This window comes from Psychrobacter sp. DD43, assembly GCF_904846555.1.
In the GTDB taxonomy this organism is placed as follows: Bacteria; Pseudomonadota; Gammaproteobacteria; order Pseudomonadales; family Moraxellaceae; genus Psychrobacter; species Psychrobacter cryohalolentis.
This window is the reverse complement of sequence record NZ_CAJHBE010000019.1, coordinates 1-57,671: the sequence shown is the minus strand read 5'-3', so window position 1 is coordinate 57,671 and position 57,671 is coordinate 1. Positions and strand designations below refer to the sequence as shown.

Annotated in this window: 43 protein-coding genes (1 of these 43 running past the window's edge); 25 read left to right on the top strand and 18 right to left on the bottom strand. The window is 42.1% G+C overall.

Annotated features, from left to right (window positions below):
* The 3 genes from JMX89_RS10375 to JMX89_RS10365 all read left to right on the top strand — a co-directional run.
* Positions 1 to 1,124 carry the 3' end of an ATP-binding protein gene (locus tag JMX89_RS10375; RefSeq protein WP_201532372.1) on the top strand. Its footprint begins 1,804 nt before the window's first position, so only the last 1,124 of its 2,928 coding nucleotides appear in the window; the start codon falls outside the window, past its left edge; the stop codon is at positions 1,122 to 1,124.
* Between the two features lie 108 nt (positions 1,125 to 1,232).
* The gene (locus tag JMX89_RS10370; RefSeq protein WP_133104148.1) at positions 1,233 to 2,369 is read left to right on the top strand and encodes a helix-turn-helix transcriptional regulator; all 1,137 of its coding nucleotides are present in this window, start codon (positions 1,233 to 1,235) and stop codon (positions 2,367 to 2,369) included.
* Positions 2,370 to 2,456: 87 nt separating this feature from the next.
* The gene (locus JMX89_RS10365) at positions 2,457 to 3,122 is read left to right on the top strand and encodes a TerD family protein (RefSeq protein ID WP_133104147.1); all 666 of its coding nucleotides are present in this window, start codon (positions 2,457 to 2,459) and stop codon (positions 3,120 to 3,122) included.
* A 256-nt stretch (positions 3,123 to 3,378) separates the two neighbouring features.
* Here JMX89_RS10365 and JMX89_RS10360 read toward each other — a convergent pair whose 3' ends face one another.
* Positions 3,379 to 4,356, bottom strand: coding sequence for an ion transporter (locus tag JMX89_RS10360; protein WP_020443260.1), 978 nt, complete (start codon positions 4,354 to 4,356; stop codon positions 3,379 to 3,381).
* Between the two features lie 576 nt (positions 4,357 to 4,932).
* On the opposite strand from JMX89_RS10360, the gene JMX89_RS10355 reads away from it, so the two are divergent.
* The gene (locus JMX89_RS10355) at positions 4,933 to 5,568 is read left to right on the top strand and encodes an OmpW/AlkL family protein (protein WP_133104146.1); all 636 of its coding nucleotides are present in this window, start codon (positions 4,933 to 4,935) and stop codon (positions 5,566 to 5,568) included.
* 166 nt (positions 5,569 to 5,734) lie between these two features.
* Here JMX89_RS10355 and JMX89_RS10350 read toward each other — a convergent pair whose 3' ends face one another.
* Positions 5,735 to 7,477 carry a 2-oxo acid dehydrogenase subunit E2 gene (locus JMX89_RS10350; RefSeq protein ID WP_201551496.1) on the bottom strand — a complete coding sequence of 581 codons (1,743 nt, stop codon included), beginning with the start codon at positions 7,475 to 7,477 and terminating at the stop codon, positions 5,735 to 5,737.
* Positions 7,478 to 7,499: 22 nt separating this feature from the next.
* Positions 7,500 to 10,313, bottom strand: a complete 2,814-nt coding sequence (aceE, locus tag JMX89_RS10345; protein WP_201551494.1) for a pyruvate dehydrogenase (acetyl-transferring), homodimeric type — start codon at positions 10,311 to 10,313, stop codon at positions 7,500 to 7,502.
* A 587-nt stretch (positions 10,314 to 10,900) separates the two neighbouring features.
* Here aceE and JMX89_RS10340 point away from each other — a divergent pair.
* The 5 genes from JMX89_RS10340 (at position 10,901) to JMX89_RS10320 (ending at position 21,908) form a co-directional block, all read left to right on the top strand.
* The gene (locus JMX89_RS10340; protein WP_201551492.1) at positions 10,901 to 12,547 is read left to right on the top strand and encodes a hypothetical protein; all 1,647 of its coding nucleotides are present in this window, start codon (positions 10,901 to 10,903) and stop codon (positions 12,545 to 12,547) included.
* A gap of 268 nt (positions 12,548 to 12,815) precedes the next feature.
* Positions 12,816 to 13,280: a hypothetical protein gene (locus JMX89_RS10335; RefSeq protein WP_201551490.1), complete on the top strand. Its 465-nt coding sequence runs from the start codon at positions 12,816 to 12,818 to the stop codon at positions 13,278 to 13,280.
* A gap of 46 nt (positions 13,281 to 13,326) precedes the next feature.
* Entirely contained in the window at positions 13,327 to 15,483 is a 2,157-nt protein-coding gene (locus tag JMX89_RS10330; RefSeq protein WP_201551488.1) for a beta strand repeat-containing protein, read from the top strand.
* 154 nt (positions 15,484 to 15,637) lie between these two features.
* Complete coding sequence (locus JMX89_RS10325) at positions 15,638 to 20,908, top strand: DUF11 domain-containing protein (RefSeq protein ID WP_201551486.1); 5,271 nt, start codon at positions 15,638 to 15,640, stop codon at positions 20,906 to 20,908.
* A 436-nt stretch (positions 20,909 to 21,344) separates the two neighbouring features.
* A complete protein-coding gene (locus tag JMX89_RS10320) occupies positions 21,345 to 21,908 on the top strand; it encodes a hypothetical protein (protein ID WP_227673073.1) in 564 nt (187 codons plus the stop codon).
* A 115-nt stretch (positions 21,909 to 22,023) separates the two neighbouring features.
* On the opposite strand, the gene JMX89_RS10315 is transcribed toward JMX89_RS10320, so the two are convergent.
* The 4 genes from JMX89_RS10315 to glpK all read right to left on the bottom strand — a co-directional run bounded on the left by JMX89_RS10315 (position 22,024) and on the right by glpK (position 26,877).
* A complete protein-coding gene (locus JMX89_RS10315) occupies positions 22,024 to 22,716 on the bottom strand; it encodes a TetR/AcrR family transcriptional regulator (RefSeq protein WP_011513381.1) in 693 nt (230 codons plus the stop codon).
* 212 nt (positions 22,717 to 22,928) lie between these two features.
* Entirely contained in the window at positions 22,929 to 23,954 is a 1,026-nt protein-coding gene (locus JMX89_RS10310; protein WP_133104139.1) for an endonuclease/exonuclease/phosphatase family protein, read from the bottom strand.
* 350 nt (positions 23,955 to 24,304) lie between these two features.
* A complete protein-coding gene (locus JMX89_RS10305; RefSeq protein ID WP_227673074.1) occupies positions 24,305 to 24,775 on the bottom strand; it encodes a hypothetical protein in 471 nt (156 codons plus the stop codon).
* Positions 24,776 to 25,266: 491 nt separating this feature from the next.
* A complete protein-coding gene (gene glpK, locus JMX89_RS10300; RefSeq protein ID WP_201551482.1) occupies positions 25,267 to 26,877 on the bottom strand; it encodes a glycerol kinase GlpK in 1,611 nt (536 codons plus the stop codon).
* A 530-nt stretch (positions 26,878 to 27,407) separates the two neighbouring features.
* Between glpK and JMX89_RS10295 the strand changes: the two genes are divergently transcribed.
* The 4 genes from JMX89_RS10295 (at position 27,408) to JMX89_RS10280 (ending at position 33,036) form a co-directional block, all read left to right on the top strand.
* Positions 27,408 to 29,159 carry a TolC family protein gene (locus tag JMX89_RS10295; protein ID WP_201551480.1) on the top strand — a complete coding sequence of 584 codons (1,752 nt, stop codon included), beginning with the start codon at positions 27,408 to 27,410 and terminating at the stop codon, positions 29,157 to 29,159.
* Between the two features lie 89 nt (positions 29,160 to 29,248).
* Positions 29,249 to 30,532: an HlyD family secretion protein gene (locus JMX89_RS10290; RefSeq protein ID WP_201551478.1), complete on the top strand. Its 1,284-nt coding sequence runs from the start codon at positions 29,249 to 29,251 to the stop codon at positions 30,530 to 30,532.
* A 3-nt stretch (positions 30,533 to 30,535) separates the two neighbouring features.
* Positions 30,536 to 31,840, top strand: coding sequence for an ABC transporter permease (locus JMX89_RS10285; protein WP_133104135.1), 1,305 nt, complete (start codon positions 30,536 to 30,538; stop codon positions 31,838 to 31,840).
* A complete protein-coding gene (locus tag JMX89_RS10280; RefSeq protein WP_201551476.1) occupies positions 31,840 to 33,036 on the top strand; it encodes an ABC transporter permease in 1,197 nt (398 codons plus the stop codon). The genes JMX89_RS10285 and JMX89_RS10280 overlap by 1 nt, the downstream gene beginning before the upstream one ends.
* 280 nt (positions 33,037 to 33,316) lie before the next feature.
* On the opposite strand, the gene sthA is transcribed toward JMX89_RS10280, so the two are convergent.
* Both sthA and JMX89_RS10270 read right to left on the bottom strand, forming a co-directional pair.
* Positions 33,317 to 34,960 (bottom strand): Si-specific NAD(P)(+) transhydrogenase, encoded by a 1,644-nt coding sequence (sthA, locus tag JMX89_RS10275; protein ID WP_011513373.1) that lies wholly within the window; start codon positions 34,958 to 34,960, stop codon positions 33,317 to 33,319.
* A gap of 197 nt (positions 34,961 to 35,157) precedes the next feature.
* Positions 35,158 to 36,006: a pyruvate, water dikinase regulatory protein gene (locus JMX89_RS10270; protein ID WP_041753451.1), complete on the bottom strand. Its 849-nt coding sequence runs from the start codon at positions 36,004 to 36,006 to the stop codon at positions 35,158 to 35,160.
* A gap of 422 nt (positions 36,007 to 36,428) precedes the next feature.
* Here JMX89_RS10270 and ppsA point away from each other — a divergent pair, with 422 nt between their 5' ends.
* The 6 genes from ppsA (at position 36,429) to JMX89_RS10240 (ending at position 41,924) form a co-directional block, all read left to right on the top strand.
* Positions 36,429 to 38,813 (top strand): phosphoenolpyruvate synthase, encoded by a 2,385-nt coding sequence (gene ppsA, locus JMX89_RS10265; protein WP_133104133.1) that lies wholly within the window; start codon positions 36,429 to 36,431, stop codon positions 38,811 to 38,813.
* A 155-nt stretch (positions 38,814 to 38,968) separates the two neighbouring features.
* Positions 38,969 to 39,967: an RDD family protein gene (locus JMX89_RS10260; protein WP_201532357.1), complete on the top strand. Its 999-nt coding sequence runs from the start codon at positions 38,969 to 38,971 to the stop codon at positions 39,965 to 39,967.
* Positions 39,968 to 40,257: 290 nt separating this feature from the next.
* Entirely contained in the window at positions 40,258 to 40,653 is a 396-nt protein-coding gene (gene rpsF / locus JMX89_RS10255; RefSeq protein ID WP_011513370.1) for a 30S ribosomal protein S6, read from the top strand.
* A gap of 16 nt (positions 40,654 to 40,669) precedes the next feature.
* The gene (rpsR, locus tag JMX89_RS10250) at positions 40,670 to 40,900 is read left to right on the top strand and encodes a 30S ribosomal protein S18 (RefSeq protein WP_010198808.1); all 231 of its coding nucleotides are present in this window, start codon (positions 40,670 to 40,672) and stop codon (positions 40,898 to 40,900) included.
* A 20-nt stretch (positions 40,901 to 40,920) separates the two neighbouring features.
* The gene (gene rplI, locus JMX89_RS10245; RefSeq protein ID WP_011513369.1) at positions 40,921 to 41,433 is read left to right on the top strand and encodes a 50S ribosomal protein L9; all 513 of its coding nucleotides are present in this window, start codon (positions 40,921 to 40,923) and stop codon (positions 41,431 to 41,433) included.
* A gap of 221 nt (positions 41,434 to 41,654) precedes the next feature.
* On the top strand, positions 41,655 to 41,924 hold the full coding sequence (locus tag JMX89_RS10240; RefSeq protein WP_201532358.1) for a hypothetical protein: 270 nt from the start codon (positions 41,655 to 41,657) through the stop codon (positions 41,922 to 41,924).
* 42 nt (positions 41,925 to 41,966) lie between these two features.
* Here the strand turns inward: JMX89_RS10240 and JMX89_RS10235 are convergent, their stop codons facing one another.
* The 3 genes from JMX89_RS10235 to cobT are packed head-to-tail and all read right to left on the bottom strand — an operon-like array spanning position 41,967 to position 44,438.
* On the bottom strand, positions 41,967 to 42,518 hold the full coding sequence (locus tag JMX89_RS10235) for a histidine phosphatase family protein (protein ID WP_149492519.1): 552 nt from the start codon (positions 42,516 to 42,518) through the stop codon (positions 41,967 to 41,969).
* A gap of 43 nt (positions 42,519 to 42,561) precedes the next feature.
* A complete protein-coding gene (locus JMX89_RS10230) occupies positions 42,562 to 43,395 on the bottom strand; it encodes an adenosylcobinamide-GDP ribazoletransferase (RefSeq protein ID WP_201532359.1) in 834 nt (277 codons plus the stop codon).
* Positions 43,395 to 44,438, bottom strand: coding sequence for a nicotinate-nucleotide--dimethylbenzimidazole phosphoribosyltransferase (cobT, locus tag JMX89_RS10225; RefSeq protein WP_201532360.1), 1,044 nt, complete (start codon positions 44,436 to 44,438; stop codon positions 43,395 to 43,397). The genes JMX89_RS10230 and cobT overlap by 1 nt, the downstream gene beginning before the upstream one ends.
* A gap of 231 nt (positions 44,439 to 44,669) precedes the next feature.
* On the opposite strand from cobT, the gene JMX89_RS10220 reads away from it, so the two are divergent.
* Together JMX89_RS10220 and JMX89_RS10215 are read left to right on the top strand one after the other, a co-directional pair.
* Positions 44,670 to 46,028, top strand: a complete 1,359-nt coding sequence (locus JMX89_RS10220; protein WP_201551474.1) for a GntP family permease — start codon at positions 44,670 to 44,672, stop codon at positions 46,026 to 46,028.
* Between the two features lie 20 nt (positions 46,029 to 46,048).
* On the top strand, positions 46,049 to 47,185 hold the full coding sequence (locus tag JMX89_RS10215) for a glycerate kinase (RefSeq protein ID WP_201551472.1): 1,137 nt from the start codon (positions 46,049 to 46,051) through the stop codon (positions 47,183 to 47,185).
* A gap of 38 nt (positions 47,186 to 47,223) precedes the next feature.
* Here JMX89_RS10215 and JMX89_RS10210 read toward each other — a convergent pair whose 3' ends face one another.
* Positions 47,224 to 48,093 (bottom strand): LysR family transcriptional regulator, encoded by an 870-nt coding sequence (locus JMX89_RS10210; RefSeq protein ID WP_201551470.1) that lies wholly within the window; start codon positions 48,091 to 48,093, stop codon positions 47,224 to 47,226.
* Positions 48,094 to 48,185: 92 nt separating this feature from the next.
* Between JMX89_RS10210 and JMX89_RS10205 the strand changes: the two genes are divergently transcribed.
* Positions 48,186 to 48,686: a lactoylglutathione lyase family protein gene (locus tag JMX89_RS10205; protein WP_201532364.1), complete on the top strand. Its 501-nt coding sequence runs from the start codon at positions 48,186 to 48,188 to the stop codon at positions 48,684 to 48,686.
* Between the two features lie 212 nt (positions 48,687 to 48,898).
* Positions 48,899 to 49,723, top strand: coding sequence for an enoyl-CoA hydratase (locus tag JMX89_RS10200; protein WP_201532365.1), 825 nt, complete (start codon positions 48,899 to 48,901; stop codon positions 49,721 to 49,723).
* Between the two features lie 101 nt (positions 49,724 to 49,824).
* Here JMX89_RS10200 and JMX89_RS10195 read toward each other — a convergent pair whose 3' ends face one another.
* The 4 genes from JMX89_RS10195 to JMX89_RS10180 form a co-directional block, all read right to left on the bottom strand.
* The gene (locus tag JMX89_RS10195) at positions 49,825 to 50,253 is read right to left on the bottom strand and encodes a tetratricopeptide repeat protein (protein ID WP_201532366.1); all 429 of its coding nucleotides are present in this window, start codon (positions 50,251 to 50,253) and stop codon (positions 49,825 to 49,827) included.
* Between the two features lie 157 nt (positions 50,254 to 50,410).
* Positions 50,411 to 50,749 (bottom strand): RidA family protein, encoded by a 339-nt coding sequence (locus tag JMX89_RS10190; RefSeq protein WP_201532367.1) that lies wholly within the window; start codon positions 50,747 to 50,749, stop codon positions 50,411 to 50,413.
* A 42-nt stretch (positions 50,750 to 50,791) separates the two neighbouring features.
* On the bottom strand, positions 50,792 to 52,039 hold the full coding sequence (locus tag JMX89_RS10185; RefSeq protein ID WP_201532368.1) for an NAD(P)/FAD-dependent oxidoreductase: 1,248 nt from the start codon (positions 52,037 to 52,039) through the stop codon (positions 50,792 to 50,794).
* Positions 52,040 to 52,277: 238 nt separating this feature from the next.
* Positions 52,278 to 54,479 carry an ATP-dependent helicase gene (locus JMX89_RS10180; RefSeq protein WP_201532369.1) on the bottom strand — a complete coding sequence of 734 codons (2,202 nt, stop codon included), beginning with the start codon at positions 54,477 to 54,479 and terminating at the stop codon, positions 52,278 to 52,280.
* A 203-nt stretch (positions 54,480 to 54,682) separates the two neighbouring features.
* Between JMX89_RS10180 and JMX89_RS10175 the strand changes: the two genes are divergently transcribed.
* The gene (locus JMX89_RS10175; protein WP_201532370.1) at positions 54,683 to 54,922 is read left to right on the top strand and encodes a hypothetical protein; all 240 of its coding nucleotides are present in this window, start codon (positions 54,683 to 54,685) and stop codon (positions 54,920 to 54,922) included.
* Between the two features lie 82 nt (positions 54,923 to 55,004).
* Here JMX89_RS10175 and JMX89_RS10170 read toward each other — a convergent pair whose 3' ends face one another.
* Positions 55,005 to 56,495, bottom strand: a complete 1,491-nt coding sequence (locus JMX89_RS10170; RefSeq protein WP_201532371.1) for an aldehyde dehydrogenase family protein — start codon at positions 56,493 to 56,495, stop codon at positions 55,005 to 55,007.
* 276 nt (positions 56,496 to 56,771) lie between these two features.
* Between JMX89_RS10170 and JMX89_RS10165 the strand changes: the two genes are divergently transcribed.
* Positions 56,772 to 57,410, top strand: coding sequence for a TetR/AcrR family transcriptional regulator (locus tag JMX89_RS10165; RefSeq protein ID WP_020443230.1), 639 nt, complete (start codon positions 56,772 to 56,774; stop codon positions 57,408 to 57,410).
* Positions 57,411 to 57,671: the final 261 nt, after the last annotated feature.

The window sequence follows — 57,671 nt, the reverse complement described above, 5'->3', positions numbered from 1 at the left end:
TCGACTATGCCAATCTTTATCCGTTTGATAGAAGGGCACAGGCTGCGCTGCTTGAGCATTTAAGCCTACAAGCAGAGGACCAAGATCGTCTAAGTCTGCACAGTGACTTACTTATTAAACTGTTGCATGAATCTAATCGCCATGCGCGTTTGGGCGGACAAGACATCGTCAGTGCCAAGCACGTAGTGCAAGCGATTGAGGATATGGATGAGCGCTCAGGCTATTTGCGCGACCTCTATTGGGATGAGCTCAAAAACGGTCAGCAGCTTATCCAGACCCAAGGAGAGGCGGTTGGACAAGTCAACGCTTTAACCGTGGTGAGTTATGCCGATAGTGAGTTTGGTATGCCTGCCCGTCTCACGGCGGTTATTCAGCCAAATATCGGTACGGGTGAAATTCTAGATATCGAGCGCGACGTTGATTTGGGCGGCAGCTTACACGCCAAAGGCATGCTGATTATGACCAGCTACTTACGGGCGTTATTTAGTCAGCACCACGCATTAAATTTTAGCGCCTCACTGGCTTTTGAGCAGAGCTACGCGCATATCGATGGTGATAGCGCAACTGTCAGTGAAGGCTGTGCCCTATTGTCTGCCTTAGCAAACGTACCGATCAATCAATCTCTTGCGATCACAGGGTCTATGAATCAGCTTGGTGAAGTACAAGCCGTCGGTGGCATTAATTCCAAGATTGCTGGCTTCTTTGATGCCTGCCGCGAGCAAGAATTGACTGGACAGCAAGGCGTAGTCATCCCGATGGCAAACGTCAAACAGCTTATGCTGCGTGATGACATTATTGCCGCTGTCAAAGCGGGCAGTTTTCATATATATGGGGTGCACACGCTGAGCGAAGCGCTCACATTAATGACGGGCTTGCCTATCGATACGATAAATAAGAAAGGTCGCTATCGCAAAGAGACACTGTTTGGTAAGGTGTTAAGTCGTTTGATGCTATGGGATGAAAACCAAAACACAGATGATGATATTGATGATAAAAAATCAAAAAAGAAAGCCAAAAAGAAGCGTCAAGCCAAACGGCAAAAAGAAGAAGACAAGAAAAAAGCAGTTAATAAAGACAAAACGCTTGATGAAGACAATGGCATTGCCACAGACGAAGCACCCTAGACGTTATGCTGCTTTTCTGCGATGATAATCCACTGCTGCCGTCGTGCTCATACTAATGTGAATAACCCGCTGACTTTATAATCGTGACATTACAAAGGTTATCTTTTCATGACTGTATCTCATACCGACATTGCTCATACTGACAACGATAATCGCGACACTCAACAGGCTACTGATGAGCAAGCAAACGCTGTTGCACTTTCAGACAATAAAGCCGCTGATGATGCAGCCGATAGTCGTCATGGCGCTGCGACAACAGCGCGGCAGTGGCAAGTGTTGTCGCAATTACAACGTAATCGCTGGGTCGGCACCACTCATGTCTACGAGCAGCTGATACTGGCAGGTTTTGATATCAGTTTGCGCACAGTACAGCGCGACTTAAACGCCCTTGCCAAACGTTTTCCTATCGAAAAAAATAACGCCAATCCACAAGGTTGGCGCTGGGAAGACGATGCGCCGCTACAAAGCTTGCCGCATATGAATCTATCACAAGCGGTTGCCTTTAATATGGTGGAAGCCAATCTAAGCCAGCTGCTACCGCCAGTTATTTTAGATGAGTTATTTCCTTGGTTTGATTTGGCACGTCGCCAACTTAAAAACAGCAAAGTAACCCATTCATGGATTGATAGGGTTCGTATTGAACCCGCGACCCAGCCTTTGATTGCGCCGCACATTGATTTGGACAGTAAAGATAATATTTATCATGCTTTGTTTTATCAATTACAAATCAAAGCCAGCTATACCCGTAGCAACAAATCCCAAGCCAGCGAATATACCTTAAACCCTATTGCCATTATCCAACGCGGGGTGGTTATTTATCTGCTCGCGACCCGCACTGATGATAGCGAAACTATCATTCGCACCTTTGCCCTACATCGATTTGCCAGTGTTGAGATATTAGAGAGCGCAGCAAAAACGCCTGATAATTTTCAGCTAGATAACTATCTGGACGCAGGTGGTATGGGCTTTAGCCACCCCTTATTCCGCCAACTGCCCAATCATGGCAAATATACAGCGATTGAGCTACAATTTACCAAACAAGCAGGCAAAAGCTTAACAGAAAGTAAGCTCAGTGATGACCAAATTGTTATTATCAACAACGATGAAACCTTAACCATACAAGCAACGGTGAATCTAACTTCTCAGCTGGTTTGGTGGTTACGAGGTTTTGGTAATGGGCTGCTAAACGCCAAACCAGAGCTACTTTATCAAGCGGTATTAGATAAAGTAGTGGAAGATATCTAATTTTTTACGCCATTCTTACAAGCACTTTTATAGCTTCTACATCTACCTAATTCATTCATAAAAAAACCAAGTATCAAAAGGATTATTATGTCGACCACTACCCCATCGCCACTACTTTCAGACAGCTTAAGAGGGTTGGGGTTGGACGCAGGAACTTTGTTTTTTGGTCTGAATTATGAATTTACCAAGGTTGAGCAGACAGGCTTATTTAAAAAATTGAAGAAGCGTTTTAATAAAAATGCAAACTCCATGGATCTTGATTTGGCTTGCGTGTTATATGATGACAACTGCACCATCAGCGATATTGTTTGGTTTAAACAGCTGCGCGACAAAGCCGAATCGATATGCCATCAAGGCGATAGTTTGAATGGTAAAGACCGCGGCGACCAAGCGATGTATCTTGCACCGCTTGATCAAGAGCAAATCAGACTATATCTGGATGAAATCCCTGCTCATATCACGCATATTGCTTTGATTGCCAACTCCTATTACGGACAACCTTTTACCAGAGTTAAAAAAGGCGAGATTCATCTCAGTGATGATGAAGGTAACCGCTCTTTTGAGGTCAATTTAAAGCAGCTGCCACGTGATTGCGTGACGCTGTGGGTCGCCCATTTGCGCCGAGAAGTAGATGACTGGCATCTAACGTTACAGAACCTGCCACTCCCTGTAACAGATTTGGCAATAGCGGCGCAACAAGTGGCGCATGAATTGGCTCGTGCCCTACCGATCCCGCAAGCCATCTATGGCTAAAAGGATGTGCCGCGCTTAATTAAAAATGGTCAATCGCTATACAAAGCCATTGACCATTTTTTATTTTATATATAGGCGATTCGATACAGAAGAAAGCCTGTGATAACTGGCATAGTTAAAATATCTTAAAAACGCTACAGTACTGCTGGTATAAATTTTTTGCAGCCTCTGTCTGCGTAGGCACAGCAAGCAAGAAAAATTAATATCAGCAGTACTTGATGTATCAATATTACTTTTCCCTGACTCTAGTCCTTTACTATAAGCGCTCACCGCAATGTGGACAAAAATTCTTTTGCTGCACGTCTCTTTCACGGCGCTCAAGTTCTTGCTCACGCAGCACTTGCAGCACAATATCCTGCGCTTGCTCTTTATCTAAGCCAAGCTCGCGGCGAATTTTTTCAATCATCATTTGATTTTGCACCAAATCAAAATCACTATCAATCAGCTGTCCCCTGAAATCCTGCTCAAGCTCTTCACGGCGCTGACTGAGCTCATTTGCCAAACCAGTTGCCAAAATACCAGCAGGTAACGCTGCTAAACCAACGCCCAATATAGTAATGATAGCGCCTAATATTTTGCCAGCATTGGTAATCGGCGTCACATCACCATAACCTACCGTTGTTAGAGTAACTACCGCCCACCACATGGCTTTTGGTATCGATTCAAACTCCTCTGGCTGTGCATGATTTTCTACTAGATAGATACCACTAGAAGCGGTCACAATCATAATTATTAAGATAAAAATAACCGCTTGGAAGGAACCTTTTTCCTTACTAATAACCACCAACAAAATACGCAATGAGGCAAAATAACGAGTCAATTTAAGAATACGAAACAAACGTAAAATACGCAAGAAACGCAAGTCTATACTGACAAAGAAGTTCAAAAACGCAGGTACAATGGCAATCAAATCAATCAATGCAGATGGACTTCTTAGCCAATCCCAGCGCTGTCGCCATGTAGTATTGCTTGGCTTGGCTTCAGCAACGCTCCATATGCGAAGCAAATATTCAATAGAAAATATCACAATAGAAAAATTTTCAAACCACGTAAAGTATTCTTGATAAGGGTAGTACCAAGTATCAACAGACTCTGCAATCACCGCAGTGACATTTGCCATAATCAAAAAAATAAGGAAATAATCAACACAGCGACTAAAGAGCGTATCATGCTCATCGTTTTGCAAAATATTATAGACAAAAAGACGCAAGCGCCGTATAGATTGAAATAGCATGCCGTCCCTATGCGGTGTAACACCGAGCTTGGATGAACAAAAAAGCCGTTATGAGAGTCTGATTATACTAACTTTGTATAATAAATATAGACAACCAAGACCAATATGATAGCAACGGCGAAAAACGCTATGCGCAATAACCGCTCTTCAGCGCGCCACTCATGACTACGTTTTTGGGCAGGTAACAAGGATAAGCCACAGATCGGGCAACAAGAATCTATTTGGTCTAACACTATCAATGAGAGAGCGTTGTCACAGCGCAGTGGAGAATTACTACAGTAGCCAAGCATAATAGATAACCGATCCCTTTATAAAATAATGGCATATCAATAATAGCAAAAACCTACAATCAAAATAGGTTATGCCATAAACTTTAACGTATCCAAACCTTTCTCATTGTAACTTTACGCATAAATATCTGAACATTCCGCTTAATACCTTACTATTAGTAAGGTATTTGTACTATAATAGATAGCAGATGTTACAGGTTAATCCCTAGCCTAACATTATATGTTGCTAACTTATGACATCCCTCATGAGCTAGCGACCATTATCTAAACGTTAAGGAATTAAACGATGAAACTACAATCCCTAGTTTTAGCCGCTGCTACTGCACTTACTATGACCACTGCTTTTGCTGTGCCTGCAGGCACTTGGACAGTTGCCGCTGGTGCGCATTATGTTGATCCTAAAAATGATAATGGTGATGTCACTATAGGTGGCACAAACTATGCTGTAGATATTGATGGCGATGTCCGTCCAACCATCAGTGGTGAATACTTTATCGCTAATAACGTTGGTGTTGAACTACTCGCTGCCATTCCATTTCATCATGACTTTACCTTAACTGATGCCTTAAATAATGAGATCACTGGTAGAACTCAGCATTTACCACCAACGCTTTCTCTACAATATCACTTCGATGATTATAACCTACCTATGAATGTAAAACCGTTTGTGGGTGTTGGTGTAAACTACACGATGTTCTTTAAAGAAAAAGCAAATGTTACAGGTACTGAATTAAAGCTTGATGATAGCGTTGGTGTTGCTGGTCATATAGGACTTGATATCCCATTTGCTGCCACTGAGTCTTTCCGTATTGATGCCCGTTATATGGACATCAAAACTGACGCTACTTTAAATGGTACTGACATTGGCAAAATCGACATCAGTCCTTGGGCTTATGGCGTTGCCTTTGTAAAACAGTTCTAATTTAGCAGAATTATGAGCTAAATATCATAAATAGAAAAAGCCAGCTTAGTTGCTGGCTTTTTTGTGTCTATTATTTATCTATCATTTGTTGCAATAACAGCTATAAAAAAGACCATCCGCAGACAGTCTTTTTATGATTCATAACATATTTAAGTAATACTAAAATTTATAGCAAGATACGACGCGGGTCAGCAAGCAATGTTGCAACATAACGCGTGAATACTGCCGCATCAGCCCCATTAATCACACGATGATCATATGATAATGACAATGGCAACATCAAGCGCGGTTCAAAAGTTTGCTTATCAGCATTCCATTTCGGTTGCATCGTAGCTTCTGATGCCCCCAAAATACCAACTTGTGGCCAGTTTACCAGTGGCGTAAACGCCGTACCACCCAAGATACCTTGGCTTGAGATAGTAAAGCTTGCGCCTTGCAAGTCTTTAGTACTTAGCTTTTTATCACGGGCTTTGATGGCCAACTCGCCGATTTCAATCGCAATTTGCTTAATACCTTTTTCGTGAGCATTTTTAATCACTGGCACGATTAAGCCATCATCTGTTGCTACTGCAATCCCCATATTTACGCTTTTACGTAGGATGACTTGGGTATTGTCGTCACTTAAATGACTGTTAAAACGTGGATGCTGGGTCAATGCATAAGCCGTTGCTTTGACAATAAAGGCTAAAATTGTCAGTCCAACACCTTCAGCTTTCATACTGCCTTTAAGCTCACTACGCAGCTGCTCTGTCTCAGTGATATCAGACAAATCAAACTGCGTCACCTGTGGCAAGTAAGTGTTGTAATTCAGCTGTGGAATCGACACCTTTTGCAAGCGAGTTAAGTCTTGGGTTTCTGTTTCGCCCCAAATCTCAACGTTACTCATATCAGGTAAGCTTGGTAAGCTGGCTCTAGATACACCGGCTCCAGTATCGGGTGCAGCTTGTTTTGTCGTCAAGCTTTGCTTTACATGAGCAAACAAATCTTCTTTTAAGATACGTGCATTCAGTGCTGAACCTGTTACTTGGCTAATATCTACACCCAACTGACGGGCAAGTTTACGCACGGCAGGACCAGCATAGACATCAACCATTTTTTCATTGACTTGTGCTTCGGTCAGCTTATTACCTGTACTGCTTTTTGCAGTAGTACTAGCAACTTGTTTAGGCTCAGTCGTAGCTTGTTTAACAGCTTCCTGACTTGAATCAGTCTTTTGCTCGCTCACTGCTGGTTTTGCATCTTGCGACTGCTTATCTTCTACTTTGGTTTCACTTGCAGCATCAGCATTGTCTGAGCTTTGAGCGATGATGACAATAAAGTCTTGCCCATTGGCAACCATATCGCCTACTTGTATCAGTATTTTCTCAACTTTGCCGGCTTGTGGCGCTGGTACTTCAACCGACGCTTTATCTGACTCGATCAGCAAGATAGACTGATCAGCAGTGACCATATCGCCAACACTGACCATAATCTCAGATACTTGCGCTTCATCGACGCCTAAATCTGGGAGCGCATGCATGGTCGCTGTTGCTTCTTGCTCAACAGGTTGATCGGTATTTGACTCAACGGCTACCTTATCGCTCTGCTCTTCCTTTTGCAGTTCTTCTTGCTCAGCATCAAGAGGTTTCTCTTGAGTGTCAGCAGCAGGTGTTTCTACGCTTTGATTGTCATCTTGACTGTCAGTCTCGCTTTCAAGCTCGATTAGCACCATACCTTCACTGACTTGATCACCAATCGCAACACTGATTTTAGTCACTTTACCAGCAGCAGAGCTTGGCACTTCAACTGAAGCCTTGTCTGACTCAAGTAAAATAATATTATCGTCTTTTGCAATGACATCACCAACTGCAACCATAATTTCACTGACTTCGGCGCTATCGACACCCAAATCGGGGGCTTTAATGTCCATTTTTCATTTCCTTGTCTTATGGTTATTTTTCTTCGACATCATCATTACTAAGTAAGGTTGCATCGGCTTGATCTTCGGCGCGACCTTCACTGCTGATTTCATCATCATCTTCAGCGACAAACTCAGGTACAGGAATCGGATTAATGTTGCCAGGTGCTGGAGCGTCTGGAGAATAGTCATAATATGGCTGTTGCTGCCATGCAGGCGGATGATCGATATCGATATTTAAGCTAGAGATCGCGTCTTTAACCAAACGCATTTCTACTTCGCCTTCATCAGCCAAGCGTTTTAGGGTAGCAACAACAATATGAGCGGCATCAACGTTAAAGAAGCTACGTAGATTCTCACGGGTATCAGAGCGACCATAACCATCAGTACCTAGTGTGGTATATGGGCGGCTATCTGGCAACCAAGCACGGATCTGTTCTGAATAGTTGCGCATATAATCCGTTGCGGCAACGACCACACCTTCGTGCGGTGCAAGCTGTTCAGTAATCCATGGCACGCGCTCTTCATCCATTGGATGTAGACGATTATAGTCATCACACGCCATACCATCACGTGTCAACTCATTAAAGCTGGTGACGCTCCAGACGTTCGATGTGATATTAAACTCGTCTTTTAAGATACGTGCCGCTTTTTGCACTTCACGTAAAATAACACCAGAACCTAATAATTGAACTTGCGCAGAACCATTATCTTCTAACAGATACATACCACGTTTGATGCCTTCTTCAACGCCTTCTGGCATTGCAGGTTGCTCATAGTTCTCATTCATCACGGTGAGATAGTAATAAATACGCTCACCTTCAGCATACATGCGGCGTAAACCATCATGCATAATCACTGCCAACTCATAACCAAAGCACGGATCATAGCTCACACAGTTAGGAACGACGTTGAATAAAATTTGCGAATGACCATCTTGATGTTGCAAGCCTTCACCATTTAACGTCGTGCGACCTGCCGTTGCACCCAATAAGAAACCCTGTGCTTGACAATCACCAGCGGCCCAAGCCAAATCACCAATGCGTTGGAAACCGAACATAGAGTAATAAATGTACATCGGAATCATTGGTAGCGCATTCACTGAATAACTGGTTGCCAGCGCAATCCACGCACTCATTGCACCCGCTTCGTTAATACCTTCTTCTAACATATGACCATCGATGGCTTCTTTATAACCCATCAAGGCTTCACTGTCTTCAGGTGTATACTTTTGACCAACGGCAGAGTAAATACCCAATTGACGGAACATACCTTCTAAACCAAAGGTACGCGCTTCATCAGGTACGATAGGTACGACGCGGTCTTGGATGTCTTTGTTCTTTAGCATTGCTGATAATAGCCGCACAAACACCATGGTGGTTGATTGTTCTTTACCGTTACTACCTTTTAAAACACGATCAAAGATAGATAAATCAGGGATATTCAAAGGAATATGACCACTACGGCGATTTGGCAAATGGCCACCCAAGGCTTCGCGGCGACCTTTTAGATACTTCATCTCTGCTGAATCTTCAGCTGGACGATAGAACGGAAGCGTTTCTAACTGCTCATCAGTAAATGGTAAGTCAAAACGGTCACGGAAGTACACCAATGCTTCTTGATCAAGCTTCTTGACTTGATGTGATTTGTTAACCGCTTGGGTGGTGGATAGGCCATAGCCTTTGACAGTCTTCACTAAAATAACCGTCGGCTGACCTTTGGTTTTCATGGCTTCACTAAACGCAGCATAAACCTTCATCGGGTCATGACCACCACGGTTCAGACGTGAAATATCTTCATCCGTTAAGGCATCTGCCATCTCTTTTAATTCAGGATACTTATTAAAGAAATGCTCACGGGTAAATTTGGCATCGCGCGCTTCATATAGCTGATACTCACCGTCGACTGTCTCTTCCATACGATGTTTAAGGACACCAGTATCATCATTAGCAAGCAGACTGTCCCAGTTACCGCCCCAAACCACTTTAATCACTCGCCAGCCTGCACCGCGGAATACGGATTCAAGTTCTTGAATAATTTTACCATTACCACGAACAGGACCATCGAGGCGCTGCAGGTTACAGTTAACGACCCAAATCAGGTTATCCAGCTTTTCACGACCAGCAAGAGAAATAGCACCTAAGCTTTCTGGCTCATCTGTTTCACCATCACCTAAGAACGCCCAAATCTTACGACCTTCTGACTCTAGCAGTTTGCGGTTTTCCATATAGCGATGTACATGGGCATGGTAGATTGACATGATAGGACCTAAGCCCATCGAAACCGTTGGGAACTGCCAATAGTCCGGCATCAAATAGGGATGTGGATAGCTTGATAACCCTTTACCACCGACTTCACGGCGGAAATTATCCAACTGATCTTCAGTCAAGCGACCTTCTAGATAAGAACGTGCATACATACCTGGCGCTGAGTGACCTTGATAATAAATCATATCGCCGCCGAAATGATCGCTGGCAGCACGGAAGAAATGGTTAAAACCAGTTTCATATAGCGTCGCACTAGAAGCAAATGATGCTAAGTGACCGCCCAAATCGTCATCGTTTTTATTGGCGCGCATCACCATTGCCAAGGCATTGTAGCGAATCAAGGCGCGAATCTTGCGCTCGATCGTCAAGTCACCTGGGTACATCGGCTCATCTTCAACGGCGATGGTATTGATATAGGCCGTATCTAAACGGTTAAAGGGCAGGCCTTCTTGTACCCCCATATTATATAAGGCTTTTAATAAGAACTGCGCACGATCTTTATCGGCATGCTTAATCACAGACTCAAAAGCTTGCAGCCATTCCTGCGTTTCGCTGCTATCAGCATCCTTGTAATAATTCATCTTCTCTAATCCTTTTTTATCAGTCATCCCTACACGGTGGCAGGGTATTATTAAATCACAGAGTTATACATATTTTCGTAAGCAAACGATTTACCTAATGCCTTCCTTGCTGCATCTCGTCATTCCATTATATGTCTTGGCTATTACAGACCAGTGCTAATAATCAGCAACTGTAGCTTGGCATGGGGTTCAAACAGACATCGTAGTAAAAGTAAACGACAGCCGATATGCGACTTTCATCATCAAATGATATTGACGCTCTATTATAGGGGTTTATTCACGTATTGTTTATAGCTATAAAGAAATGCCAATATGACAAGTATTTTTAAAATAAATAGTGATTATGTTTTTTGAGATATTTGGGAGGTTTGTTGGGAGATACTTTGTAATGAGCGGTAAATATAATATTTAGCAGAAATATATGTATTTGGTCATATTAAATCTGCCATTCATCCGTTTTCTAAGAAATTTACAAAATTATTGCTTAATATGATGAATTACGTAATATACACAGGTTTTTGGTTATGTTTATCGTGCGTATTTACATAAATGATTGTTAGTGAATATCAGTTTATAGGGATAGCAATATGTATCAGACTCAGCGCTTCGTAAATGCAATAGCTTCACAATTATTTGGTACATATCTATATCGAATATTGGCGTTGATGACAGCGATGGTTTTTCTTGCGATCAGTCATTCATCATTTGCACTTGCCCCCAATCCTGGATCTAACCTAGCATGTCCAGCTGGTTCAACCAAAGGAATATTCGATAACAGCAACTACACCAAGCTCAAAGAGAGTTTTGATACAAATACTTATCAAGCCATGACAAGCACATCAAGTTTGTCTATTCCATTGAAAATCAAAATGACCATTGAAGAGATCAACGTTAATACTTCTGGTAATACTACTATGGTTACAGGAACCAGTGCCAATCCTGCTATAGATATTAATAGAAACTTCAAAGACCTGACATCTCGTTCTGAGATCACTTTAGACTTTCAAAACACCGGGAATAGCGACTCTCTTTATTTAAATAATGTTGCCATAAGCGCGTTTGATATCGATAAGAACATAGGCAGCAATAAGACAGGTTGGGATGATTTAGTCAGCATCACTGGCATAACTCGAAACAATACTAAGATTAAAGGGACTTTCCAAAGAATATCTGGATCTAGTGTCGTTGAGCTAGGAAATGGGCTTCAGACCTCTTCTACAAATGCATCATTTAACTGCACTGCTGCTCTTGATACAAATTGTCAAGGGTCTGTCTTATTTAGCGAGGATATCAGATCAGTCACTTTTAGCTACACCAATACTAATAATATCACTACGCCCACAAGTCAAAGGTTTCAGTTTCGAGTAGATAGCTACTGCCACACTCCGCAATATACTTTTTCAGGTATCGTTTTTAATGATAATGGCGGTATCACAGATGCTAGTGCTACTAATGCCAATATTACAACGGGTCCTTATGCTAATAACGCTAATTACTTTAACGGCATATTCGATAACACTACACCTAATGCTGAAGCTGGTATTACTGGTAGCACTATTGAGCTTACTCACTGTACAAACGGCTCTATTTACGGTTCGCAATTAGTTGATGCTGGTGCATCTACTATTGGTCAATATAAGATAAATGTTCCTATTACTACCATCAGTGGCAATACCAATAATCTCTGTCTAATAGAAAAAAATAATAATACCGGTAATGTCTATACTATCCGTACCAATAGCGATAAGAAAGTGATTGCATTTGCAAATACCACTTACCATTATCCAGATAATAATTTCGGTAGAGTCATCGCTGCGAATGCTGCTTTAGTATTACAGAAATACCAGTTTGTAAATGACTGTAATGCCAGTACTTTAAATTATACTACAGTACCGACTACTTCTGATCCAAGAACTGGATTTAGTATGGACTCTATTTTAGGCAATATTACTCCACAGCAATGTATTGCTTATAGAATTACCGCCACCAACCGTGCAAATAACGCAATCAACGATTTTGTGATGCGAGATGTGTTGCAGAAAAAAGGAGTAAACAGTGCTCAAGTCACATCAGTACTTGCCAATCCTCCACTCTCAACGACTGATTATAATGCTGCAGAAAACCCCGCTATTGGAGCAAACGGTGAAGTCAAAACCAAAACTCTTACGCTCAATGCAAGAACCAATCGCAATTTTTACTTCAATACCAAATATGGAAGTACATCGAATCCATAGTGATTACTTATCTTGTATCGTCCCTAACATTAGAAAAAAAATTTTCAACAAAAGCCCTATCTCAAAAGATAGGGCTTTTACCGTTTAGTCGCCTTAAAATGCCGTTTGTCTTATTTATAGTGAAATTTTGTATTTAGTTTGTGACAATAGCTTTAATAAAAAATCTGACATTACCTAAACTTTTATAGATTACTGATTACGATTTTTGAATCATATAAGATGACATTTAAGTCTCATTAATAGCAATAGTGTAAACAAGGAATACTATATGAAAGGTTTTAATGTTTTACGCAACACATTACTAGCTAGCTTAGCGTCAGTATGTTTGTTAAGTACCGCTCATGCCGATGACGCTTTAAAAATGGATTTAACTGCCAATCAAGTCACTAAAAACGCTGCGGGCAAAACCAGCTATGTGCCCGTTCGTACTGCTCCAGCAGGTACTGTTATTCAGTATAAAGCCACTTATAGCAACACCATCAATAAAGATATTCAAGACTTAGCAGTTATCTTGCCTATCCCTGCCAATATGACTTTCACTGGTGAAGCAAGTCCATTAAGCGCTCAAGCCAGCATCGATGGTAAGAACTATATGGATATGCCATTGATGCGTAAAGTCGATGGCAAGATGGTCAAAATTCCGTTTTCTGAATACCGTACCCTGCGTTGGAATATCAAGCTGTTACCTGCACAGAAAAACGCCGTTGTATCCCTCAATACCATCGTTGAATAGCACACTTATAGCGCCTTTTATCTAAATACTCTAGGAAAATTACTTTATGAAATCTAATCTATTCAAATATTCCATGTTGACTGTTGGTATTGTTACTGCGATGGGTATTACTACTGCCAATGCAGCTACCCCAACAGGTGGTACGTCCGGCTCATTTAATGTAAATAACAAAGCGACAGCTTCTTATACTGTCGCTGGTAATACGACTGTTCAAACTGCTGAATCAAATGTCGTCACCGTTAATGTTTCTGAGACGGGTTCTTTTAGTTTGATTTCTACTGTTGTTGATGCCAATCCTAACGATGATTTTGGTAGAGATCGCGCTATTAATGCACAAGCCGTTTCGACCGTAGATTTTACCCATACCTTGGCTAACGCCGGTAACATTAATGATACTTATACCGTCAATATTGCCAATGCCACTGGCGATGATTTTGATTACAACCTAGGTAGTAGTGTTATTAAGTACCAAAAAGTCGATGCTAGCGGCGCTAATACTGGTGGTTTGGTGACCATTGCTAACGGCGGTACGATTGCATTAGCACCAGGCGAAAAAGCGTTAATCACTGTGACAGCCCAAGCCGATACTAAACGGGTTGCAGATGCTAATGGTATCCTAACCGTAACTGCTCAAAGTGCCTACCTAAAATCGAAACCTAGCAATAGCGCTGTTGCTACTTATACTGCTACTAACACTGATAATGCGTTAACCAAAACGCCACTTTACGCTATCACAAAATCGGCTATTACCAATCTTGGTAATAGTAATTTAGATTTAAATAGTAGCACTGCTTATGTCGATTATACGATTACCGTAAAAAACGAAGGTAATATCGCTGGTACTGCAATCAGTATCTCAGATGATCTACCATCAGGCTTGGTAGCAATAGCGTCAGGAGAAGCTAACTATGTAGCGCCTACTGTTACTGCCTCTAATGGTAGTGCAACAGGTACAGCTGTACTATCAGCCGCTAACAAAACCATCACGGTAGCTGGTCAAAATATCAAAGTTGGCGAAACGATCACCGTCACTTTCCGTGCCAAAAAAGCAACTGGCGCAACCGCTACTAGCTCATTCGTCAACTATGCAGTCGTCAGAGACAATACCAAAGACGATGCTACTGCGAATACGCCTGATATCATCGATAGATCTGATAATGGCACTAATCCAGGCGGTCCTACTGAAAGCACTTATGAAGATCCTGCTAAACCTCTAGTAGGTAAAGACGATAATACCAATGCAACCGTAAACACGACCAATCAAACGCGTGCTATTGCCATCACTCCTGGTGCCAATAAAGAAATTGCGCTTGTTACCCCTAACACTATTAATGACGTGACTAACAATTACACTTATACCATCACTAACAATGGTACTGACGTTATAGAAGCAGAAGGAACAGGCAATAATGCCAGTGCTGTCAAACTGTCTATAAAACCAACGGCTACTCAAGATAACGGCATCATTGATAATCCTAATATCAGTATTGCACGTGTCTATGTAGACGCTAACAACAATGGTAAGTTTGACACTGGTGAAATTGAACTTACTGGTGTAAATGGTATCTACGATCTTAATGCTGCCACTCCTTTTGTAACAGGTAGTACGACCACTCGCAAAGGGTTAGCGCCTGGCGAGAGCGTCAAAATTGGCGTACAGGTTGCTTCAACAGGTAAAGGTAGCAACGATCCAAACTCTACAACAGATAATGTAAACAACATAGGTGACTTTGAGACTTTAACAGTCGCTGTACAGCCTAATGGTGCCGTTAGCGGTACTGCCGCGCCTACTAGCACTGCTGGCAACCCATTATCTACAACCTCTACGACGACCTTGCAAGGTATTAATCTGAAGAAATACCAAATAGCGGCTAATTGTGACGCTGATCCTACTGTTACTGCTGCTGCGTGGTCGACTGGTAATGTAACTGCTAATGCTGATCAATGTGTCTTCTATAAATTAGAAGCTAAAAACACATTCATGGATGTGGCCAAAATTGTTAACAACCTTGTGGTTTCAGATACGTTAGACAGCAAACTTACTTATCAAACCAATAGCTTCTCAGCGTCCCCAACAGCAACGACTCAAACGCTCGGTCAGTCAATCCAAGTGACATTTGCGAGTATCGCTGCTAATACGACAGCCAACGTTATATTTGCTGCAAAACCTTCGCAAACAGGTACTAATTCAACTAATCCTTAATAAAAAATTAAATATCATACTTCTTCGAAATCTATAAGTATCACAAGATGCTTATAGGCTAAATCTCTAGCTTGAACCAATCGATTTTGATTAGTCAAGCTAGAGACGCTCCATTCTGTTACCCCTTTATATTTTATTGGATAAGCGACTTATTATGACCTCTAGTGTAATCAATACGTCTAAAAGCTTAACATCAGGCACAGCCAAGGTTTCGGCTCTGACGCTTGCTATGTTGCTTATGCAATCAAATATGGCTTTTGCTGCACCTAATACTGCTGTACAGACTATCGCTAACATCGCCAACGCAAGCTACAACGTCGACAGTCAAGCTGCCATCGTTATCTCTAGCACTTCTAACCAAGTGAGTGTTCAATCGTCTGCTTTCCCCCAATATGGTATTAGCCTAACTTCACCGCCAACAAAGACTATCGCCCCTGGCTTGACCGTTAGTTGGAAAAACCTTCTGACCAATACCAGTTACAGTGATCAGACTATCGATTTGAGCCTGACTATACCTAATAGTTTATCGAACATAAAACTCTATCAAGACTTGAATAACAACGGACGCTTCGATGATGGTGTTGATAAAGCGATTAAGTTAAATAACAATTTAACCGCTCAGATTACTTTAGGTCAAAGCGAGAGCATTGAGCTTACTATACAAGCATTATCTGATACCAATGCTAAAGCCGATGATACTGCTAGCATCAAGCTTGGTGCTGCTGTTGTTGAAGACCCTTCTATTACCGCTTTAGTGAGTGACGAGCTAATCATCGTTGAAACACGTCTCGATTTTATGCTTTATTCATGGGATGGCTATAGAAGAACATCGCAGGTAGGTGAAAATATCTATCTTGAAGCCAGCTGTGCTAAATGTAACGTCCGTGATAGTGCACGAGATGAAATATGGATAACGATTACTTCCTCTAAAACGGGTGATAATTATTCACTTAAAGCTATTGAGACTGGTGATAATACCGGTAAATTCCGTATAGAAGCACCAACAGAAAATAATGCTAATGCCATTAATGACGATATCATTCAGACGCTAGAAGGTGATAATTTACTCGCTACGTTAGAGGCTTATATCGACTCAAATGGTATACGACAGGAAATTAAAGAAGCTATCAGTAGCAATATCGCTATCGTTAATGATATCCCAACCCTACAAGTTACCAAAGAAGGTGATGTCAAAACTGCCTCACTTGGTGATTATGTTAACTATACAATTAATATCAAAAATGATGGTACCAGTACGGCTTATAACGTTGAATTAAAAGACGCTTTACCGCACGGATTTGACTACGTTGGTGGTAGTGTGAGTATTGATAAAGCGCAAACCACTGAGTTTAAAACCGATGGCAAATATCAAGTTTTAAGTCTGGGGAATATGGATGCCAAAACTAGTAAAGATATTACTTATCGCGTATTGGTTGGTTCATCAGCATTAGGCGGTGATGGTATCAATCGTGCGACTGCCATTGCCAAAACTGAGCAAGATCAAAGCCTCGTATCAAGAGAAGCCCAGTGGAAAGTAGAAGTCGATCGCGGTGTTATGAATACAGACGGCATCATCGTTGGTAAGGTCTACCACGATATCAACCGCGATGGCATTCAACAAAAACAAGGTGGCGAGCTTGGTGTTGCTGGCGTGCGACTCTATATGGAAAACGGCAACTTTGCTGTCACTGATCCTGAAGGAAAATACAACTTTTATGGTATCAGCGCCAAGACCCACGTATTGAAGGTTGACCGCACGACTATTCCAAACGCCACAGAACTGGTTACCCAAAGCAACCGTAATGCTGGCGATGCAGGTAGCCGTTTCGTTGACCTAAAATATGGCGAGCTGCATCGTGCCGATTTCGGTATCGTTGGCGGTATGGCGGATAGTACTGAACGCTTAAACGCAGAGCTTGTAGCGCGTAGCAAAAGTATCGGTGCCAAAAACGATCGCTTAGAGCAAGCGGTTAAAAGCGAGCTAATTTTAGATCCTGACTATAACCGCGACAATAAAGACAATATCAATGCCAGCGGCTGCAAATCTAACGATGTTTTAGATGCAGGGATTCAATGCGATTCAGCCATCGTCAATGAAATGGTCAACCCATCTGCAAATCGCGTTGAGATGGCAATTACTAAAATTGCACCTCCTGTAGAAAAAGAGTTAGAAGAATACTTGAAAGAAGTGGCTAACAATAACGTCGCCTTTATTAATTTAGATGAAGGTCAACAGCTCACTACTTATAAGCAAATGGTACAGGTGCAAGCACCACTCGGGTCGATATTTACTTTATATGCCAATGGTAAAGCGGTATCAGAACAGCAAATAGGTAAAACCGCTGAACAACAAAAGCAGAATGTCACTGCATTTGATTATTACGCAGTCGATTTAAAGCGTGGCACTAATACCTTACGCGGTGTCGCAACCGACGTGAATGGCAAAGTTATCTCTGAGCAAACTATCAAGGTATTAACACCGGATATTTTACAATCTATTAGTTATCGTACCCAAAAACAACTGGTAGCAGCTGATGGCGTCAGCGATTATCAAATTGATATCAGTCTAAAGGATCGTGATGGTCGTCCTTATATAGCATCAACTCCTATCACCATTGATACCAATATTGGTCGTATCAACTTAGCAGACAGCAGTAAAGATCAAGCCGGCACGCAAGTTACTGTCAATGGTGGTGAGCTGTTGATCTCCGTGACTGCGCCAAGCGCACCCGGTAAAGGTGAGATGATCATCGATACAGGCAGTACTAAGCAAGTAATTCCGCTACAGTTTACAGCTCAATTGCGTCCATTAATAGCTGTTGGTATCGTTGAAGGCGCGATAGCGCTCAAAGACTTTGATGGTAGTAATATCACTGACGCACAAGGTGCATTTGAAAAAGAATTACGCGAAATAGCTGGTAACGATGATTACTCAGCGACGGGTCGTGCGGCAATGTTCTTAAAAGGCAAAGTACGCGGTGATTATCTATTAACGCTTGCTTATGACAGCGACAAAAAAGGCGAGCGCCTGTTCCGTGATATCGAGCCGGGCGAATACTATCCCGTTTATGGCGACTCATCAGCCAAAGGTTTTGATGCGCAATCGACGAGCAAGCTATATGTACGTCTAGATAAAGGTCGCTCATTTGCCATGTATGGCGACTTAAAGACTCAAATTGACAACGATGAAGGTATTAAGCTCGGTCAATACAATCGTACACTGACTGGTGTCAAAGCCCAGTTTGAAGATAGCAACACGCGTATTACTGCTTTTGCCGCTGAAACCAGCACCTCCCAGCGTGTCAATGAAACTCGTGGTTTGGGCATTTCAGGTCCTTACCCGCTTGCTAATGATTTTGATGCAGTATTAGAAAATTCAGAAACTATAGAAGTAATCACCCGTGATGCTAATAATCCTGGACGTATTGTGCGCCGTGAGACCTTGACGCGCTTTGCTGATTATGAAATTGATCCTATTAGCCGTAGCTTATATCTAAAATCACCGATTGCTAGCCAAGATATCGATGGCAACCCTATCTACTTACGCGTTACTGTCGAGGTTGATGAAGGTGGTGAGAAATATTGGGTAGGTGGCGTCGCTGCTAAACGACAATTGACTGATAAAATCACTATCGGTGGCAGCTATATCAACAGTGACGATCCACTTAATAAAGAAGAGCTTGCTAGCGCTAATACTGTGGTTAAGTTTAATGACAAGCTAAAACTGGTCGCAGAATATGCCAAAAACAAAGCTGAGAATCCAAATTTCGAGCCAAGCAATCAGATCAATGCGGACAAACTAACAGGCGATAATGCTGAGGGTGACGCTCTACGTATCGAGCTTGACTATGATGATAAGAAAAATACTCGTGCAAAAGCCTATCATAACGATACCGATATCGGTTTTGTCACTGGCGCGTCACCACAAACTGCTGGTCGCACCGAATCTGGCATCGAAATCATCCACACTTTAAACGAGAAAAAGACTGCGCTTAAACTTGAAGGCGTGCGCACAGAAGATCATATTACTGATGCAAGTACTGAAGGCGTACAGGCCAGTATCGAACAGCGTTTAAGCAAAAATATCGTTGGTGAAGTCGGTGTACGTTATTACAAACAAGAAGGTGCTTCACGTAATATCCAAGCAGCAACAGATGTGGTGGATATTACTAATGATACTTTTGCAAATGATGACATCATCAATCAATCTGCGCTAAGCAACGTCAGCAACACTGAAAAAGATATCGAAGGCACCACTGCCCGCGCCCGTCTAACCGCGCATTTGCCAAAGCTAAATAACTCATTGGTATTTGCTGAGTATGAGCAAGATATTGAACACAGTTCACGCAACGCAACCTCTATCGGCGGTGAAACAGCACTGGGTAATTTAGGTCGACTTTATGCTCGCCATGATTTAATCAATAGCTTGTCTGGCAGCTATGGTTTAGACGATTCTGAAGAGCGTCAACGCACTGTTGTCGGCTTTGATGCCACTTATATGAAAGATGGCAAGGTTTATAGTGAATACCGTCTACGTGATGCCATCAGTGCTCGCGAAGCGGAAGCTGCCATTGGTCTAAAGAATAAATGGTATGTGCAAAAAGGCTTGACGCTTAATACCTTACTCGAGCGTGTCGAATCTTTAGAGGGTGAGAAAGACAGTACCTCAACTGCAGCAGGTTTTGGCGTTGAATACCTTGCTAACGAAAATTACAAAGCATCAGGGCGCCTAGAAAAACGCTGGGGCGATACCAGTGACACCTTATTAGGTAGTGCTGGCATTGCTTATCGTTATAGCGATGAAGTTACTTTATTAGCCAAAGATATTTATTCAAAAGTTGATTATGATGATGGTCATCGGACTATCAATCGCTTTCAACTTGGTGCTGCCTATCGCGATTACGATAGCAATCAGCTTGATATGCTGGCCAAGCTTGAATATCGCTTAGATGATAATGCCACTGGTGATGACCCTTATCAAAAGGATGCTATTGTTTGGTCATGGAGCGGTAACTACCATCCAACGCGCCCATTAACGTTATCAGGTCACTATGCAGGTAAATATACCGAATACGATGCTCAAGGTATCGCAAGTGACAATACCGCTCATGCTGTGTACGCTCGCGGCTTATATGATATTAGCGAGCGCTGGGATATTGGTTTACAAGCAGGTACTTATTGGAATAAGCAAGCAAATGACCTAGCCTATTTAGTTGGCGCTGAAGTTGGCTATAGTCCAATGAACAATTTATGGTTATCGCTTGGTTATAACTTCATGGGCTTTGAAGATGAAGACATCGCTTATGACGATACTACCATCGAGGGCGCTTACTTTAGACTACGCTTCAAGTTTGATGAAGATCTATTTAAGCGTGAAGACCGACGTAAAAATAAACGTGCAGCACCTGTATCCTCTACATTATAAGACGGTCAATTAAAAAGGCACCATCTTGAATGACGTTTTTCTGGAATCGTTTTTCCTTATTCACATGCACTAAAGCAAGATAAAGACTTCAAAATCTTATTCCAATAGCACTATATTTTTGAAGTAAATTGACTATAGCATTTGATAAGCGATAAAATCAGTCTCAAAATTGCCAGCACCGATACTTATCAGCTTACTACAAGGTTTTCGCGTTATGCTTTACTCTACTATTAAAGTAGCTACTTATAAAAATCCAATATGTGCTGCGTTTTCAGCTGTTTTGCTATTATCAACGACTTCATGCGTATCAACCACAGCTACGACTCTTCAAAAAAGTGGGAATATCACTACTATAGACACCTCTGATTACTGCCAGAGTCAGGATTTAAAAGCGACATATAAAAACCAAAATTCGCAGCAACGGGCGATGAGCTGTATGCTAGCAGAACTGCAGCATTATCAGCAAAAAGATAAAACTGCGCAGCAACAGTACTTTGCTTATAAAGCCCAAGCTTGGCTCAACTATGCCATCCATAAAGACAGTATGAATAGTCGCTCACCTGCTGGATTAGAAGCGGCAAAATCTGCAGAAGCTATTTTGCAAGCATTAAAAAAAGGCTCAGAAAACGATCTTGTTCTTATCCAAAATATATCTGCCTCATCAGCGCTAATGCGACCTGATTTATGGGCAACATTAAGTGCCCTCAAAGACAGCGGTGGTATTGCAAGCGCTCCCCGTGAAATAGCATTTAGTGAAGTGGCATTAATCTGGGCAGCGACCGACCAATGTGAACATAATTCACGGCAGGCAGGCAGTCAATTTCGCATGGCTGACCGCTGGCTTGAACAAGCACGTGAAGCTTTTGTTAATGCTCACAATTCTAAAGAAAACGTGGCATTAGAAGGGCTTATCGTACGTTATTATGAGCAATACTCGCCTTTCGATGCAAGTGGTGAGCGCTGTAATGGACAAGTATTGCCGACACTTGATCAAATGTAGAAATTTTATTCACTATAAGTATTTTATAAAGCTTATACATAAAAATTTAGCAAAAAAATCCGACATATAAATGTCGGATTTTTTTAATGTCTGTCTTTAAAACTTAATAGACAGACTAACGGTCTTTACGCGGTAGCTTCTCTGGCAAGTAACAACGCAGATAAGCGATAGATGCCGTATTAGCTTCTTGCAGATACTTATCGGTAATACGCTCATGACGACGATAAGAAACAGTAAAGATCGCATTCACGATACTAAAGGTAATCAATAACACATCTTGAATATCTTCAAACTTAGGCACTTCATAGCGTTCAGCCAAACGATCATAGACCAATTTTACTACTTGGTGATCCATATGCTCGCCAAAACTGTCGCCTTCAAAATCAGGCGTATTGGTATCATAAATTAATTTGGCTTTGGTTTGATCTTCATCAAAAATTTGTACACAGCGATCAATCAGCGCTGTAAGATACCCTTGCCATCTATCATATTTAACCGTCTCAACGGTTCTCAATACATCTAAAATATCAATAGCATTTAAAAAACGCAGCGCCAAAAATATGGCTTCAATATTAGGGAAGAAATGATAAGCAGACGCCCGTGGAATACCCGCTTCTTCGCAGACAGCGGCAAGCGTAATATCATTGATAGATTGGGTTTCACTCAACTTTTTAGCACCCATCAACAATTTTTGACGGCGGGCGCGTCCTTGCTGGCTAGTAAACTTAAACTTATTCGGCACCAGCTTTTTTGCCAGCTCCGAATCTACTAGTACATCTTCAATTTTGTCGTCTTTATTTTCACTCATGATAAATCTCTTAATGTTATGTCATATCTTTAAAAATATAGTGTTCATCGGATAGTATGCGCCCTAAATCAAAGCACCATTTCTATCAATCATATATGGATTGATAACACCGCTACTATACTCAACGAAGAGGCATAATAAACGCTTGTACACTATCAAGCAAGGAACAAGAATAGGTTAAAAACAATTCACTAATTAATTATAAAATAGTGTTAATTGTGAAGCTTTATTTTCGCTCTTATAATACCATGGTCGATCACTCTATCTGCATAATCCCACTTTAAATGGTCATTAAAGTAGTCAACCCGTTCAACCTGACCGAGCGAAAACTTACTATCAGGTAGAAATTCTTCAGAGACAAATAACTGATCAATCACTTCTGGCATACCTTGATAGATATGAGTATATGCTACATCTTTCATCCAACCATAACGGGCTTGAATACGAGCAGCATCAAACAGCGCGACGTCTCGCATGCTCTTGTCATAGTTGACCTCGCCAATCTCAGTCATCAGCTGGGTGGTTACGCTTTCAGTCACATCATTCATATCACCAAGCAAAATCAAGGGCTCACGAGTATGCTGTAACCTATCTATGATAGAAAGCCTGATAGAAGCCGCTTCTGCCGCACGCATACACAAACTACGCAACTTGGCACGAATACGAATATTTGGATCATCCATATCTTCTAATAAATTACCGGCCTCATCACGTAAGAAAAAAGCACGTTTACTTTTTAGATGAGCGGTAATAATGGTTATCGGCTGACCAAATGCATCTACGCGCAATACAAGGGGCGGACGATTAAAGCGCTGATAAGGACCAACATCAGGGATATCGATGACCGCTTTTGGGGCAATCTCTTCAAGCAAACTGGTCTCTAAGTGCGCAAACCGACTAATAATACCGACAGCAGGTGTATTTTGCGCCCCTTTACCTTGCGTATAGGAATTTACGCTGTCATTACTTGCCAGTGGAATAACGACATGTTCAGGCTTAAAGCCCAATGATACTGCTAAAGCTTCGAGCGCTTCACTGTCCCATACTTCTTGGACCGCAATGATATCAGCATGTGCCTTTGACAGTAGATCTGTGATACCGCGTAACTTATGTTCGTATTCGTGATTAGTATATGCAGGTGCGTTTGGATAATAGAGACGATTGGGATTGGCAAAATTGAGCAGGTTGGCAGTTGCTATATAAAACTGCTTATGATTACTTTCATTATTATTGGTCATAAACTGCCTATTATTCTATAATTGTTTTTACATAAGGTTTCTAATTATTACTTATTGGCTAATTTTAACAATAAAGCATATTATATATTCATACATAGTAATATACAGTAAAAAAGCCTCCAAAGAAATCTTTGGAGGCTTTAAAATAGCATAAATTCAAATTATTGCGTCTGTTAACAAAAAATGTCTACAATCGAACTAAACCCAGTAATAAGACAGTAAGCTTTAGTCGTGTTTACTTACTTGAAGCAAGTATACTATTAGCAGCACTTGCATATTAATCGCTGACTACTTTTCATAAACTATCTGACCTGAGTACTTAATATCTTATTAAAATCAGCATAAATACATTAAGAAATGCGGTTCCATGCATCACGAGATGCTCTACGTGCCTCATTCCATTCCATACGTGATTCACCTTTCACATTGTTCCATGAGCGCTCTAAATCTGACTCATGATCTTCAAAGCGGGCATCAGCGGGATAACGTGCACGGTTAGCATAGCCTACCGCGTAAGCTGGATGCAAATCACGATCGAAATCATGACCTTCTTGATAGTAATCGGCATTGGCATACTCTGCACGCCAATATGCTTCTTCACGCGTTGGATCAATCGCTTCGGCTGCTGCATGACCTGCACCGCCACCGACAATTGCACCAATTGCTCCACCAATAAGCGTGCCTAATGGGCCTGCCATCGTGCCAATAGCAGCACCTGCTGCTGCGCCGCCAATACCACCAATACCTGTACCTACAGGGTGTGAGCCTGGCTCCCCTGTGATTGGATCAGCATTCAGATCACTTCTTGCTTCTTCCGACATATGCTTGACAGCAGTACGATCAATCGCATCATGATCCTCTATAATGTTGTCATTTTCATGTCTAATAACAGTGTTATTGATTGTCTGATCATTACCAGTCAATCGGCGCTCGTTGTCATCGATAATACGCTCTCTATCACCAACTTCAAGATAGTCATCAGTAATCACACGGTTATTCGGGTCTGTAATACGGCCATCGTTATTCATAATATCTTCCTTAATTGATTTGTTATATATTCTATTTATCGTCAATCCACTTAATAGCAATATAAGCTAGATTAAGCGTTTTATTAAATCTTCTAAAGTATATGAACTGAGTTCAAAGACAGATAGGTCGAATATGTAAACTGTGTCAAAATCACGATGGTATTGCGTTACAGTCTGTATCTGTACCAAAACTTTGTCATCTGACGTAGTTTCTAGGTGAGTCGATTACATAATATTGTAAAACGGCTATTAAGTAATAAGCCAAACACTATCTATCATAGTAATCATGGCACTATTAATGCTCTACTGATAGCTTGTTGCCATTTATACAGATGCTTTTCACGCACATCTATAGACATGTTAGGCTCAAAAACTCGATCTACCTGCCATGAGGCTTTCATCGTTGTATCATCATATAAACCTGTTTTTAAGCCAGCAAGTAAAGCGGCTCCTTTTGCAGTAATCTCTGTGTCTCTTGGACGCAGTACCGGCACATTCAATAAATCTGCTTGGAACTGCATCAACAAATCATTATTTGCCGCGCCGCCATCTACTCTTAATTCAGTGAGTGGATGCGGGCTGTCTTTTTGCATCGCAATGAGCACATCGTATGTTTGATAAGCAACCGCCTCGAGTGCTGCCCTTGCAATATGGGCTTTGGTCGTACCGCGACTCATACCAGTAATACTGGCACTAATATCTGAGCGCCAATAAGGGGCACCTAATCCCGTAAATGCTGGCAGCAAAACCACCTCTTCACTGCTCTCAACTTGCCGAGCCAAGTCTTCTACCTCGCCGCTTTTTTGAAACATACCTAGGTTGTCACGCAGCCACTGTACAATTGCACCCGCCATAAAAACACTGCCCTCTAACGCGTAAGTTACGTCTCTGTTTGGAGGCTGTAGCATGCGTCTGCCAGATTGGACGATTTGTTCGAACGAGAGATTGTCTGGGCGAGTTGGTGCAGATTTTCGTTGCCATGCAATAGTTGTGAGTAGCTTATGTTCACTAAGCAGCGGCTTTTGACCGATATTCATTAGCATAAAACAACCGGTGCCATAAGTATTTTTAGCCATGCCCGTCTCAAGACAGCCTTGACCAAAAAGTGCTGCTTGCTGGTCACCCAATACTGCATGAATTGGGATTTGTTTGGCAAATAATCCCTTTTTGGTTTTGCCAAAGTCGCCATCGGATGGCAGGACTTTGGGCAAAATATTCATGGGTATGCCAAATCGGGCGCACAACTCCTCCGACCATGCCAGTTTATGGATATCGTATAACAAGGTACGAGAAGCATTGGTGACATCGATGACATGCTCACCACCTGTGAGCTTATATATCAGCCAGCTGTCTATGGTGCCAACTGCTATCTCACCTTTGCTGGCGCGTACGCTTAATTTAGGATTTTGATCTAGTAACCAAGCGATTTTACTGGCACTGAAATATGGATCTAAACGCAGACCTGTAATACGTTGCACTTCGCTTGCCATATCACCTTGGCTATTATTACTAACCATACCACTTTGCGGCGTGGCGGTTAAGTTCTCAGTAGCAAGCGCTTCACAGTAGCTCGCTGTACGCCTGTCTTGCCAAATAATAGCGGGGGCAAGTGGCTTACCTGTTTGCTTATCCCACATGACAATAGATTCACGCTGATTGGTAATAGCGATACTGCTAACATCGGTGGCGAGTAGCCCTGCCTGATTAATAACGTCATGAGCGCAGCTGATTTGCGTCTGCCAAATTTGTTGGGCATCTTGCTCAACAAAACCTGCTTGCGGTGTCTTTAAGACCGTTGGCTGCTGTGCCATTTTAATTGGGCGCGCATGATCATCGTACAATATAGCCCGGCTTGACGTTGTCCCTTGATCTAACGCTAAAATATATCCTGCCATTACTCACATCCTATCTTGTCTTGTCTTGTCTTGTCTTGTCTTATCTTATTTGAGTCTAATATTATTATTTATTAACTATAAATTTATAAAATCTAAAATTCAGTATAGATAATGCTATCCATTTTATAGATAGTACTTACAAAAAATTTAAACCTATGCAATTAGGAAAATCAGAGGAAAAACAAGTTACTAGCCTATATCAGCCGTTTATTAAATGATGCTATTATTCGCTATAGTTAAAAGCGTTACCATAAACCCTTTGCTGATACAATGCAGAATAAGCAAATAGTGAGCATTGACCCGTCACTATTGTGGCACTACAGTGTACGCTTTGTCATCCATGACAAATTTTAGATCGAATTATATTTGATAATTTAGTCTATTTAGCAGCACATTTTGCATAATATTTAGCTTAGATTATCTCTAGCATAAATAGTACTCAGCATGACTAATACTGTTTATACATTGCGTGTGATTCTAGACACCTTTTAACTTGTACCTTGTATTCTAATTAATGGCTTACGTGACCTATGAAATTTGCTCTATCGACTCTGTCCACTGCCGTGATGACGATTACGCTCATGAGTATAGCGGCGACTGCCTCTGCACGCGCTAGTGAGCATATGAATGAGTCACAAAATGAGGTACTAGCTGTCAATGTGACACAGATTATCGACGCCGACAATCAAAACAATGCATCAAGTGCACTTGATATGGTCAATCAAAATATCACCTCTAAAACGGTATCCTCTAAGCATGCAGCTTCTGCAAACAAATCTTCTATAAACGAAGCTTCTGTAAAATCAGCGATGATACGTGTCGACAGTACAGCCGAGGTCTCTGGACATCAAGCAGCTCTAAGCACGCTTATCGATCCTATTACTCATAAAAGCATAGAGAACAGCTATCCGTTAGAAGTGTCTAGCTTGTTAAGTCTTGAACAAGCGCAAAGTATTTTGTTGCAAGTATCCCCAAAAATCGCTGCCAATCAAGCCGCTATTGCTGCCAGCGAGTATCAAACGGATGCCCTCAAAACTATCGACCACCCACTTGTATTTGCTCGTGTTTCAGCCACTACCTACAATTTGGATGCGGACATTGATCTATCGTCGCTAAAAAACGGCATCGTTAATGATATTAATAATGGGGTTGGTGACATTATTCCGCCCATTCCAGATTTGCCAAATTTTGGTGAATTGGTTGGTGAGCGTATCCCAGATAACTACGAGTTAAAACGTTCAGGCTCTACGGCGGGCGCAGGCCTTGGGATAGTATGGCCTATTTATACCGCTGGACGTACTGCCGCTCTGACAGGCGCGTCCAATGCTCGTACTCAAGAAGCCGTAGCTGACAGTATATTGGACAAAAACGAGCTTTATAACACCTTGATTGAGCGTTATTTTAAAGCGCAATTGGCAATCATTGCCGCCTATTTACGCGACGATGCCTATGATACCTTGCAGCAGACTGACCATATGGCGCAGCGGCTTTTTGAAGAAGGTTTTATATCGCGAGTTGATCGCTTAGAAGCGCAATCGGCACTTGCTGATGCCAAAAGTGAATCTGTCAATGCCAATAATGATGCACGTCTTGCAATGATAGCTTTACAGCGTCTATTGCGCACTGAGTATCGCATTAAACCTCGCACACCTTTGTTTGTCTCAAGCCGACCCTTAGCTGATGTCAGCTACTTTCAAGATTTGGCACTGACCAATCACCCAGGTCTACAAAAAGTCGCCGCCAAACGTGCTCAGGCGCAGCAGCTACATGCGCTATCGGATACTGGTCACAAGCCGACTGTCATGCTGTATGGCTACGGGCAAATTGAAAAAGACCCTAGCTGGGTCGCTGGCATCTCAGCAAGTTGGAAGTTATGGGGCGGTCTGGATAAAACTGCGTCTCTGGCATCAAGTAATGCCAAGATACGCCAAGCTGATTTGTCTGAGATTGAAGTCAGTGACAACCTATTATTACTGGTTGAAAAAAACTGGCATGATGTGAATAACGCCCAATCACGCTATCAAGCTCTACAAAGCAATGTAGAGCTTGCGGCAGAAGTCTTGCGTTTGCGCAGGCTTGGACTACAAGAGGGTTTGAATACGCCAGTCGAGATTGCCCAAGCGCAAACACAGTCGTTAAAAGCACGTACGGAGCAAGCGCAAGCAGCTTATAGCTATGTTCAATCACTTGCTGCTCTTATGCAAAGCTGCGGTACGCCCCTTGCCTTTAATGCCTATCTCAATGCCGCCGATATTCGGCTACCCACTTTATATGACAAATAACATCGCCCATTTATCGTCTTAGCAATATCAGACGACAAACGATTTATTTTGCTTATTACCGACTTTATTGCTTTAGGAATCTCACTGTCATGACTGAATCTACCCACGAATCAGGCGACTCGCGCAAACTAGGTGGCTTAAACTCATCGACTGGATCGACCAATACTAACGATAATCCAGCGCCCACGAACATGGATTCTACGGTCGATGCAAATGATGCTGATGCGTCTAAGACTGCTATGAATAACAGCACTGATGCCGATAGGGACACTAATACTGATACTAGCATTGAGCCGGAGCAAACGGTGCCAAGCTATAAGCGCCAGTCAGTAAAAGATAATAAATCAACAAAGATTAAAAAGGCGATTTTGGCGCTGGTGATTTTAGTTATTTTGGGTGTGATTGCTTATGGTTTATACAAGAGCAATCAACATAGCGAGCCGCAAATTATTACCCTCCAAGGGCAAATGCAAATGCAGCAAACGTCTATCGCGGCAAAAGTACCGGGACGTATTGCAAAAATATTAGTCACAGAAGGTGATTCAGTCACGGTCGGTCAACAGCTGATAGAGATGGATTCGCCTGAGATTAATGCAAAAATCAATCAGGCACGCGCTGGCAAACAAATGGCACAAAGCCAGCTGGATAAAGCTGAAAATGGGGCACGTCCGCAAGAAATCGCTCAAGCAAAAGCAGCATGGCAAGCTCATAAAGCGGCATCTGACTTGGCAGAAAACACTTATCAGCGTGTTAATCGTCTGTATGAAGAAGGACTAATGGCACGGCAAAAACGCGATGAAGCCTATGCACAATATTTGGCAACTCAAGATCAAACTGAAGCAGCACGCTTACAGTATGAGTTAGCGATGGAAGGCGCACGTAGTGAAGATAAGTCAGCGGCGACTGCACAAGTTGCGCAAGTCGATGCGCAATTAGAAGAAGCATTGGTAGCGAAAGAAGAAGCCAACTTAAAAAGCCCAATCTCTGGTGTCGTCGATAATGTCATCGTCAATGCAGGTGAAGTGATCGGTCAAGGTGTGCCGCTGCTAACCTTAGTCAATACCAATGATCAATGGGTCGTCTTAAATGTCACGGAAACCTACTTAAATCGGTTTGCGATTGGTCAGCGGTTCATGGGTACTATTCCCGCTTTATCATCACCTGAAAAGCCTTATACCAAGCAATTCACTGTTTATGCTACTTCAACCTTGTCTGACTTTGCCACTTGGCGACCGACTAATAATGATGATGGTTTTGATGTTCGTACCTTTGAAGTAAAAGCCCGACCCACTAACCCTGATAGACGTATTCGCTCAGGTATGAGCGTAGTTGTACGTCTCAATCCTGCCCTCGTTAATCAGAACCAAGAGTAAGCTATGCGCCTGACGAAGCTAAAGGATGCTTTTGTACGCAGTGCAGCTTACGAGCGACGTTTTTTGGTAAAAAATCCGTGGGACTTGGCGATGGTGTTCTGGATACCGCTGGCTACTGTGCTATTAATTTGGTGGATTTTTTCACAAATACAAATCACTGATTTGCCTATTGGCGTGATTGATAATGATCGGGGGCCTGTTGCCAATACGGCATTACGGTATTTGGAAGCCAATCCTAATTTGACGGTAAAGCAGCTATATCATACGCCTGCTGCGGCAAAAGCTGCTATCTTGCAGCGTGATATCTATGCAGTCGTCATTATCCCTGAAGATTTTTCTCGTAATATCTTATTAAGTAAGCCTGCTCCTATTGTACTCCAAGTCAATGCCCAATATGGCACCCACTCTGGCATTATCCAAACCAGCGTACAGTCTGTCATCGGCACCTTATCCGCAGGCGTTGAGATGAAGCGCTTGGTCAAGCAAGGGATGGCTCCATCACAAGCTGCGATTGCCTACTCTCCTATTAGCATTCAACGTATTAGCTTGTTTAATGCTGCGACTGATTATCAGCAATTTTTGGCATCGACAGTCATTCCTGCTCTGTTGCATATTTTGGCAATGGTCATTGGCGCAACGACGATCGGCCGTGAATTGCGTGACAAGCGAATCGGACGCTGGTATCACTTTATTAATGGCAGTCATGTTTCTTTAACATTACCACCTAAAGATGATCAACCTAATAATGACAGCCAACCTAGTCCATTAGATAATGTCTCAGCCAGTCAAAACCAAGCACCAGAAGAAGTAAGTATACCGGTATTGGTAGTTGGTTTATTGGGCAAGTACTTTTGGCCGCTACTGGCTTATAGTATTTGGTCGATATTGGCTTTATGGCTGGCAGCGCCGCAACAATCGATTGCTATTAGCGCGCTCATGGTAACCTATATAAGCCTTATATTATTAATGATGTTATCTTTCTGGCTTGGCGCTATATTTACCTTAGGCTCCTTCTCATTGCGTATGGGTTTATCGGCGACGGGTTTTATCTCAGCACCTTCTTATGCGTTCGCTGGGGTGACGTTTCCTTATGTCGCTATCAGTAAGAATGCCCAGCATTGGTCAGATGTGTTGCCGCTTACCCATTATCTTAAGCTGCATATTGCACAGTTACAGATGCAAGCGCCTGTCATCATATCCTTACCAATTGTTTATGGGCTGACGCTAGCAACACTCGTTACGCTATATTTAACGGCCTTACTAAGCAAACGCGCATTAGCGCATCCTGAACGCTGGGGAGCACGCTGATGTCATCCAATTCAAATCATAAATCGTCTACTAAAATAGTAGTATCAGAGGAAATTCTGGCATCACCAAGCTTCTTTGGCAGCTTTTTACAAACCATAAAAGACGTGTTTTCTGATAAAGGTGTGCTGTTACTATTGATGATTGCACCGATTATCTATGGTTTCTTCTATCCTTGGCCGTATTCTACCGAAGTTGTAAACCACGTGCCTGTTGGCATTGTTGATAAAGACAATAGTCCTTTATCGCAAACCATCGTTCGCTATGCCAGTGCCAGCCCGCAACTAGATACGAAACGCTTCTTAAATGAGCAGCAAGCCATCGATGCCATATGGGCGGATGACATCGCAGGCTACATGATTATTCCAAGCGGACTTGAACAGCAAGTGTTGTCAGGCAAGGCTGCGAGTGTCAGCGTGCTTGGTAATGGCGGCTATTTTTTATTAAATAAAAACGTACAAATGGGCTTTTTACAAGCTGTTAGCACTGTCTCAGCCAGTATTGAGGTGAAAAAAAACGTGGCACAAGGGGCGTATTTAGTGACTGCTCCTGCCAATACTCAAGCTGTGCCCTTAAAAATTATTCCTCTATATAATCAAACAGAAAGTTATGGCGCTTACGTCGTGCCAGCAGTGTCTATTCTTATCTTGCAACAAACACTGTTGATGTCCACGGCGATGTTGATTGGTACGTGGTATGAGCAGCGTCGTCATAGAACCACTATTCGCGGCTGGTTTGGGCGGATCGCAGCACTGAGTATGTTTAGCTTCGTGATTGGCTGTTTTTATTATGGTTGGGTATTTGAGCTACATCATTATCCGCGCGGGCAAAATATGCTGGGCAGTTTGTTATTTTTGCTGCTATTTTGTCCGACAGTCGCGACCCTTGGCTGTCTACTGGGACTTTGGTTTCGCCAGCGTGAGCGCAGTATGCAAATTCTGATATTTAGCTCGCTACCGATGTTTTTCGTCAGTGGTTATCCTTGGCCTGCCCATCAATTGCCTGAGTTTCTGCAAGTTATTCGCTGGCTATTACCAACGACGCCTGGCATCAATACTTCCGTGCAGCTTAACCAAATGGGTGCCAGTATCGCGCAAGTAGCGACCGGTTTTTATGTGTTGGCAGGATTGTGGGCTTTTTACTTTATCCTGCTTTTGCTATTCCGCTGGTTTACTGCAGAGCGTAAAAGCATTTATTAAAGTTAATAATATGTAGTCATTTCAAAGTAAAAGCGACTATAGTCAGTCCTAAATAAAAGAAACACAAATACTATCAATCCCTACTGGGTTAATTTTTCTTGCTTGCTGTGCCTACGCAGACAGAGGCTGCGAATAATTAACCCCAGTAGTTCTGTTCTCTTTTAAAAGTGGATAAACTATAACTTTTAATGACTTATTATCGCTATTATAAAGTCAATAAAAAAAGCGCCTGTATAATTACAGACGCTTTTTTATTGACTCAGTTTAATATCATTAATCGTTAGAACACACGATTAAGACCGTTCAATGCCGCGACGCGATAAGCTTCTGCCATTGTTGGATAATTAAAGGTGGTATTAACAAAGTATTCAAGCGTGGCATTACATTTCATCACGGCTTGCCCAATGTGAATAATCTCTGAAGCATGATTGCCGTAGCAATGAATACCTAAAATCTCTAACGTCTCACGGTGGAACAAGATTTTTAGAACACCTGAACGCTCACCAATGATTTGCGCGCGCGCAAGATGCTTAAAGAAAGCCTGACCGACCTCATAAGGAACTTTGGCATCGGTTAACTCTTGTTCCGTTTTACCGATACATGAAATCTCAGGTATCGTATAAATACCTGTTGGTACGCTCGATACGGGCTCTGCATCACGGTCACCGACCATAAATGCCGCCGCACAGCGCCCTTGGTCGTAAGCGGCAGAAGCTAATGAAGGCCAACCGATAACGTCGCCCGCTGCATAAATATTTTCAACTTCGGTACAGTAAGTATCATCAACTTTCAGCTGACCGCGGCTATTGGCTTCTAGACCTAGGCATTCTAAATTTAAGCCTTCAGTATTACCTGAGCGTCCATTCGACCATAAAATAGCGTCTGACTTGATTTTCTTACCACTTTTTAGATGCAAAATCACACAGTCATCATGCGTTTCTAAATGGTCAATCTCTTCATTGCTGCGGATAACCACGCCAAATTGACGGAAATCATGAGCGATGGCGTCACTGATTTCACTATCCAAATAGCTTAGCAGTTGATTCTGGTTATTAATCAAATCTACTTTATAGCCAAGACCGGTGAAGATAGACGCATACTCACAGCCAATCACGCCAGCGCCATAAATAATGATTTTCTTAACGACATAATCCATCTGTAGGATTTTATCAGAATCAAATACGCGTGGATGATTAAAGTCTAAGATATCAGGGCGGTATGGACGGCTGCCGACCGTAATGATAGCTTTGTTAAAGGTGATCGTTTCAAAGGTATTTTCATCAATTTCGATACGTATCGTGTTTTTATCGATAAAATTTGCCCAACCATGAATCACTTCGATTTGGTTGCGCTCATAGAATCTGGTGTGCGTCTGAACCTGTTGCAGAATCACTTTTCGAGCTTTAGCTAACACGATATTCAGCGGGACTTGATGATAGTCCATGGCCTTAGTAAACATCTGGTCACGGCGAAAGTTAATCAAGTTAAAAACGGACTGGCGCAAAGCTTTACTTGGAATCGTACCAACGTGGGTACAGTTACCGCCTACTTGCTCACGCGGGTCAATAACTACCACCTTCTTACCCGATTTGGCAAGTTTCATGGCAGCAGCTTCACCCGCAGGACCTGCACCTAATACGACCGCATCATATTCAAACTCATGCTTATCGCTTTTTAGACGTTGTGAATCCTTAGTAAAGCCCGATTTTACGTCGATACGTGTATCATCTAGTGGATTGACCAAATCTGGATGATGCATGATATCTTCAGTAACTTGCTCATGCGTTTGTTCGATTTTCTCTTTCTTATTTTTACCCTCAGTATGCTCGGGGTTTGGCACACGACCACTTTCCTTATTAGACACCTCAGTTTTAATATCTTTACCAGTATCATTGGTCGCGTCGCCTATCGTTTTGCTTCCCATCGTGTCCTCTTTATTCATTTATGAATCTGTTTTTTAGCTCGCGGACGCCTTCATCTTTATAAATGTCTAGATAAAAATATCCATGGTGCTAAAGTGTGTCCACCATACGTGGTGATACGTTATTTTGCAATACAGCCACGACTACAACTGTTTTTTTCAAAAGTATTGTTTTTCAGAAAAATAGAGGCCGAGCTCAATTAGCCAATGCGGCGTTTGAGACCAGTCATCTGTAATATACGCGTGGCAATCTCTTCAACAGACATCTCTGACACATCAAGGCTTGGAATCCCCTGTGAGGTATAAATTCCTTGTATTGCACGCTGTTCTTGCTGACATTGCTGATAACTTGAGTAGCGACTACCCGCGCGACGCTCTTGGCGGATTTTCACCAAGCGATCCGTATCGATAATCAGACCAAACAACTTGTGTTTATGCTCACGCAATGCTTTAGGTAGCTGGTTGTCGTTTAGGTCTTCTTCGGTTAAAGGATAATTGGCCGCTCGAATACCAAATTGTAGTGCCAAATATAAGGAGGTTGGCGTTTTACCAGAGCGTGAAACGCCAATCAAAATAATATCTGCTGCATGATAATGACGGGTACGAGCGCCGTCATCGTTATCTAAAGCAAAATGCACCGCATCAATACGCTCTTTATAAGTCTCAGAGTCGACGTTATCATGTGCATGACCTGAATGCCCATCTGGCTCCACGCCTGTCTCTTCTGCTACGCGACCGATGAGACCTTCATACATATCAAGATTACAACTGTGCGCTGAATTGATTTTTTCACGAATCTCAGGACTGACAATGGTATCAAATACCAATGGCAGCAAGCCATCTCGCTGATAGGCGGTATTGATTTGCACAACTGCATCTTCAGCACGTTCTAGATTATCTACATAAGGCAATACTCGAGTCTCAAAGGGCACTGAAGCAAATTGGCTTAAAATAGCACGGCCAAGCGTTTCTGCTGTAATCGCCGTGCCATCAGAGATAAAAAACGCCGTTCTTATGTTTTGAGCGTTATCAACTTCTAGTGCTTTCATATTTTGAATCGTAGAATTGGGTTGTGGTGACGAATGATTTACATACATAACGTTGATACCTTATTTTTAAATCCTTGGTTGAAACCTCAGTAGCAGCCTTTCATTTTTAGCATCTAGCGCTTCATAATTTGGTCATATGCGTCTCAAATTTTCACCTTTATTATACGCATAATAGACGCTTAATAGTAATCAATGTTACAGGCGTACACTTAGACTTACATAGATTTTTAAGACTCGGCTCAATGTAAGATCGATATTTATCGTGCCAAAATTTATGATCTATCCCAATAAATATGTAGCAAATCTCACAATTTGTAGCTTTTTCATCATTTTTTTGCTTCAAGCTCTCGAATTTCTCAAAATATAGGGGTATAATCGACCATTATAATCTTTACTAAATAACCTTATTTTCTGGAGTTATCATGGCAGCGCAATCTACAGCACTTGTAATTAACCTTGATCAGTTAGGAAAAGACGACATTGAAATGGTCGGTGGCAAAAACGCTTCACTTGGTGAAATGATCAGCCATCTATCTGATTTGGGCGTTAGTGTTCCAGGCGGCTTTGCCACAACTTCAAATGCTTTTTACCAGTTTCTAACAGAAACAGGCTTACTTGACAAAATTAACAACGAGCTTAAAACACTTGATGTTAATGATGTCAATAAACTGGCTGAAACTGGCAAAAAAATCCGTACTTGGATTATTGAGCAAGAACTGCCAAAAGATCTTGAGCAAGCGGTTCGTGATTCATTCGAAGCAATGAGCGATGGTAAAGAAATCGCGGTTGCTGTACGTTCTTCTGCTACTGCTGAAGATTTGCCAGACGCCTCATTTGCCGGTCAACAAGAAACGTTCTTGAACATTCGCGGCATTGATAACGTCCTAATCGCGATTAAAGAAGTTTTTGCTTCTCTTTATAATGACCGTGCTATCTCTTATCGTGTGCACAAAGGTTTTGAGCACGAAGGCGTAGCGCTATCTGCTGCTGTACAGCGTATGGTTCGCTCAGAAACTGGCGCTGCAGGCGTTATGTTCACACTAGATACCGAAAGTGGTTTTGATCAAGTGGTCTTTATCACTTCAAGCTATGGTCTAGGTGAAATGGTTGTACAGGGCGCCGTAAACCCTGATGAATTCTATGTATCAAAGCAATTACTTGCTAACGGCAAACCTGCGATTATCCGTCGCAACTTAGGTAGCAAGCATAAGAAAATGATTTATGGTGATGAAGGTAGTACCACCAAATCAGTTAAAGTCATTGATGTTGAAAAAGAAGATCGCATGCAGTTCTCTTTGTCTACGGAAGAGCTGACGTCACTTGCCAAGCAAGCGATGACCATTGAAAAGCATTATGGTCAAGCAATGGATATCGAGTGGGCAAAAGACGGCGACACCAATGAAATCTTTATCGTTCAGGCTCGTCCTGAAACGGTTAAGAGTCGCCAAGACAGCAATGTCATGGAACGTTATATCATCGATACGACTAACGCTAAAGTATTGTGTGAAGGTCGCTCAATTGGTCAACGTATCGGTTCAGGTAAAGTCCGTATCGTTAGTAACCTAAATGAGATGGATAAAGTACAAGAAGGCGATGTATTGGTATCAGACATGACGGATCCGGATTGGGAACCAGTCATGAAGCGTGCTTCTGCTATCATTACTAACCGTGGTGGTCGTACTTGTCACGCAGCGATTATCGCTCGTGAGCTAGGCGTCCCTGCTATCGTTGGTTGTGGTAATGCCACTGAGCTATTGGTCGATGGTCAAGATGTGACTGCTTCTTGTGCTGAAGGTGATACTGGCTTCATTTATGAAAGTCAAATCGACTTTGAAGTACAGACCAACTCTGTAGAATCTATGCCTGAGCTTGCCTTCAAAGTCATGATGAACGTTGGTAATCCAGATCGTGCCTTCTCATTTACGCAAATGCCAAACGAAGGTATTGGTCTGGCACGTTTAGAATTTATCATTAACCGTATGATTGGCGTGCATCCAAAAGCATTGCTAAACATGAACAGCTTGCCACGTGAAATTGCACAAGCTATCAATGAGCGCATCGCTGGTTATGCCTCACCTGTTGACTTCTATGTGGACAAATTGGTTGAAGGTATCTCAACGCTCGCTGTCGCCTTTATGGATCAGCCAGTGATCGTTCGTATGTCAGATTTCAAGTCAAACGAATATGCTAACCTGCTTGGTGGTAAGTTATACGAGCCATCAGAAGAAAACCCAATGCTTGGTTTCCGCGGTGCCAGTCGTTATGTGTCTGATAACTTCCGTGACTGCTTCGAGCTTGAGTGTAAAGCACTGAAACGTGTACGTGACGAGATGGGCTTGACCAACGTCGAGATTATGATTCCATTCGTCCGTACCGTCGGCGAAGCCAAACAAGTCATCGAATTGCTTGAGAAAAACGGTCTAAAACGTGGTGAAAACGGTCTACGCATTATTATGATGTGTGAGCTACCAACCAACTGCTTACTAGCAGAAGAGTTCCTAGAGCATTTTGACGGTTTCTCAATCGGTTCAAACGATTTGACTCAGTTGACTCTAGGTCTTGACCGTGACTCAGGTATCGTCTCACATCTATTTGATGAGCGTGACCCTGCGGTTAAAAAGCTGTTGTCAATGGCAATTGATGCTTGCCGTAAGCAAAACAAATATGTCGGTATCTGTGGTCAAGGTCCATCAGACCATCCAGATCTAGCTTTATGGCTCATGGAGCAAGGCATCAGCTCAGTATCATTGAACCCTGACTCAGTACTAGATACTTGGTTCTTCTTAGCGGGTGAAGAAGCGAAATAAGCTGTAACGTTACGTCACAACGTTAATTCACACCGTCATTTAAGATACAATTACTAGGGTCTATTTGATTTTTTCAAATAGACCCTAATATAATGTATGATCAATAGTGACTGAAAAGCAGTTTTTTAAAACAGTGACTTAAGACATGACTAACTATGCAGGCAATTATGCAGATTTTCCTTGCTCGAAATAACGTACAAGCCGGTCCCTACACTTTGGATCAGCTCAATATTATGCTCACCTCTGGTGAAGTGCTATTAGATGATTTGGTCTGGCATGACGGCTTAGATCAGTGGCAGCGCGTGGGTAACTTAACTAATAATCAAGCCTTTTATCGCCCAACTCATGTAGCGATGCCTGAGGTCAATGATTCTATCATCAACAACGTTACTATCTTCCCAGAAGACGATGCAGCAGATACCAATAAAGACAAACAATCGGTGTCGCTAGATCGTTTATATGGCAAGCCTGAACGTTCAAAAGACACGGCTAAAAACACCAAAGCAGATATGACAACCAATCGTCATCACACGCCAAATAACAACGTGTCATTAAATAAGTCTAACGCGACCAAAGCTGCTTCAGCGAAAGGCAAAGTAGTGGGTAATGTGATACTGGCTCCTATCATGTCACGGATATTGGCAACGGCGCTGAATGCTTTACTGTATTTATTGGCTATTTTTCCACTAGTCATGGCGTTGACCAAGATGGATGTCGATTATACCAAGTTCCAAAATATCCAAGATATGGACGCTGCTTATCAGTACTCAGTGACGTTGATGGAAAGCTTGCCTAGTAGCACGTTGATGATCTCGCAGGTCATGGTCTTTGGTTTGTTTGCCTTGCAATTGTTATTTATCATTTTGCGTGGTCAATCACTGGGCAAAATGATTACAGGTATTCGCGTGGTTGATCAAACCACCCATCGTCTACCATCATTTTTAAAGCTTATTGGTATGCGTACCTTTTTGCTGTTTATCATTTATAACTTATTGTTCTCGTTTACCAGCTTTTTGGGTTTCGTTATTGTCGCCATTCATTATTATATGGCGTCTAAAAGCCCTGAAAACATTGGTTGGCACGACAAATTGGCCAAAACTTTGGTAGTTAAAGCAGATAGCAGTCAATTGATAAAAGAGCCAAAAATAAAATAATCCTATTTTTGACTATAAATAATATCTCTTATGTTTGTCATAGAAAGCAACGTATCAGCGTTGCTTTTTTATTGATAAAGAAACAAGGTATTCGATTAATAATTTTTATTAACAGTTGCGCATTGATTAACCTTTGTGTTCATCAGTGACTACTGTTATAATACGGCGCTTTATAAACTAAGCTTATTCTCTGTTAATTATTTATAATAATGGGTAGGATTTGAGCTTACCTTATAAATCTCCTTGCTATTAACATAGGGTTAATAGCTACTAATCCGTAAGGAGTCATAATGCGACATTACGAACTGGTGTTACTTGTACACCCAGACCAAAGCGACCAAGTGGTCGGCATGGTTGAACGCTATATCAAGTTGGTTCAAGACAACAACGGCACTATCCATCGTCTAGAAGATTGGGGTCGTCGTCAACTTGCTTACCCAATTAACAAGATTCACAAAGCTCATTACGTTCTTTTCAACATTGAAACTGACGGCGAGACTTTAGCTGAACTTGAAGAATTATTCCGTTATAACGACGCGATCATTCGTAGTCTAGTTATGCGCCGTGATGATGCTGTCACTGAAGAGTCGCAGTTAGCCAAGAATGCCGATGAAAAACGCGCACGCAAAGCTACTACTCGTCGTCCAGACAGTAATGATGACAACGACAACCACAGTGATGACTAATTAAAGGAGCATAATCATGGCACGTTTTTATCGCCGTCGCAAATTCTGCCGTTTCACTGCTGAAGGTATCACTCACATCGATTATAAAGATGTTGAATTGCTAAAACAGTATATCAGTGATAATGGCAAAATCGTACCAAGCCGTATTACCGGTACGTCTACTAAATATCAGCGTCAACTAGCGACTGCTATCAAGCAAGCTCGTTATTTATCGCTACTTCCATACACTGATAACCATCAGGGTTAACCGTTAACTAGGAATGACTCATGCAAATTATTTTGTTACAGCGTATCGTCAACCTTGGCAAACTCGGTGAAACTGTCGATGTAAAACCAGGTTACGGACGTAACTTTCTTATCCCTTTGGGTAAAGCACTACCTGCTACTAAAGCTAACATTGAAAAGTTCGAAGCACGTCGTGCTGAACTTGAAGCTGAAGAAGCAAAAGAAGTAGCGGTTGCTCAAGAACGTGCTGACGCATTAACTGACGTTAATGTTATCATGCGCGCTAAATCAGGTGACGAAGGCAAGCTATTCGGCTCTATCGGTACACGCGATATCGCTGAAGCATTGACTAACTCAGGTCTAGAAGTTGACCGTGCTGAAATCAAGCTGCCTGAGGGCACTTTGCGTCAAATTGGTGAATATAATGTTGATATTCAACTACATCATGACGTTACGGCTACTATTCTAGTTACCATTCTTTCTGAAGATGGCGACAACGAAGATTTAGACGAAGACAACGCTGCAGACGAAAACGAAGACTATTCTGAAGAGTAATCTTTAGCATACTGAGTTTTAGTCGCAATAAAAAACCAGCAACTTTAGGTTGCTGGTTTTTTTTGTGTTGGATTTGGACTTCGTTATTTATATTAGTACTGATACAGACAATAAACACTGTATACGCAATGACAAAAGACTATTGATAACGTCTGTTGTATTCTAATCCTACTAGTCACTATGCTGACGATATCTATTTTATGAATGAAATCTAGGATACCATGATAAATACTGATGACACTTTACGATGTACTCAAGGCAATGACTTTTATACCGAAGGCAAAACTTATAAGGTTGGTAGAATCGTTAATAATAAATACTTCCAAATATTAACCGATAATAATACTGACCATTGGTATGCGACCTTAGATGACAAAGGCATTTATGTGAGCTTTGATTCGGCTATAGCAGAAACTGAGAGAGCATGTTTTGAGAAGATTAATGATCTATCAAATGACTGTCAGTCGCATTTCAACACTTTTAAACTATAATTAAATATTAAAAACGGTCATTATAATGACCATTTTTTTTGGTTAAATATCAATACGACTACAGGATAAATATCCTACAGAGTGTGGCCAGTTAATTGCAAGGTTTGGTACCTCTTGACCAGTCGCGATCATCTTAGCGGCATTGATCCAACCAGCATGACCGATGGCTAATACTGGATGATCTTTTTGCTCAACTGCAATTTTATCCAACCAGCTCTCCGCTCGATTAAACAGCTGTTGCAAATTTTCACCATGATCAGGCGCAAAGTGGGCAAAATTATTGCACCATTCATCAATTTGTTGTTTCTCAATCTGTTTCCAAGACTGACCATCCCAATCACCGAAATGAATCTCAGCCAATTCAGGTGCGACTCGACACTCAAAACCGCGCTGTGCCAATATTTCCCCGACCTTTAGTGAACGCTGTAAGGGGCTAACCCAAATCACTTTTGGTAATTGTTGTAGACGTACAAAGCGCTGTATTTTATTGGCAAGGCGTTTTAGTTTACGTTTATCGACCTCTACATCTGTCTGTCCAATACAGAGACCACCAGCCGTAACTGGTTTTGGATGACGCCAAATATACATAATCATGAGTGCGAGTATCCTTTCTTAGCATCATTTTTAACGCTTTGGCTTAAATTAAGGGCAATGAAGCGGCCAGTCCAATATAAATAGCAATTTCGCTAAGCTGCTGCGTGGCTCCTAAGCCATCACCCGTATAACCATCTAAACGTCTATGTAATAAGCGCCGCATATAATCTGTCGCGCCTATGCCTAGCAATAAAGCCAATAACCATTGCCAAATACCAATCTGTTGCATGGTATTAGGGAAAACCAGTGTGACCAAAGTAATAGCCAATATTAGCCAACCACTGCTATATATAGCTTGTAATGGTGTCAGCTGCTGTGCCATCGGTTTTGCTTTGGCATGTTCAATCTCTCCGCCATAAGGCAATAGCGTCAGTAAACTAATACAAAATAAACGTGACGCAGTATGCCCAATAATGAGTGCAACGATAGCAACGGGTATTGGCATCGCAGTAAGTAAGCTGATTTTAAGCAATAGCGCTGAGACCAAACCTAATACGCCATACGTGCCTAGGCGTGAGTCTTTCATAATCTCTAAAGTGCGCTCGCGAGTGAGTCCGCCACCTAGCCCATCGCAACTATCGGCAAGTCCATCTTCATGAAAAGCACCTGTTAACTTGATACCAAAAGCCGTACTTATCACTGCCGCAACTAGCGGTATGAATAAGAGACTGCTAAGCCAAAACACGCCAGCACAAAGCAAACCTATCAGTAAGCCTACCGCTGGAAAATAACGGCTGCTTTGGTGCAGCCACTGCGGATCATAATGGCTAAAAGACGGGACGGATATACGGGTTAAAAACTGAACAGCAACCAATATCAATCGGGCTTCATAACGAAGGCGCTGCAATACAGACAGCTTTGAGGATGAACTTTGCATCACTTGCTTTGCTCACTGATACCAGCATCACTAAAACTTGCCATCTCATTGATAATGGCACAGGCAGATTGTAATAGTGGATACGCTAATGCCGCACCACTACCCTCGCCTAAGCGCATACCCATATCAAGTAATGGCTTAGCATTCAGCAGTTTTAATAAATGCGCGTGCCCTGGTTCAACTGAGTGATGAGCAAAGATAGCATATTGAGCAACGCCCGGCTCTAAACGCTCAGCGACCAATAATGCGCTACTAGCAATAAAACCATCGATTAACAAAATACGACGTTCACTGGCAGCCTGCATCAGCGCGCCTGCCATCATAGCAATCTCAAGCCCGCCTAATGCAGCAAGCACATCGAACGGCGCTTGTACTTCACTGTGACGCTCTAATACTTGCGTTAAGATATTTGCCTTATGCTGCAAGCCTGCATCATCGAGTCCTGTACCGCGACCGATACAATCAGCAATAGACAAGTCGCCAAGTCTCGCTAGCAAAAGACTTGCCGCTGAGGTATTACCGATGCCCATTTCACCGACAATCAATAGATTACCCGCCATGTTCTTAACCACGTTCATACCGCTTTCTAACGCAGCTAAACATTCTACTTGTGTCATCGCAGCTTCTGTTAGTGCATCACGGCTACCATGTCGAATTTTATAATCTAGCAGTTGCGGATGAGCATCAAAATCCGCATCTACCCCAGCATCGACTACTTTTAGCTCAATATTATGCTGACGTGCTAAGACATTGATGGCAGCGCCGCCTTGCAAAAAGTTATAAACCATCTGTGCAGTGACTGCACTAGGATACGCAGACGTGCCATGCTTGGTTAAACCATGATCGGCGGCAAATACTCGAATTTGAGGTTGCTCAATCTTTGGCATAATTGTGCCTTGAATCATACCTAACTGCAGAGCGAGCGTCTCTAAACGTCCAAGTGCGCCAATTGGTTTGGTCTTCTGGTCAATGATTTGCTCTAGCTGCTGGCGTAGCAAATTATTTTCGATATTGGGAATTATCGGGGCATTAAATATGTTCAAAGGAAGTATCCTAAATCTGGTACATGTCAAACAAAACCCACATACTAGCAGAGTATCTCAGCTTTACCATGAATAAAATCAAATATGAGCCGAATAGATTTCCTAGCAACGTAGATTTACTATAGAATATGCCCCTTTAAAAATTCATATGACTATTGATGCTTTATGAAGTGCACGCTGCATGAGCCTCATAATTTTTCATAAGACATTAACAACTATATAGAGATAGTGATGATCGTATTTTGGCTGGTGCTGACCATTCTTTTTATTATTTTTGCCACCGCAAAACTCAAGTGGCATCCTTTTTTAGTATTGATATTATCTGCCTTCTTGGTCGCACTGTTTTACCAAGTACCGCTTAATACGGTCGCCAAAACTATCTCTGATGGCTTTGGCGGTATCTTAGGGTATATCGGTCTGGTCATTGTATTTGGTACCATTATCGGCTTAATCCTTGAAAAAACAGGTGCCGCCATTGTGATGGCAGAGACAGTCATTAAAGTCTTGGGACCACGCTTCCCTACTTTGACGATGTCTATCGTAGGTGCCGTGGTATCTGTACCAGTGTTTTGCGATTCAGGCTATATTATTTTAAACTCGTTAAAAGAGTCTTTGGCTGAGCGCTTAAAAGTATCAAGCGTGGCGATGAGTATTGCCTTAGCAACTGGCTTATATGCCACTCATACCTTTGTACCACCGACACCCGGTCCAATTGCAGCAGCAGGAAACTTGGGACTTGAGTCAAATTTGGGCTTGGTCATCATGGTCGGTGTAGTTGTGACAACTGTTGCAGTACTTGCCGGTTGGTTATGGTCCAATCGCTTCCTGAATGCCACTCCTGACAATATTGATGCACTCGACGCGCCAGCTGCGACTGTGCCAGAAAACATGAAAACTCGCGACGACTATAGTAAGCTACCGTCGGCAACCATGGCATTTTTACCTATTATCGTGCCTATCGTCTTGATTTGCTTGTCGTCTGTTGCTAACTTACCTAGTACGCCATTTGGTACAAGCACCATAACAGATATCTTGATATTTATTGGCAATCCATTGACAGCCCTACTGATTGGTTTGTTTTTATCATTTTTACTCATCAATACTGAACAAAAAACACAGCAAATCAGCGATAGTATCTCTCAAGGCTTGGTGGTCGCAGCGCCTATTCTCTTAATCACTGGCGCTGGCGGCGCGTTTGGCGCTATGCTAAAGGTCACACCAATTGGCGATTATTTAGGAACGACTTTATCTGCCTTGGGGCTTGGTATTTTTATGCCATTTATCGTTTCTGCCGCATTAAAAACAGCACAAGGCTCAACTACTGTTGCCTTGGTGACCACCTCTGCGATGGTCGCACCACTATTGGGTCAAATAGGTCTTGATAGTGAGCTTGGTCGCGTATTTTGCGTGATGGCAATTGGTGCAGGCGCAATGACTATCTCACACGCTAATGACAGCTTTTTTTGGATTGTTAGCCAGTTTAGTCGTATGAGTGTGGCACAGGCTTATAAAGCCCATTCTATGGCGACTGGTATTCAAGGCGTGACCAGTATCATCTTTATTTGGTTATTAACCTTGGTATTTATTTAAAGAGATTTAAAGAGACATTCATGAAAATTTTAATTGCTCCCGACTCATTTAAAGAAAGCTTAGAAGCACTGGATGTTTGCCGCGCCATTCAATCTGGCTTCAGCCAAGTGTTTCCAGATGCTGACTATAAACTGCTACCTATGGCAGATGGCGGTGAAGGGACTTCTGCAGTATTGTCTTACGTGCTAGGTGGCCGCTGGAAAGAAGTGCGCGTCCATGACCCTTTAATGCGACCGATTAGCGCAAAATATTTATTACTGCCTGATGCAACTGCGGTCATCGAAGTTGCTCAAGCTTGTGGTTTACATCTCTTGACTGTGGCAGAGCGCAATCCAGTCATCGCCAGCAGCTATGGCGTTGGCGAGCTGATTGCAGATGCTTTAAGGGAAGGTGTCAAACGTATTATTATCGGTCTTGGTGGTAGTGCCACCAATGATGCAGGACTTGGTATGCTAACCGCACTTGGCATGAAGTTTCATGATAGTGATGACAATATGCTAGCCCAAGGCGGCGGCGCGCTTGCCAACTTGCAACGATTAGATGCGACAAGCTTCCATACTAGCGTGTTACAGACAGTGTTTGAAGTAGCCTGTGATGTCACCAACCCTTTATGTGGCGAATTGGGTGCCAGTGCAATATTTGGTCCTCAAAAAGGCGCTAGCCTACAGCAAGTCAATGATTTGGACCAAGCATTGAATCATTTTGCAAGTGTATGTGAGCAACATGGCTATCAGAATTATCAAGAGATAGCGGGTGCTGGCGCAGCAGGTGGTCTTGGCTATGCGTTAATGAGCTTTTGCCAAGCTGAGTTAAAGTCAGGTTTTGATACAGTGGCAAAAGTTACCAACTTATCACAGCACATTGCCGATGCAGATTTGGTCATTACTGGTGAAGGCAAGCTTGACGCTCAGTCTGCCATGGGTAAAGTAGCTGGCGGCATTAGCCACATTGCCAAAGCCCGCCATACGCCAGTGATTGCGATTTGTGGCAGTGTTGATGGACTAGAATCGGCTCAGACCAGTCAGTTTGATGTCATTATGCCCAGTATCCAAAAGCTAGAGTCCATCGAGAATATCTTTGAAAATGCTTATCATAATGTTGAAATCACTGCCACCAATATTGCTGCGGCAATAAAACTAGGTCAAAGTATCAAGTAGGCTTTATACGGCTACTTAAGATACTCTATTAGACGCTGTTATAGCCATTTTTTCACCTCATTGAGGACGGTTTGCATCCTATTTGGCAGTACCTGCTGGCGGCGTACAGCAAAGTACAGGGTTTCACTAACTGAGACTGGCAGCTGATGACATTTAAGCAGCTGCGGGTTTGGATACGCGGCAACTGCGTGCGCTGGTAATACGGTAAATCCAAGCCCCCTACTTACCGGCTCTAAAATCATACCTATCTGATTGGAAAAGCCTTTTTTAATAAAGTCATTGATGTGTCCAAATTCAGGATAATTGGCGCTCAACAGCAAACTGGCATGATGTGCGCCATCAGGATGATCAATAAATCCAAGCTTGGTAAGTGCTTCCCAGCTTAGCTCCATCATCGTGACTGGTGTCACCAGTAGTAGCGCTTCTTGAGCCACCGGCTTGCAGCTGACCGTCTCATCATCCGAGATAGTTGTCATAAAACCTATATCAATCTCATGCTTGGAGAGCGCCTGCTCTATATCTGTATTGGGGGCAAAACGGTAATCAATCACCAGCTGTGGATGCTGCTCTTGTAATGTTAACAGCTGCGGATACAGCTTTAAACCAACGCTGCCAGGCGACATAATTCGCACCAATCCCTCATAATACGGATCGTCACCGATACGCTGCTCTAAACGTGATAGGCGCTGCAAGATGTCTTCTGCCTCTCGATACAACTGCTCACCTGCATCTGTCAATGAAAACTGTTTACCTTGACGAATCAGCAAGTCAATCTCTAACTGACTCTCTAGCTTACGTATATGTTGACTAACCCCTGACTGCGTCATATATAGACGCTCGGCAGTATGAGTAAAATGTCCAATTTCAACCAAGGTACAAAAAGTACGTAACCATGTGATATTTATCATTACAATACATACTTATCTTTATAATAAATGATAATTTTACGTAATATACATAACTTTGTAAACTACTCCCATATTAAAAAGGAGTACAAACCATGAATAATGTTTATCCAAGAAGCTTTTCACATATTGGTCTTTCAGTACCTGACCTCGATGCCGCTGTCAAATTTTATACTGAAGTGATGGGTTGGTATACCATAATGAAGCCGACTGAAATTACTGAAGATGACAGTGCTATTGGTGAGATGTGTACCGAAGTCTTTGGTGCAGGTTGGGGCAGTTTTCGTATCGCTCATTTATCGACTGGCGACCGTATTGGTGTAGAGATTTTTGAATTCAAAAATCAAGAAGACCCTGACAATAACTTTGAATACTGGAAAACAGGTATCTTCCATTTCTGTGTTCAAGATCCTAATGTGGAAGAGCTAGCCGAACGTATGGTTGCCGCAGGGGGTAAAAAGCGGATGGAAAAACCTCGTTATTACTACCCTGGAGAAAAGCCATATCGTATGATTTATATGGAAGATCCGTTTGGCAATATCGTTGAGATATACAGCCATAGCTATGAGCTGATTTACAGTGAAGGCGCTTACTAAAGGGCGCTAACAGTAATTAACGCTTTGAAACGATTGCCTTTAAAACATAAAAATAGCGCTCTTATATGATAAGGGCGCTATTTTTATATGGGCTATATTCAGTATCACAGAGATATTGCTTAACTAATTAAGCATGCTACTATTTGGGTTATTATTTAATTAGCTTTTGCGCTTTTACACTAAGTTTAAATACCCATTATCAAGGACGATAAATGACCCAATTTAACCCCATTCAATCAGTGACTCCCTCGACGAACACCAATGAGCCATTGGTTATTAGAAAAAATTCAGGCAGTGTTGTAACTTTGACACTTAACAGTTCCAAACAATTCAATGCTTTATCTGTTGAGTTGCTAGCTGCTATGCAAGCGGAGCTGGATAATATTGCCCAAGACAAAACCATACAAGTGCTGGTGATTGCCGCAAATGGCAAGGCATTTTGTGCTGGTCATAATCTAAAAGAGATGCGTACCAATCCAGATGAAGCATTTCAGCGCGCTTTATTTGAGCAATGTAGTCAGATGATGCTTACCATCAATCAAATGCCGCAAGTTGTCATTGCCAAAGTACAAGGCATCGCTACCGCTGCTGGTTGTCAACTGGTCGCAGCCTGTGATTTAGCTGTTGCCTCAGACAATGCCAAATTTGCCACCTCTGGTATCAATGTAGGGTTATTTTGCTCTACCCCTGCGGTGGCAGTCAGTCGCAACCTATCTCGCAAGCAAGCATTTGAGATGCTGATTACTGGTGAATTTATAGATGCCCACACTGCACTACAGCAGGGACTGATCAATCGTGTGGCAAGCGCTGAGCAATTAGACCAGATGCTACAGTCTCTGATAGACGCTATTACCAATAAATCTTCAGTCGCTCTTAAAACTGGCAAAACAATGTTTTATAAGCAACTGGATATGGAATTGGCAGATGCTTACGAGTATGCCAGCGAGGTGATGAGCTGCAATATGATGGCGGATGATGTAAGTGAAGGGATTGACGCCTTTATCGAAAAGCGTTCTGCCATATGGACAGGACGATAAGAACAATAGAGTTATTCTATAATGCAAAATGTCTCTGTTGGCGTTGGCAGCGCCACTTTTTTAAATAACAAAGGCGTTTTTTAAATAAGAAATGGCAATAACTAAGATTGCTCAGCTAATAATCTGGCAAGCATCTTATTTATCTCACTTTTGAATGCTTTATCGTCGAGCTTACTGGCAGTAATTTTAGCACTCTGTAAGCTTTGAATCGCTGCCTCTGTCTGTCCAAGCTCGCTCTGTAGCTCAGCCATTGAAAAGGCAATCGATGATAAATGCTCTTTTGATTGAATCGCTGCTGCTTTATCCAAGGCTTTTTGGTAAATAACTAATGCCTCATCCAAATCTTCCGTAAAATCTGCCAATGTCTCCCACTGCTCTGGATGATCCTTATTGCCTTTCTCATTTTCAATGCACAAGTCTTTTAGCTGTACATACAGCGTATCAAATGTCTCTTTATCATTGGTACTGTCTGCTTCTAATAGCTTTTCTGCCAACACATAAATTGAGTGATAAATTTTATTATTAATCATTTTTTTATAACCTTTTTTTGCTGCTCATCAGATAACTGTCAATACTGTCAACGAGGTTAATTATAGACTATTTGCATACGTTACTCATTAAAAAGGGCGTGATAGTCATATCACGCCCTCTCATCATTATTCAGTTTTAAGCAGCAGGTACTGGTATTTATTCAGCAGCGATAGCTGTAATCTCAACCAATAGCTCAGGACGTGCCAACGCAGATTCACCGCAAGCACGGGCTGGTGGTTGTACACCTTCAAACCACTTGTCCCACACTTCATTCATTGCCGCAAAATCCGACATGCTCTTCACCCAGACGGTCGCCATTAATAGCTTTGATTTGTCACTACCAACTTCTTGCAACAAGCTTTCGATCTTCTCTAGGCAAGTTAAGGTTTGGGCTTTGATATCATCTTCAGCGTTACCCACTTGACCACATAGATAAACAGTTTTGTTGTGCACCACAATCTTACTCATGCGCTCACTGCTATGAAACTTTTTCATTACTCTTTATCCTTATAGATGTGTATTTACAGGCTACGTGCGTTATTGAGAAAAGCGATTGGCACTAAATGGCTCAATGTTGACCAGTAGCGGCTTTTCATGAATCATCTCTTCAACCAGACGACCGGTCATCGGTCCTAATGTGAAACCTTGATGACTATGACCAAAGGCAAACCACAATTTTTCATGGTTGCTTGCAGGACCAATAACTGGCTTCATATCTGGCATACAAGGACGTGAGCCCGCCCATGCTTCGCTCTCAACTGCATCTTCTAATGGCAATATTTTTCGCGCCAGCTTGAGCACGGTCTTTAACTGTCCAAAATTCTTTGGCGCATTCATGGTAGTCATTTCCGCACCGGTAGTAATACGGATACCTTGCTGCATCGGTCCCATGACAAAACCTTTATCCATGTCAAACATACTGTGATGGATAGTGTTTTTTTCATTGACTTTAAAATGCTGATGATAGCCACGCATCGGGAATAATGGTAAATCATAACCAAGCGGCTTGATGAGATCATTAGACCAAGGTCCTGCTGCGATGACTAACTTATCACTATAAAAGGTATCGGTATCGGTGATAACTTTCCAGCCGCCATCTTCTTGTACGATTTCTTGAACGCCAGTCTCTTTAATTACTCCGCCCATTTCTTGGAAGTTTTTTGCATAGGCTTTAACAAGAAAGCTTGGGTTTGAGACCTGCCAAGAATTCAACCAATGAATTGCGCCGACGAACTCGTCAAAATTGGCGCTAGGCTCCATGACTTTTAATTCGTCTACCGTCAGTACATTGTGCTCAACACCTTGATTGCGTGCATCAATAGCGAGCGCAATGGCTTCTTTAAAGGTATCTTCAGAGCGATGTAATTGCAACCAGCCATCGCGCGTAATGAGCTCGTCTGCACCAGAAGCGCTAATCATGGTTTGATGTTCACTTGTGCAATGCTCAATCAGTGTTTGCCACTCGCCTTCGATTTTTTTGACTGAAGCAGGTGTAGAATATTTCCAGTATTGCAGCAGCGCTTGATGATAACGAAGAATAGCTGGTATACGATAGCGAATATCAGTACCTTGGTTCGGCAATACACGTATCATCTCAGTCAGCTGGCGCGGAAACGGATGCGTATGAATCGCCTCGCGCTGAATCAAGCCAGCATTGCCGTATGAAGTCTCTGAGCCTGGTAACTTTTTGTCTATAAGCAAAACTTCAGCATTGTTTTTTTGTAGATGCCAAGCAACCGATGTGCCAACCATACCTGCACCGATAACGATAACTTCATGACGCATAACATATCCCTTTTTATGGCTTTGATACAGAGTGTCGAATAGATGAATATAACGGACAAGGTAGTCATAGTAACGCATTGAGAAACATTTTAAACCCTTATCTAATAAATATTTTTACTATTCCATACTTTCCGTTATACTATTTTATCTAAGGTATTTTTGATAGGAATAATGATAGCCAACTATAAAACAAAAGTCATTTTTTAAGCTATTTTGCCAGCTTTTATAGCGTTTTTTATCACCACCAAACCGGATCATCACTCTCTTCTAAGGGCCGTTTGACCGTTACAACTGTTATCTTATCGGAAGGTATTTCAGCAATAAACCGTGACACTTTATCAAAATAACCTGAATAGCTCGAAAAATAGTCTGGCGCCGTTAAAAACAGCCTGCTCTTAGCGCGACTACAGGCGACATAAAACAGCTTACGCTCCTCTTCCAACTCTTCAAAATCACTGAGCGAGCGGTAATGTGGCGTCATACCATCTACTAAAGAGTTAACAAATACCACCGGCCACTCAAGTCCTTTGGCACTATGAATGGTCGAAATGGTCACTTTGTCCCTATTTTTGTCGATACCTTCTTCGCCTTTTTCAGGCTCACCTGCAGTGGCAACCGAGTCATTAGGTGGATCAAGTGCCAGATTTTCTAAAAATTTATCTAGGCTATCATGCTCTAACGCTAGATTTTTGAGCACACGGAAGTCTTCGCTACGCTCGCGCCAATTGTCTTCATTGATTTTTAAAACGGGCATATAAAAATCTAGAATTAGCTCAATAATGGCTTCGACCGACTCTGCTTGGCTGGATTTACTTAGCATCTGATAAAGTGGCTCAAGTTGGGTGCTTTTTTTGGCAAACTTTGTGGTTAATAACGGCTCAAAGGAATTGTTGTCGGCATTGATTGCTTGGGTCAAGCGTGTGGCAGTCACTGACCCTACCCCTTTGAATAAGGTCAAAATACGGTGCCATGCAATGGTGTCATTTGGGTTATAAAGTATCTTGGCAAATGCTAAGACGTCTTTAATGTGGCGCCGTTCAATAAAACGAATACCGCCCACCACGATAAACGGGATATTACGTTCCATAAATTCTAGCTGAACGTAGTTAGATTGAAAGGAGGTTCGGCACAATACCGCAAAGTCTTGATAATCATAGTCTGTTTTTAATTCGATAATTCTATCAGCAATATACTTTGCTTCTTTGCTTTCATCGCTAAGTCGGCGAAATACTGGCTTTACGCCTTCTATAGAAACACCAGAGTACAGCTGCTTTTGGTAACCCAAGGTGATCTGAGCAGACAGAGCATTGATATAATCAAGCACTGCTGGCGTACTACGATAGTTTTGCTCAAGTTTAATCAGCTTGGCTTCAGGGTAACCCTCTCCGAATAATAAAATATTTTCATAATTGGCGCCGCGAAAGGCATAAATACTTTGGTTGTCATCACCAACGACCATTAGCGACACTGACGTAGGCGCACAGATGAGGTCAATCAGCTCTTTTTGCGGAATATTGGTGTCTTGATATTCATCAACCATGACATAACGATATTGCTTTTGTAGCAGTTGGCGAAAGGTATCATTAGTCTTTAAATGACGCACCACTTGGCTAATGATGTCATCAAAATCGTATAAATGATTGACACGCTTGTACTCATGAAAGTCAATGGCCAATTGCTCAATAACAGGAATATGCACGGCAATATCAGGATAGCTGTTTTCGATTAAACCTCGGATATGAATACGGCGATTTCTAGAGGTTGAAAAGATGTTTTGCAACGTTTTTTTGCGCGGAAATGCCTGATTGGTTATTTTGGTCGGATACTTTTTTTCCTTATGAATTAAATCGATAGCGTCTTCACTGTCGCCTGTATCTAGAATGGTAAATCTCGGATTAATACCAAGCAGACCTGAGTATTGACGCAATAGCATATTACAAAAAGAGTGAAAAGTGCCACTGGTAATGTCATTCAGGGCTTTATTTTTTGGCAATTTATCTTCTACCAAATCCTTATTTAACCTTTGGGCAAAAGATGGTGTGCTTGCTAGCAAAGCTCTAGCACGACCTTTGATTTCGTTGGCTGCTTTACGAGTAAAGGTTAATAGTAAAATCTCTTTTGGCGACACGCCGTTTTCTATCAAGTAACTGGTTCTATAAGTCAGAGTTTTGGTTTTGCCAGAACCGGCACCGGCTATCACCAATACCTTACCCTCAATAGTCGTGGCGGCCAATAGCTGATTGCCATTAAGCTCACTGGCATAATCTACTTGAAACCCTAAATGACTGGCAAGCCTTTGCGCTAATACCTCAGTATCCGCATTTATCAAATTGGCTTCAAGCTTCTTAATGGCCTGTTCAAGCCGCGTAATCTTGGGTTTCATCTCGATAAAATTTTGCGGATAATTATAATGGTGGGTAGCAAAAATGGTCGTGGTCATTATAGGATATTACCTTTGATATGGTTTAGCGTGCCATTCATTATAAAGTAAGATAATAATTTTAGGGGCTGTCTTAGATAAGTAAGACAATCTAGGGCAGCTTACAGATAGATTCAACCCTACTTGACGCTTCACCACTTTCAATACACTCATTGACTATAAGTAAGCCGACTGCTTAAATGATTTATCCCTAGGAGAATATCATGACTGAAAAAACCGAAGAAAACGCTGCTACTCACAAACGCAAATTAATTGATAAATTTTTGATAAAACTGACCAAAGAAGAACCGCAGATGTATTATGCCACGACATCTGAGATTGCACGCAGTCTTTATAGCATGTTAAAAGAACATACGAATCGCCTAACCGTTGAGGAACAAGCGCTTATCAGACATATGACTATTGAAGAAATACAGGGATTGCTAGGCTTTCATGTTAAATAAAAAAATAAAATCATCCTGATTTTATAAAAAAAGACCGCCCGAAGGCAGTCTTTTTTTATAGTAAAAATTTAATCCAAATTATTTAGAAAGGATAATCGCGCGGCGTATGCTGCACTGAAATCCAATGCAAGGTAGTAAACTCTTCTAGTATCCATTCCCCATTAAAGCGTCCGATACCCGAGTTTTTCTCACCGCCAAATGGCGCGTTGCTTTCATCATTCACTGAGATATCATTAATATGGGTCATGCCAGCTTTGATATCACGAGCAAAGCGCAAGCCTTTTGCCATATCTTGGGTAAACACTGCACTCGATAAGCCATACATAGAGTCATTAGCAATCGACAGCGCATCGTCTTCATCTTTGGCACGAATAATACCAACCAAAGGACCAAATACTTCATTACACGACAAGTCCATCTCACGCGTTACTTCACTAAAGACATGCGGTGGCACCACTTGACCTTTTATCTCACCACTTAATAGCATTTTTGCGCCTTCATCTTGCGCTTTAGCGATTTTTTCTTTTAGCGACTCAACTTGTTTTTCATTGATAATCGGACCGACTGCCGTATCAATTTTGCTAGGATCGCCAACATTCAAGGTCTTAACGTGTGCCACAAAACGCGTAACGAAATCGTCATAAATATCATCTTCGACAATGATACGGTTAATCGCAATACAGATCTGACCTTGATGCAAGAATTTACCAAAGGCAGCAGCTTTTACGGCTTGCTCAATATCAGCGTCTTTTAGCACCACAAATGGGCTGTTACCACCTAGCTCTAGCGCCACTTGCTTGATATAGTCGCCGCCATTTGCCAACTCACCGATATGCTTACCTACAGAGGTTGAACCGGTGAAGGAAACCAAACTCGGAACATGATGGGTGACCATCGCATCGCCAATTTCACTACCGCTACCAACGACGACGTTTAGTAATCCTTTTGGCAAACCGGCTTCTTCAAATATTTTTGCAAGCAGCAACCCACCAGTAATCGGTGTATCACTAGCAGGCTTTAACACTACGGCATTCCCTAGTGCCAATGCTGGCGCAATAGAGCGCTGGGTTAGATGTAATGGGAAGTTCCATGGGCTAATCACGGCAATCACACCCATCGGTTCACGATAGATAAAGTTTTCTTTACCCGGTGTGTTCGACGGGCGAATCTCACCATGCACCCGATTAGGGAAACTTGCGGCTTCAAGGGTAATCGCCCGCGCACTGCTAAACTCGACCATCGCCTTAATACGGGTACTGCCCGACTCTTTAATGAGCCAATCGACAATCTCATCTTGACGCTGATCAAAGATACTAACTACTTTATAAAGGATAGCAGCACGTTCGTTCGGAGTTTGCTTTGCCCACTGTTTTTGCGCTTCACTGGCAGCTTGATAAGCTTCATCAAGTTGTTTATCCGTTGCTTGTTGAATCTCAACCAAGGTTTCACCGTTAAACGGATTGGTATTAGTATTGATACTATCGTCATCACCCTTTTTCCATTCGCCTGATATATATTGCAAATGAAAATCTGTATAAACATTTACCTGCGTATTTTTAGTTTCTATTGACATAATTGTTCCTATTTTTTATTTAATAATATTATTAGAGTGTGGCTATAACGTATCATGGCCGTCTATCAGATTCCGTAACACGTTTAATAAGCAATAGCAGCATACAATAACAAACGTAACTTGATAGACGACTGGTCTAATGCTAACATAAACGCTATAAAAATTAGAATCTTTTAAACCTGTTGTTTGTTGAACAAACGTAACTTGCCAATTAATACTTATAAATTTGTTAAACCATCTTAAATAATTAGTCTCTCTAAGGAGAACATAAGTCACATGTCTATACCCAATGCTATAAAACATACTCAACCAGATAGTTCGCTATCTAATATTGCATTATCGAACACCAGAGACCATCTGTTAACGACGGGCTATAAGCTCATCGCACAAAAAGGCTTTACCGCAGTTGGTATTAAACAAATATTAGATACGGCAGGCGTGCCCAAAGGCTCTTTTTATCATTATTTTGCGTCAAAAGAAGCCTTTGGCGAGGCGATTATCAGCCACTACTTTACCCAGTATAAGCAGCGCCTTGATACTATTGGTTCACAAGACGTTAGTGCCCAGCAGAAATTGTATGACTATTTCCAAAACTGGTATGACACGCAGCAAAGCGGCTGCGCTCATGAGAAATGTTTGGTGGTAAAGCTTAGCGCTGAAGTGTCAGATATGTCGGAGCCAATGCGTAAAGTCCTATATGCGGGCTATCAGCAAACGATTACATGGCTTGCAACTCAAATCAAAGCCGGCTGGGCAGACGGTTCTGTGCCTCATCCCGCTAACGTAGCGGCTGAGAGTATGGCAAAACGTTGGTATTTTGCATGGCTTGGTGCCAGCTTAGTGACCAAAATTAGTCAAACGGATACCCCATTAGCAGAAGTATGGCTGATGACCACTACCGCTATGGGTCGCTAGTTTTTTCATTTTATAAACGATCTCTTTACATTCTGTAGCTCTCGTTTTGTCTATCTTTCTGTCTTACTCCTCCTTGTTTAACTTACCATGAACTAGTGTTGAACAAGGATATCTTATTAATATTTTGTCTTAGGAAAAATATTAATTACTACTATTAAAAGTCCAACTGAATAATTCGATTAACTGGTGTAATGGACAAAATTCATGCTAAAAAGTAGAAGGTAGTCGCTAATGGACATAATTCATGCTATTTGAGTGACT

Excerpts from the sequence above, each read along its gene's own strand:
- JMX89_RS10370 (WP_133104148.1), top strand. The coding sequence starts at position 1,233 with ATGACTGTATCTCATACCGACATTGCTCATACTGACAACGATAATCGC.
- JMX89_RS10365 (WP_133104147.1), top strand. The coding sequence starts at position 2,457 with ATGTCGACCACTACCCCATCGCCACTACTTTCAGACAGCTTAAGAGGG.
- JMX89_RS10360 (WP_020443260.1), bottom strand. The coding sequence starts at position 4,356 with ATGCTATTTCAATCTATACGGCGCTTGCGTCTTTTTGTCTATAATATT.
- JMX89_RS10355 (WP_133104146.1), top strand. The coding sequence starts at position 4,933 with ATGAAACTACAATCCCTAGTTTTAGCCGCTGCTACTGCACTTACTATG.
- JMX89_RS10350 (WP_201551496.1), bottom strand. The coding sequence starts at position 7,477 with ATGGACATTAAAGCCCCCGATTTGGGTGTCGATAGCGCCGAAGTCAGT.
- aceE (WP_201551494.1), bottom strand. The coding sequence starts at position 10,313 with ATGAATTATTACAAGGATGCTGATAGCAGCGAAACGCAGGAATGGCTG.
- JMX89_RS10340 (WP_201551492.1), top strand. The coding sequence starts at position 10,901 with ATGTATCAGACTCAGCGCTTCGTAAATGCAATAGCTTCACAATTATTT.
- JMX89_RS10335 (WP_201551490.1), top strand. The coding sequence starts at position 12,816 with ATGAAAGGTTTTAATGTTTTACGCAACACATTACTAGCTAGCTTAGCG.
- JMX89_RS10330 (WP_201551488.1), top strand. The coding sequence starts at position 13,327 with ATGAAATCTAATCTATTCAAATATTCCATGTTGACTGTTGGTATTGTT.
- JMX89_RS10325 (WP_201551486.1), top strand. The coding sequence starts at position 15,638 with ATGACCTCTAGTGTAATCAATACGTCTAAAAGCTTAACATCAGGCACA.
- JMX89_RS10320 (WP_227673073.1), top strand. The coding sequence starts at position 21,345 with ATGCTAGCAGAACTGCAGCATTATCAGCAAAAAGATAAAACTGCGCAG.
- JMX89_RS10315 (WP_011513381.1), bottom strand. The coding sequence starts at position 22,716 with ATGAGTGAAAATAAAGACGACAAAATTGAAGATGTACTAGTAGATTCG.
- JMX89_RS10310 (WP_133104139.1), bottom strand. The coding sequence starts at position 23,954 with ATGACCAATAATAATGAAAGTAATCATAAGCAGTTTTATATAGCAACT.
- JMX89_RS10305 (WP_227673074.1), bottom strand. The coding sequence starts at position 24,775 with ATGTCGGAAGAAGCAAGAAGTGATCTGAATGCTGATCCAATCACAGGG.
- glpK (WP_201551482.1), bottom strand. The coding sequence starts at position 26,877 with ATGGCAGGATATATTTTAGCGTTAGATCAAGGGACAACGTCAAGCCGG.
- JMX89_RS10295 (WP_201551480.1), top strand. The coding sequence starts at position 27,408 with ATGAAATTTGCTCTATCGACTCTGTCCACTGCCGTGATGACGATTACG.
- JMX89_RS10290 (WP_201551478.1), top strand. The coding sequence starts at position 29,249 with ATGACTGAATCTACCCACGAATCAGGCGACTCGCGCAAACTAGGTGGC.
- JMX89_RS10285 (WP_133104135.1), top strand. The coding sequence starts at position 30,536 with ATGCGCCTGACGAAGCTAAAGGATGCTTTTGTACGCAGTGCAGCTTAC.
- JMX89_RS10280 (WP_201551476.1), top strand. The coding sequence starts at position 31,840 with ATGTCATCCAATTCAAATCATAAATCGTCTACTAAAATAGTAGTATCA.
- sthA (WP_011513373.1), bottom strand. The coding sequence starts at position 34,960 with ATGGGAAGCAAAACGATAGGCGACGCGACCAATGATACTGGTAAAGAT.
- JMX89_RS10270 (WP_041753451.1), bottom strand. The coding sequence starts at position 36,006 with ATGAAAGCACTAGAAGTTGATAACGCTCAAAACATAAGAACGGCGTTT.
- ppsA (WP_133104133.1), top strand. The coding sequence starts at position 36,429 with ATGGCAGCGCAATCTACAGCACTTGTAATTAACCTTGATCAGTTAGGA.
- JMX89_RS10260 (WP_201532357.1), top strand. The coding sequence starts at position 38,969 with ATGCAGGCAATTATGCAGATTTTCCTTGCTCGAAATAACGTACAAGCC.
- rpsF (WP_011513370.1), top strand. The coding sequence starts at position 40,258 with ATGCGACATTACGAACTGGTGTTACTTGTACACCCAGACCAAAGCGAC.
- rpsR (WP_010198808.1), top strand. The coding sequence starts at position 40,670 with ATGGCACGTTTTTATCGCCGTCGCAAATTCTGCCGTTTCACTGCTGAA.
- rplI (WP_011513369.1), top strand. The coding sequence starts at position 40,921 with ATGCAAATTATTTTGTTACAGCGTATCGTCAACCTTGGCAAACTCGGT.
- JMX89_RS10240 (WP_201532358.1), top strand. The coding sequence starts at position 41,655 with ATGATAAATACTGATGACACTTTACGATGTACTCAAGGCAATGACTTT.
- JMX89_RS10235 (WP_149492519.1), bottom strand. The coding sequence starts at position 42,518 with ATGATTATGTATATTTGGCGTCATCCAAAACCAGTTACGGCTGGTGGT.
- JMX89_RS10230 (WP_201532359.1), bottom strand. The coding sequence starts at position 43,395 with ATGCAAAGTTCATCCTCAAAGCTGTCTGTATTGCAGCGCCTTCGTTAT.
- JMX89_RS10220 (WP_201551474.1), top strand. The coding sequence starts at position 44,670 with ATGATCGTATTTTGGCTGGTGCTGACCATTCTTTTTATTATTTTTGCC.
- JMX89_RS10215 (WP_201551472.1), top strand. The coding sequence starts at position 46,049 with ATGAAAATTTTAATTGCTCCCGACTCATTTAAAGAAAGCTTAGAAGCA.
- JMX89_RS10210 (WP_201551470.1), bottom strand. The coding sequence starts at position 48,093 with ATGATAAATATCACATGGTTACGTACTTTTTGTACCTTGGTTGAAATT.
- JMX89_RS10205 (WP_201532364.1), top strand. The coding sequence starts at position 48,186 with ATGAATAATGTTTATCCAAGAAGCTTTTCACATATTGGTCTTTCAGTA.
- JMX89_RS10200 (WP_201532365.1), top strand. The coding sequence starts at position 48,899 with ATGACCCAATTTAACCCCATTCAATCAGTGACTCCCTCGACGAACACC.
- JMX89_RS10195 (WP_201532366.1), bottom strand. The coding sequence starts at position 50,253 with ATGATTAATAATAAAATTTATCACTCAATTTATGTGTTGGCAGAAAAG.
- JMX89_RS10190 (WP_201532367.1), bottom strand. The coding sequence starts at position 50,749 with ATGAAAAAGTTTCATAGCAGTGAGCGCATGAGTAAGATTGTGGTGCAC.
- JMX89_RS10185 (WP_201532368.1), bottom strand. The coding sequence starts at position 52,039 with ATGCGTCATGAAGTTATCGTTATCGGTGCAGGTATGGTTGGCACATCG.
- JMX89_RS10180 (WP_201532369.1), bottom strand. The coding sequence starts at position 54,479 with ATGACCACGACCATTTTTGCTACCCACCATTATAATTATCCGCAAAAT.
- JMX89_RS10175 (WP_201532370.1), top strand. The coding sequence starts at position 54,683 with ATGACTGAAAAAACCGAAGAAAACGCTGCTACTCACAAACGCAAATTA.
- JMX89_RS10170 (WP_201532371.1), bottom strand. The coding sequence starts at position 56,495 with ATGTCAATAGAAACTAAAAATACGCAGGTAAATGTTTATACAGATTTT.
- JMX89_RS10165 (WP_020443230.1), top strand. The coding sequence starts at position 56,772 with ATGTCTATACCCAATGCTATAAAACATACTCAACCAGATAGTTCGCTA.